Consider the following 57,671-nt stretch of genomic DNA (forward strand, 5'->3'; position numbering starts at 1 on the left):
GCGCCCTGGCCGCGGGCGGGCCGACCACCGTGATCCGGGTGCGCCGCCTCGGTGGCAAGCCCAACAGCATGGTCATCGCGGCCACCGCGTATCTGACCGCGGCCGCCGTTCTGGTGGTGCCCACGATCGCCGTCGCGGTCCCATGGCTCACCGAGCTTCACCGCCTGTTCTCCGGTCTCGGATAAACCTCTGCACGACAGGCGTTCTGCTACAACAAAACAACGAAAGGCTGCTGCATGACTTCGTCGAGCACACCGTCGAGCACCACCGCTACTGCGCAGATCGGGGTTACCGGCCTGGCCGTGATGGGTTCCAACATCGCCAGGAACTTCGCCCGGCACGGCTACACCGTCGCCCTGCACAACCGCTCGGTGGCCAAGACGGATGCGCTGCTGGCCGAACACGGGTCGGAAGGAAATTTCGTCCGCAGTGAGACCATCGCGGAATTCCTCGACGCGTTGGAGAAGCCGCGCCGTGTGCTGATCATGGTCAAGGCCGGCGATCCCACCGACGCGGTGATCAACGAGCTCGCCGACGCCATGGAGCCCGGCGACATCATCATCGACGGCGGTAACTCGCTGTACACCGACACCATCCGCCGGGAGAAGGCGATCCGCGAGCGCGGCCTGCACTTCGTGGGCGCGGGCATCTCCGGTGGCGAGGAAGGCGCGCTCAACGGCCCGTCGATCATGCCGGGCGGACCCGCCGAGTCGTACAAGTCGCTCGGGCCGCTGTTGGAGGAGATCTCGGCGCATGTCGACGGGGTGCCGTGCTGCACGCACATCGGGCCGGACGGCTCGGGCCATTTCGTGAAGATGGTGCACAACGGCATCGAGTACTCCGACATGCAGCTGATCGGCGAGGCCTACCAGTTGCTGCGCGACGGGCTGGGCAAGTCCGCGCCCGAGATCGCCGACGTGTTCGCGGAGTGGAACAAGGGCGAACTGGACAGCTACCTGGTAGAGATCACCGCCGAGGTGCTGCGCCAGGTCGACGCCAAGACCGGCAAACCGCTGGTGGATGTGATCGTGGACGAGGCCGAGCAGAAGGGCACCGGGCGGTGGACGGTGAAGTCCGCGCTCGACCTGGGCGTGCCGGTCACCGGCATCGCCGAGGCGGTCTTCGCCCGCGCGCTGTCGGGTTCGGTGCCGCAGCGCAAGGCCACCGTCGGGCTGGCCTCCGGCGAGCTGGGTACCGCCCCGGCCGACACCGCGCAGTTCACCGAGGACGTGCGCCAGGCGTTGTACGCGTCCAAGATCGTCGCCTACGCCCAGGGGTTCAACCAGATCCAGGCCGGCAGCGCCGAGTACGGCTGGAACGTCACACCCGGCGACCTGGCCACCATCTGGCGCGGCGGCTGCATCATCCGGGCCAAATTCCTGAACCGGATCAAGGAGGCCTTCGACGCGGAGCCGGACCTGGCCACACTGCTGGCGGCTCCGTACTTCCGCAGCGCGGTGGAATCGGCCATCGACAGCTGGCGCCGCGTGGTGGTGACGGCCACCCAGCTCGGAATTCCCGTCCCGGGTTTCGCCTCGGCGCTGTCCTACTACGACGCACTGCGCACCGAGCGGCTGCCCGCGGCGCTGACCCAGGGGCTGCGCGACTTCTTCGGCGCGCACACCTACGGACGCACCGACGCCGAGCCGGGCCAGAAGTTCCACACGCTCTGGAGCGGTGACCGCAGCGAGGTCCAGGCGTAACCCGCGCCACTAGACTCTGGGTGTGAGGTTTCTGCACGGACACATCCCGCCCTACGACCTGACCTACAACGACGTCTTCGTCGTGCCCGGACGGTCGGACGTGGCATCGCGGTTCGATGTCGATCTGTCCACCGCCGACGGATCCGGCACCACCATCCCGGTGGTGGTGGCGAACATGACGGCGGTGGCGGGCCGGCGGATGGCCGAGACCATCGCGCGCCGCGGCGGCATCGTGGTGCTGCCCCAGGATCTGCCGAGCACCGTGGTGGCCGACACCGTGCAGTTCGTCAAGAGCCGCGATCTGGTGGTGGACACCCCGGTGACCCTGAGTCCGGACGATTCGGTGTCAGATGCCGCCGCGCTGCTGCACAAGCGGGCGCACGGTGCGGCGGTCGTGGTGTTCGAGGGCCGCCCGATCGGGCTGGTCACCGAGGCCAGTTGTGTCGGGGTGGACCGGTTCGCCCGCATTCGCGATGTCGCGGTGTCCGACTTCGTCACCGCCCCGGTGGGGACCGACCCGCGCAAGGTTTTCGACCTGCTCGAGCACCAGCCGATCGATCTTGCGGTGCTCACCGCCCCGGACGGCTCGCTGGCCGGCGTGCTGACCCGCACCGCCGCGGTGCGGGCCGGGANGGGCCGGGATCTACACCCCCGCCGTCGACGCCGCCGGGCGGCTGCGCATCGCGGCCGCCGTCGGCATCAACGGCGACGTCGGCGCGAAGGCGCGGGCGCTGGCCGAGGCCGGGGTGGATCTGCTGGTCATCGACACCGCCCACGGTCATCAGGTCAAGATGCTCGACGCCATCAAGTCGGTGGCGTCGTTGGATCTGGGCCTGCCGCTGGCCGCGGGCAACGTGGTCTCGGCCGAGGGCACCCGCGACCTGATCGAGGCCGGCGCCTCGATCGTGAAGGTCGGGGTCGGACCCGGCGCGATGTGCACCACCCGGATGATGACCGGCGTCGGCCGCCCGCAGTTCTCGGCTGTCGTCGAATGTTCTGCTGCGGCAAGGGAACTCGGCGCCCACGTGTGGGCGGACGGCGGCGTTCGACACCCCCGCGACGTGGCGCTGGCACTGGCCGCCGGGGCCTCCAACGTGATGATCGGCTCCTGGTTCGCCGGGACCTACGAGTCACCGGGAGATCTGCTGCACGACCGTGACGAGCGGCCGTACAAGGAGAGCTACGGCATGGCCTCCAAGCGGGCGGTGGCCGCCCGCACCGCCGGGGACAGCCCCTTCGACCGGGCCCGCAAGGCGCTGTTCGAGGAGGGCATCTCGTCGTCGCGGATGAGCCTGGACCCGACCCGCGGCGGTGTCGAGGACCTGCTGGATCACATCACCTCCGGGGTGCGCAGCACCTGCACCTACGTCGGCGCCACCAACCTGGCCGAACTGCACGAGAAGGTGGTGCTGGGCGTGCAGTCCGCGGCCGGTTTCGCCGAGGGTCATCCGCTGCCGACGGGCTGGTAATCCATCGGGCCGCGATACTATTGGGGTTCCTGTATCGAGTGGGCGGTCGCGTAGTGGTCGGCCGTCCGCTGTGCCAGACCGAACGAAAGGGTTCACGTGCCGCAGGCACCCACCGAGGCCTCCGGTTCTGAACCGGCCTTCCGGGTGGAACACCAGTCAGTTCTGAGCGCCGAAGCTGACGACCCCTCTCCTAGTCGGCCGGGCTTCGGGCCCGGCGTCCCCCTGGTGAGGATCTGATGTCGACGGACGTGGTGTTCTCCTTGCTGTCGATCCTGGCGATCGTCCTCCTCACCTTCGGCACCGCGGTGTTCGTGGCGGCCGAGTTCTCCCTGACCGCTCTCGAGCGCAGCACCGTCGAGGCCAACGCCCGCGACGGTGACCGCCGCGACCAGCTGGTGCGGCGCGCACATCGCACGTTGTCCTTCCAGTTGTCCGGCGCCCAGGTCGGCATCTCGATCACCACGCTGGCCACCGGCTATCTCGCCGAACCTGTCGTCGGCGAGCTGATCCGGCCGGGCCTGGACGCCATCGGCATTCCGGCCAATGTCGCCGCCGGATTGTCGCTGTTCTTGGCCGTGCTCATCGCGACGTCGTTGTCGATGGTGTTCGGCGAACTGGTGCCGAAGAACCTGGCCGTGGCGCGCCCGGTCCCCACCGCCCGCGCGGCCGCACCGTTCCAGCTGCTGTTCTCGATGCTGTTCACCCCGGTGATCAAGCTGACCAACGGCACGGCCAACTGGATCCTGCGCAGGCTCGGCATCGAGCCGGCCGAGGAACTGCGCTCGGCGCGCTCGGCCCAGGAACTGGCGTCGCTGGTGCGCAACTCCGCGCGCAGCGGATCGCTCGACGCGTCCACCGCGCTGCTCGTGCACCGGTCGTTGCAGTTCGGTGAGCGGACCGCCGAGGAACTGATGACCCCGCGCTCCAAGATCGAGGTGCTCGACGCCGGTGATTCGGTGGCCGATCTGATGTCCGCCGCGATCCGGACCGGGTTCTCCCGGTTCCCGATCGTCGAGGGCGACCTCGACGAGACCATCGGCGTGGTGCACGTCAAACAGGTGTTCACCATTCCCCGTCAGGAGCGGGACCGGACCCGGCTGGCCGCGCTGGCGCTGCCCGTGGCGACCGTGCCGTCCACCCTCGACGGCGACGCCGTGATGACCCAGATCCGCGCGAACGGCTTGCAGACGGCGCTCGTGGTCGACGAGTACGGCGGCACCGCGGGCATGGTGACGGTCGAGGATCTCATCGAGGAGATCGTGGGCGACGTCCGCGACGAGCACGACGACGCCACCCCCGATGTGGTGCCGGCCGGCGCCGGCTGGCAGGTGTCGGGGCTGCTGCGCATCGACGAGGTCGCCTCGGGCACCGGTTTCCGGGCTCCCGAAGGCGAGTACGAGACGATCGGCGGCCTGGTCCTGCAGGAGCTCGGGCACATACCGGAGAGCGGCGAAGCCGTGGAGCTCACCGCGTTCGATCCCGACGCCGATCCCGACAAGCCGACGCGATGGCTGGCCACCGTGGTGCGCATGGACGGCCGCCGGATCGATCTGCTCGAGCTCACCAACCTCGACGCTGGGGGGCACAACCATGGGTGACATCCTCGGGGTGCTGCTGACGGTGTTGCTGCTGGCCGCCAACGCGTTCTTCGTGGCCGCGGAGTTCGCGCTGATCTCGGCCCGCCGGGACCGGCTGCAGGCGCTCGCGGAGCAGGGCAAACACAGCGCCGTCACGGTCATCCGGGCCGGCGAGCACCTGTCGCTGATGCTGGCCGGCTCTCAGCTGGGCATCACGATCTGCTCGATCCTGCTCGGCCGCGTCGGCGAGCCCGCCGTCGCACATCTGCTGGAGAAGCCGTTCGCCCTGATCGGGGTGTCCGACACCGTCCTACACACGGTGTCGTTCTTCGTCGCGCTGGCCATCGTGGTGATCCTGCACGTGCTGCTCGGCGAGATGGTTCCGAAGAACATCGCCATCGCCGGGCCGGAGACCGCCGCGATGCTGCTGGTCCCGCCGTACCTGGTCTACATCCGCGCCGCGCGGCCCTTCATCGCGTTCTACAACTGGTGCGCCAACGCGACCCTGCGGGCGTTCCGCGTCGAACCGAAGGATGAGCTCGAATCGGCGGTGTCGACGGTCGAGCTGTCGGAGATGATCGCCGAGTCGGTGTCCGAGGGCCTGCTCGACACCGAGGAGCACGGTCGGCTGACCCGGGCGCTGCAGACCCGCAGCCGCACGGTGAGTGACGTCGCGATGCCGTTGAGCGAGATCCATGCGATCCGGGTCGCGGCGCCGGGTTCCGGTCCGACCGTCGGCGATGTGGAGCGCGCCCTGACCGAGACCGGCTACTCACGGTTCCCGGTGGCGGATTCGTTCGGCGAGTTCATCGGATATCTGCACATCAAGGATGTGCTGCCCCACATCAACGATCCCGACGCGGTGCTGGATCTGTCCATGGTGCGTCCGCTGCCCCGGATCCCGGCCTCGACGCCACTGCCCGACGCGCTGTCGCGGATGCGGCGCACCAACAGTCACCTGGCCCTGGTGGTCACTGACGGCCCGCCCGACGCGCAGGTGCGCGACGAGCACTCGCCCGAAGTGCCCGAGGCCTCGCCCAATGCCACCGTCACGGCGATGGTGGCATTGGAGGATCTGGTCGAAGACCTGGTCGGCACGGTGCGGGACGGCACGCACCGCATCTGAGGTTCAGTCGAGCAATCCCCGCAGGATCAGATCGGCCAGATCGGCTGCGACCCGTTCGATCTCGCCTTCGGTGTCGTCGATGCCGCGTACGCACACGGCGTACAACGCCGCCCCGCCGATCGCATCCATGATGGTGTCGACGTTGACCTCACGGCGCACCCGCCCGTGCGCGGAGGCATCGGCCAGCAGCGCTCCGAGTTGGCTGCGGGCGGCGGCATCCAGACGCTCGGTCATGAGCCGGCGGATGTCGGAATCTGCCCGCAGTTCGGTCAACAGACCCGGAATCGATTCCCGCACAGCCGGATCGCGAAACATCAGGAACGCACCGCGACACAACCGGGTGATCTCGGTGGCGATGTCGTCGCTCGGCGCAGCCGGGTCGAGGTCCGGGAACACCGCTTCGTGCACCAGCAGCGCCTTGGACTTCCACCGGCGGTAGATGGTCGGCCGGCTGACCCCCGCGGTGCCGGCGATCAGGTCGATCGACGTCGCCGCGTAGCCACGCTGGACCAACAGGTCCCGGGTGGTGGCCAGCACGGCCTCATCGATCGACGGGTCAGGACGTGAGCCCTGGCGCCGATGGCGACTGCCGGCCGAACGCGTCTCCACGCTGTCTCCTCACGTCGCGGGGCGGCTGGTCCGCCGAGTCTGGCATACCGCCCAAATCCGGTGGCACCGCCGCTATTGCCATGCTGCCATATTTGTTGTTACATAGTGTAACAACAAATGCTTGGAGGTGCACGCGCGATGGGAACACCGCTGCCGCTCGCGGCCCGGGGACAGGACGGCCGGCACCTGCACGGTTGCCCACTGTGTGAAGCCATGTGCGGCTTGGAAGTTCACGTCAAGGACGGCAAGGTGGCCCGGATCAGGGGCAACCCCGACGACGCCTGGAGCCGCGGGCACATCTGCCCGAAGGGCGCCTCACTCGGATCACTGCACGAGGATCCGGACCGGATCCGGCGCCCGATGATCAAGGTCGACGGAACCTGGCATGAGGTGAGCTGGGACGCGGCGTTTCGCCGCTGCACCGAACTGCTGAAGCCCGTCATCGACGAGTACGGCATCGGTGGCGTCACGGCCTACACGGGAAACCCACTGGGTCATACGTTTTCACTGAGCCGGTACGCCGGGGTGCTGATGGGGATGTCAGGGATCCCGTCGACGTACTCGCCCGGGACCATCGACCAGTGGCCGAAGAATCTGTCGTCGCATCTGATGTACGGCAGCTGGTGGAGCTTCCCGATCCCCGACCTCGAGCGCACCGACATGTTCGTGATCATGGGCGCCAACCCGGCCGCTTCCCAGGGCTCGATGATGTCAGCCCCCGATGTCGTCGGGCTCATCGACGCGATCCGCAAGCGCGGCAAGGTGATCGTGATCGATCCGGTCCGCACCTCCACCGCGGCGCGGGCCGATGAATGGCTGCCCATCACGCCGGGCACCGACGCCGCCCTGCTGCTGGCCGTCACGCACGTGTTGTTCGACGAGGACCTGGTCAGCACCGGGCACCTCGCGTCCTACCTCGACGGCGTGGACCGGCTACGCGAGCTCGTGTCCGAGTGGTCCCCCGAACGCGTCACGCACGCCTGCGGCATCGACGCGAGCCGGATCCGGGACCTGGCCCGCGAGCTCGCCGCCACGCCGCGAGCAGTCGTCTACGGCCGAATCGGCTTGTGCAACCAGGAGTTCGGCAGCCTCGCCAGTTGGCTCGTCGATGTGGTGAACATCCTCACCGGTCATTTCGACACGCCCGGCGGCGCGATGTTCCCGCGCCCGGCGGTGTGGACCCTGACCACCGAGACGCTGCCCGGGCTGGAGGACGGCGCGGCCGGGTTCGGTCGCTGGCACACCCGGGTGCGCGGCGCGAAGGAGGTGCTGGGCCAGGCCCCGGTGTCCTGCCTGGCCGAGGAGATCGCCACACCGGGCGAAGGCCAGATCAGGGCACTGATCACGGTCGCAGGAAATCCGGTGTTGTCCACCCCCGGTGGGCACCGGCTCGACGAGGCGTTGCCCGGCCTCGAAGCGATGATCTCGGTGGACATCTTCCTCAACGAGACCACGCGGCACGCCGACGTCATCCTGCCCGGCCTGTCGCCGCTGGAACAGCCCCACCACGACGACCTGCTGCTGGGCTTCGCGATCAACAGCTTCGCCAACTACTCGGCGCCGGTGTTCGCCCCCGAGGATCCCGACCGGCCCGAGGAATGGGAGATCCTCATCCGCCTGACCGGCTTGTGTACCGGCACCCCGGCCCAGGATGTCGATGTCGCGGCCATCGACGACGGCTTCTTCGACTACATGGCCTTCACCAGGGGCCTCGACGGGGCCGCCCTGCGCAAGCAGTACGAGAGCGGCGGCCCGGAGCGGATGCTGGATCTGACCCTGCGCACCGGGCCGTTCGGCGACCGCTACGGCGAGAATCCGGGCGGGGTGACCCTGGAGGCACTCAAGGCCCAGCCGAACGGCATCAACTTCGGGCCCATGGTGCCACGGATCGCCGAGGTGCTGCGCACCGCCGACGCCAAGGTCCGGTTGGCCCCGCAGTACCTGACCGACGACCTGCCACGGCTGGCCGCCCGGATCACCCGCACGCCCGACGAGCTCCTGCTGGTCAGCCGCAGGCATCTGCGGTCGAACAACTCGTGGCTGCACAACCTGCCGCCGCTGATGAAGGGCAAGGATCGCTGCACCCTGCAGATCCATCGCAGCGACGCCGACCGCCGCGGGGTCCGCACCGGCGACGTCGTCACCGTCACCTCGGCGAGCGGCAGCATCGACGTCCCCGCCGAGGTCACCGACGACATCAAGCCGGGCGTGGTGTCGATGCCCCACGGCTGGGGCCACGCCAAGGCCGGCACCCGGCTGCGCGTCGCCAACGCCTCCCCCGGCGTCAACACCAACGTGCTGTCACCACCGACTTTCGTCGACGAGCCGTCCGGCAACGGCGCACTCAACGGCATCCCCGTAACCGTCAGCGCAGCCCGCCTTGACAACAACCCCGATATGGAGAACCAGTGAACGCAACCGCAGCCCAACCGATTTCGGCCGAAGCCTGGGTGGCCACCGCCCTCGGTGATCCGGCGAAGGTGCTCGAACGTCAAACCGTCGAGGTGCGCGCGCCCGGACCGGGCGAGGTGCGGGTCGCCGTCCGCGCGTTCTGCCTGAACTTCAACGACATCGACGTGATCCAGGGCCGTTACACCACCATGCCGCTGCAGCCGCCGTTCGTTCCGGGCATGGAGGCCGTCGGCGTCGTCGAGAGCGCCGGTCTCGGCGCCGAGCACCTGCTGGGCCGGCGCATCGTGGGCATCCCCTCGATGGCGTTCGGCGGGTACGCCTCCTACGCCATCGTCGACGCCGCGACCGCGCTGGAGTTGCCCGACTGGATCAGCGACACCGATGGCGCTGCCCTGCACTACCCGTTCCATCTCGGTTGGTTCGCGTTGCGCGAGCGCGGCCGGCTCAAGCCGGGCGAGACCCTGCTGGTGCATGCGGCGGCCGGCGGCACCGGGTCGGGCGCACTGGTGCTCGGCAAGGCGCTCGGTGCCCGCGTGATCGCGACCGCGGGCAGTGACGAGAAGCTCGAGTTCTGTCGCGAGCTCGGTGCCGACCATGCCATCAACTACCGCACCGGCGACTGGGTCGAGCAGGTCATGGAGCTGACCTACGGCCGCGGCGTCGACGTCGCGTTCGACGCGGTCGGCGGCAGCGTCACCACCGACACGTTCAAGTGCATGGGCCTGCACGGGCGTCACCTGATGGCCGGATTCGCCGAGGACATCGCCCTCGAAGACGGCGACTACCTGTCGCCGCGCCCGATCGCCTACGGCAACTTCGACGTGTGCGGGGTCTGCCTGGTCTATGTGACCGACCCGGTCGCGGTCCGTCGCACCCTCGGGTTCAACTGGCCGGCCCGCTCCGAAGGCCTCGACGCCCACGTGAAGCTGCTCGAGATGCTGCGCACCGGGGCGATCCGCACCGTCATCGGCGCCGAGGTGGTCTGGTCGGACCTGCCGGAGCACCTGGAGAAGATGCAGGCCCGGCAGACCACGGGCCGCCTGGTGGTGACCACCGGCGCACACGGCTGAGCCGTCTGCCGCCACAGGTAGGCTCGAACCGCACGGCCGGGGCGGGCCACCGAGTGGAGGAGACATGGAAGGACGCGCTGGATCTGACGCGGCCGGACTGACCCTCCCCGGTATCGCCGAGACCGAGCCGGTCTTGGCGGCCGAGGAGTGGGCCGCCCGGGCGGAATCACACCGGCGCCGGGCCGACGACTTCCTCACACCGCACGTACGCCGCCGACACGCCGGTGAGCCGCATCCCGTGTGGGATTTCCTGTTCACCTATTACAGCCTGCGACCCCGCCAGCTACGGCAATGGCACCCGGGCTTCGGGACGGTGCTCGCCGGTGAGCGGGCCGCGGACTATCTGGAGCGCACGGGGTACGGACCGCACCGCCACGGCGTGACGGTGCACACCGACTACCTGCGCTCCCGCGTCGACACCGTCCGGTTCATCGCCCGGTTGCTACGCGCCACGGCCGGCCGGGCCCCGGCACTGAACTGTTTCGGTCTGCACGAGTGGGCCATGGTGTACCGGTCTCCCGAGGTGCGGCACGGCCAGGTCCCGCTGCGGCTCGGCGCGGACGGAACCGACGCCGTGGTCGAGGCGATGCCGTTGCGGTGCAGCCATTTCGACGCCTTCCGCTTCTTCACCGAACCGGCGGTCGGCCGCAACGACCGGCGGTTGAGCCGCGACCGGCAGATCGACACCGAACAGCCGGGCTGCATCCATGCCGGCATGGACCTCTACAAGTGGGCCTACAAGCTGGGCCCACTGGTGCCGTCGGAACTCGTGATGGACGCACTCGAACTGGCCGCCGACGCGCGGGCACTCGACATGTGTGCCAGCCCATACGACTTGAGGCGCTATGGTTTCGAGCCGATCGCCATCGAAACACCGGCCGGGCGTGCCGAATACGTCAGGGCTCAACAGCGCATCGCCGAGCGGGCGGCTCCCTTGCGAGTCACCCTGGCAAACCGGTGTGAGCTGTTGCTCACCAGGCTGGACGGCTGAAAGGCCGACGTTACCAATGGGTAAGCTGGATAAACGGCAGGTGCCGCACGGTACCTGGAGCCGAGGGAGGAAACGCGCATGACCAATCGCGTGACTGTCGGAAACCTGCGCGTCGCACAGGTGCTGCACGACTTCATCACGAACGAGGCACTGCCGGGCACCGGCGTCGACCCGGACAGTTTCTGGTCCGGCGTGGACAAGGTCGTCGCCGACCTCACCCCGAAGAACCAGGAGCTGCTGGCCCGCCGTGACGACCTGCAGGCGCAGATCGACAAGTGGCATCGCGCCCACGTGCTGGAGCCGGTCGATCCCGAGGCCTACAAGCAGTTCCTCATCGACATCGGCTACCTGCTGCCCGAGCCTGCCGATTTCACCGTCACCACCTCCGGGGTGGACGACGAGATCACCTCGACCGCGGGCCCGCAGCTGGTGGTGCCGATCCTCAACGCCCGCTTCGCGCTGAACGCCGCCAACGCCCGGTGGGGCTCGCTGTACGACGCGCTGTACGGCACCGACGTGATCAGCGAAGAGGACGGCGCCGAGAAGGGCACAGGCTACAACCAAGTGCGCGGCGACAAGGTGATCGCCTACGCCCGCAACTTCCTCGACGAAGCCGTCCCGCTGGCCGCCGGCTCCTGGGCCGATGCGAAGGGTCTGAAGATCGATGACGGTCAGCTGGTCGTCGCCTACGGTGACGACCTCTCGACTGGACTCGCGACGCCCGAGCAGTTCGTCGGCTACACCGGTGAGCTCGGGCAGCCGCAGTGGTCGGTGCTGCTCAAGAACCACGGCCTGCACATCGAGATCCTGATCGACCCCGAGTCCCCCATCGGCTCGACCGACGCCGCGGGCATCAAGGACGTCGTGCTGGAATCCGCGATCACCACGATCATGGACTTCGAAGACTCGGTGGCCGCCGTCGACGCCGACGACAAGGTGCTCGGCTACCGCAACTGGCTCGGCCTGAACAGGGGCGACCTGGCCGAAGAGGTCAGCAAGGGCGGCAAGAGCTTCACCCGGGTGCTGAATCCGGACCGCACCTTCACCACCCCGGACGGCGAGGGCGAACTGACGCTGCCCGGGCGCAGCCTGCTGTTCGTGCGCAACGTCGGCCACCTGATGACCAACGACGCGATTGTGGACGCCGACGGTAACGAGATCCCGGAGGGCATCCAGGACGCACTGTTCACCGGCCTGATCGCGATGCACGGCCTCAAGACCGGCGACGACAACGGCCCGCTGCAGAACAGCCGGACCGGGTCGGTCTACATCGTCAAGCCCAAGATGCACGGCCCCGACGAGGTCGCCTTCACCTGCGAGCTGTTCGGCCGCGTCGAAGACGTGCTCGGCCTGCCCGGCGGCACCCTCAAGGTCGGCATCATGGACGAGGAGCGCCGCACCACGGTCAACCTCAAGGCCTGCATCAAGGCCGCGGCCGACCGCGTGGTGTTCATCAACACCGGCTTCCTGGACCGCACCGGCGACGAGATCCACACCTCGATGGAGGCCGGGCCGATGATCCGCAAGGGCGCGATGAAGGCCCAGCCGTGGATCAAGGCATACGAAGACGCCAACGTCGACGTCGGCCTGGCCACCGGTCTGGCCGGCAAGGCGCAGATCGGCAAGGGCATGTGGGCCATGACCGACCTGATGGCCGACATGGTCGAGCAGAAGATCGCCCAGCCCAAGGCCGGCGCCACCACCGCGTGGGTGCCCTCACCCACCGCGGCCACCCTGCATGCGATGCACTACCACCAGGTGGACGTCGAGGCGGTGCAGAAGGAGCTCGCCGGCAAGAAGCGCGGCACGATCGAAGACCTGCTGACGATTCCGCTGGCGGACTCCTCGCTGACCTGGTCGCCCGAGGAGATCCACGAAGAGGTCGACAACAACTGCCAGTCGATCCTGGGCTACGTGGTCCGCTGGATCGACGCCGGCGTCGGCTGCTCGAAGGTACCCGACATCCACAACGTCGCACTCATGGAGGACCGTGCCACCCTCCGGATCTCCAGCCAGCTGCTGGCCAACTGGCTGCGTCACGGCGTCATCACCGAAGAGGACGTCAAGGCCAGCCTGCGCCGCATGGCCGCGGTGGTCGACGAGCAGAACGCCAAGGACCCCGATTACCTGGCCATGGCTCCCGATCCGGAAGCCAGCATCGCGTTCGCCGCGGCCCAGGAGTTGATCCTGTCCGGGGCGGCACAGCCCAACGGCTACACCGAGCCGATCCTGCACCGGCGCCGCCGCGAGTTCAAAGCGAGCACCGCCGGCAAGTGATTAGACTTCGGCGGGTCCGGATGACTAGTCGGCGCGAGACGTACAGGGGTTAGGAATGGGCAGGCACAGCATTCCCGACCCTGAGGACGACGCACCCGACGAGCCCGACCACGGGCACGTCGACGACTCCGGGTACCCCGGCGGCTACGAGCCGCCGCACCGCGAGCCTCCGCGACACGCCGAAGACGACTTCGACACGTCCCGGTATCCGGCGCAGCCCGGGTACCGGGATGAGCCGGTCTACCGGGACCAGCCGACCTATCGGGACGAGCCCAGCCACCGGGAAGAGCCCGCGTACCGCGACGAGCCCCGGTTTTCCGACGATCGCGGCTACGCGACCGACCCGGGCTACCGCACTTCCCCTTACGCCGACGGTGACGACGACTACGAATCCGATTACCGGGATTCGGAGTACGCCGATTACGACGAATCGGACTACCCGGCCGACGACGGCTATGACGATCAGTACGCCGATGGGTACCGGGACGAGTATTCCGACGAGTACGACGACAGCTACTCCGACGAATACGCGGCCGACGACTATGCCGACGATCAGCCGACCGCACAGTTCGGCGCGGTCTCCGATCCCCCGCCGCCTGCCACGCCGTCGGGCCGCCAGCGTGGCGACTGGGATGGTGAATGGACCGGCAGCCACCGCGCCGTCGAGTCCGGGCGTCGCGGGGTGAGCGTCGGGGTGATCGTCGCACTGGTCACCGTGGTGGCCGTGGTCGGCGCGATGATCCTGTGGAAGTTCGTCGGCGACATCCTCGCCGACCGCAGTGACGCGGCGGCAGCCCGCTGTGTGGACGGCGAGCTCGGGGTCGCCGTGATCGCCGACCCGACGATCTCGACGCACATCGAGGGTCTGGCCAACACATACAACGAATCGGTCAGCCCCGTCGGTGACCGTTGCGTCAAGGTGCGCGTGCAGTCCGCCGGATCCGACCGGGTGGTCAGCGGCTTCGCCAATGCCTGGCCCAGCGAGCTGGGCGACCGCCCGGCGCTGTGGATTCCGGCCAGCAGCATCGCCGAAGCCCGGCTCGAGGCCACCGCGGGCGCCGAGACCGTCAGCGACAGCCGCTCCCTGGTGAGTTCGCCGGTGCTGCTTGCGGTCCGCCCGCAGCTCAAGGACGCGCTGGGGCAACAGAGTTGGGCCACGCTGCCGCAACTGCAGAGCAGCCCGGCCGCGATGAACGCGCTCAAACTCCCCGGTTGGGGCACGCTGAAACTCGCGCTGCCGACACACAGCAACGGCGATGCCGCCTACCTGACCGCCGAGGCCGTGGCCGCGGCGTCGGCGCCGGCAGGCGCTCCGCCGACCTCGGGGATGAGCGGGGTCAACACCTTGTTCCGCGGGCAGCCCAAGCTGGACGACGAGGAGCTGGGAACCGCGCTGGACGCGGTGATCAACGCGTCGGACCCGGCGACAGCGCCGGTGCACGCCGTGGCCACCACCGAACAGCAGCTGTTCCAACGGGCCACCAGCCTCGACGACGCCAAGTCCGCACTGGCCGGTTGGCTGCCGCCCGGCCCGACGGCCACCGCCGACTATCCGACGGTGCTGCTGTCCGGCGACTGGCTGGAGAAGGAACAGGTCACCGCGGCCAGCGAGTTCGCCCGCTACCTCCGCAAGCCCGAGCAGCTCGCCGAGCTCGCCAAGGCCGGATTCCGGGCTGAGGGGACGACGCCGCCGTCCAGCGACGTCACCGATTTCGGTGATCTGGCCGCCCCGCTGTCGGTGGGCGACAACACCATGCGGGTGACGTTGGCCAACGCGTCGGTCGCGCCGACGGAAAGCCCCGCGGTCACCATCATGCTCGACCAGTCGATGCCCACCGAGGAGGGTGGAAAGTCCCGGCTGGCCAACGTGGTCGCGGCACTGAACGGTCAGATCAAAACCCTGCCGGACACGTCGGCCGTGGGTCTGTGGACCTTCGACGGCACCGAGGGCCGCTCCGAGGTCAGCACGGGGCCGCTGGCCGAGCCCGTGAGCGGCCAGCGTCGAGCCGACGCGTTGACCTCCACGCTCGATGAGCAGTCCGCCTCGAGCGGCGGCGCGGTGTCGTTCACCACGCTGCGGATGATCTACAACGAGGCACTGTCGAAATACCGTGACGGCCAGGCCAATTCGATCCTGGTGATCACCACCGGACCGCACACCGACCAGAGCCTCGACGGGCCCGGGCTGCAGGAGTTCATCCGCGGCGCGTTCGACCCGGCCCGCCCGGTCGCGGTCAACGTGATCGACTTCGGCGGTAGTTCCGACCGGGCGACGTGGGAAGCCGTCGCCCAGGCCAGTGGCGGCACCTACCAGCACCTCACCAGCTCGACCTCACCCGAGCTGACCACGGCCATCACCAGCATGTTGGGCTGACTCGAAGCGCCGGAACAAACACCAGCGGCCGCCGGGATTCCCGGCGGCCGATGGTGTTCGGCGCACTAATTCGCCATGCGGCTATGCAGGTATGCGGCGATGCGCCATGCTGCGATACGGCGATGCGCCACTTTCCACCCCAGGGCTGTTCGCCGCGGCCGTACAAGCCCTGAGGTAGAAACCGACACACCAAGCGCGCTACGCGAACGCTCCAGCTGTTTGGCGCGCTACGCGAACGCCTCGACCGGCGGGCAGGAGCACACCAGGTTCCGGTCACCATATGCCCCGTCGATGCGCCGCACCGGCGGCCACACCTTCGGACGGAAGCCCTTGCCCAGCGGGTACGCGGCCTGCTCACGGGTGTACGGGTGATTCCACTCTGCGACCAACAGGCACTCCGCGGTGTGCGGGGCGTTACGCAAGGGGTTGTCCTCGACAGTCCAGACACCGGCTCCGACTTTGTCGATCTCGGCGCGGATGGCGATCATCGCGTCGCAGAACGCGTCGACCTCGGCCAGGCTCTCGCTTTCGGTCGGCTCGACCATCAACGTGCCCGCCACCGGGAAACTCATGGTCGGCGCGTGGAAGCCGTAGTCCGCCAGCCGCTTTGCCACATCGTCCACGGTCACACCGGTGGCCTTGGTGATGGCACGCAGATCCAGGATGCACTCGTGGGCCACCATGCCGTTCTCCCCGGTGTAGAGCACCGGGTAGTACTCGTCGAGCCGGCGCGCCACGTAGTTGGCCGACGCGATCGCGGTCAGGGTGGCCTCGCGCAGACCAGCCGCACCCATCATCCGGATGTAGGCCCAGGTGATCGGCAGGATCGAGGCGGACCCGTACGGCGCCGACGAGACGGTGTGCTCGTCGGGCAGTTCGTCGGCCAGCGGATGGCCCGGCAGGAACGGGGCCAGATGCGAGCGCACCGCGACCGGACCGACGCCGGGACCGCCGCCGCCGTGCGGGATGCAGAACGTCTTGTGCAGGTTCAGATGGCTGACGTCGCCGCCGAACTTGCCCGGCCGGGCCAGCCCGACCAGCGCGTTGAGGTTGGCACCGTCGACGTAGACCTGACCGCCCACGTCATGCACCGCCGCACAGATGTCGGCGACGTCGTGCTCGTACACCCCGTGCGTCGACGGGTACGTGATCATCAGCGCCGCAATCCGATCCGCATGTTCGGCGATCTTGGCGCGCAGGTCGTCGAGGTCGACATCACCGTTCTCACGGCAGGCCACCACCACCACGCGCATGCCGGCCAGCGCCGCCGACGCCGCGTTGGTGCCGTGCGCGCTCGACGGGATCAGGCACAGGTCACGGTCGGTGTCCCCGCGGGACTCGTGGTAGGCCTTGATCGCCAGGAGTCCGGCGTACTCGCCCTGCGATCCGGCGTTGGGCTGCAACGAGATCTGGTCATATCCGGTGATCCCGGTGAGCCAGTTCTGCAGGTCGGCGATGAGCTTGCGCAGTCCCGGGTTGTCCGAGGCCGGCGCGAACGGATGCTGACGGCCGAACTCCGGCCAGGTGATCGGCTCCATCTCGGCGGCCGCGTTGAGCTTCATGGTGCACGAGCCCAGCGGGATCATGCTGCGGTCGAGGGCAATGTCCTTGTCCGCCAACGATCGCAGGTAGCGCATCATNCGATGTCGCCGCCGGGGCGGCTCCGGCATCCGATGTCGCCGCCGGGGCGGCTCCGAAGGCCTCCAGCACCGCCGCCACATGCTCCCCCGTCGTGGCCTCATCGCAGGACACCGAGACATGGTCGGCGTCGACCCGCCACAGGTTGATCCCCTTGGCCTTGGCCGCCGCGACCACCTCATCGGCCCGGCCCGGCACCCGGGCCAGCACGGTGTCGAAGAACGTGTCGTGCACCAGTGCGTCGCCGAGGGCGGCCGCGATCGCCTCGGCATGGGCGTGCACGCGGCGAGCGATAGCGGTCAATCCCTCGGCCCCGTGGTAACTGGCATAGGTCGCGGCCATCACCGCCAGCAACACCTGAGCGGTACAGATGTTGCTGGTCGCCTTGTCGCGGCGGATGTGTTGCTCGCGGGTCTGCAGCGCCAGCCGGTAGGCCGGCGACCCGTCGGCATCGACCGACACACCGACCAACCGGCCGGGCAACTGTCGGGCGTGCTTGGCGTGCACCGCCAGGTAACCGGCATGCGGACCGCCGAATCCCATTGGCACACCGAAACGTTGGCTGGTGCCGAAGGCGACGTCGGCCCCGAACTCACCGGGCGGGGTGATCAGCGTCAGCGCCAGCAGGTCGGCGCCGACGGCAACCAGGGCACCACGGTCGTGTGCGTCGGAGACCAGGCCGGTCCAATCCGCCAGGCACCCGCTGGCGCCCGGTAGCTGCACGATGACGCCGAAGAACTCGCCGTCCGGAAGGCCCTGGCGCAGGTCGGTGGTCACGATCTCGATGCCGAGCGGCTCGGCCCGCGTGGCCAGCACGGCCGCGGTCTGGGCGTACATGTCGGTGTCGACCACCAGGCGGTTCGACTTGGACTTGGAGGCCCGGTGCATCAGGGTCATGGCCTCGGCCGCGGCGGTGCCCTCGTCGAGCATTGAGGCGTTGGCCACCTCGAGCCCGGTCAGGTCGCACACCATGGTCTGGAAGTTGAGCAGTATCTCGAGGCGGCCCTGGCTGATCTCGGGCTGGTACGGCGTGTACGCGGTGTACCAGGCCGGGTTCTCGAGAATGTTGCGCCGCAAGACGGCGGGCGTGAAGGTGTCGAAGTAACCCTGGCCGATCATCGACACCGCGGTGGTGTTGGAATCGGCCAGCGCCCGGAGCTCGGTCAGCGCCTGCTCCTCGGTGGCCGGCGCCGGCAGCACATCCAGACCGGGGGCCACCCCGTCGGCCGCCAGCGCGTCGAGGATGCCTGCGGGCAGCGCCTTGGCGGCGAGTTCGTCGAGGGACGCCACGCCGATCACGTCGAGCATGGTGCCCACGGCGGCGGGGTCCGGGCCGATATGACGGTCGGCGAAGCGCGGTAGATGCTGGTCGGACACGACACTCTCCTGAGGCGCAGACGTGCTCGGACGTCGTAGCGGCCCTCTCCCTCTGTCGTCGACCCGGTCCGGGCGCCTGAGAGATTCAGCCCCGGTCGCAGGGCCTTTCCCCATGGGCGGGTGCCCAGCCGGACACCACTTTCCAGAGGCATCGGGGCCTGGCGCGGTCCTGGGTGCCTGAGAGGTTGACGGAGAGGTATTGCTCCTTCGGCGTCCGTGGCTGGCTGTCACGAAGCTCTCCCGCACGAGGGCGATGCGCCGCTCATCTTACCGGGCGTTCACCGGCTGTTCCGCATTCCTGCGACCAGACACACAGTGCCCCGGAACCAGCGGTTCCGGGGCACCCAAGCGTCAGTCGGTGAGGGGTTTCAGCCGATCTTGCGGTCGCGGCTCTTGCGCCGTGAGGCCAGCTCGTCCTCGGGGGCGGCGATGGACTCGCCACCGTCGGCCCGCTCACCTGGGAAATCGGCGATCGCGCCGGTCAGTTCGCGCATCGCGCCCGACACCGCGATACCAAAGACGCCCTGTCCGCCCTGCAGCAGATCCACGACCTCCTCGGCCGAGGTGCACTCGTACACCGTGGTGCCGTCGGAGAACAGGGTGATGTTGGCCAGGTCCTGGACACCGCGCTGACGGAGATGGTCCACCGCGACCCGGATGTTGTGCAGCGAGATACCGGTGTCCAGCAGCCGCTTGACGATCTTGAGGACCAGGATGTCCTTGAACGAGTACAGCCGCTGGCTGCCCGAGCCGGCCGCGCCTCGGATGGAGGGCACCACCAGCGAGGTGCGGGCCCAGTAGTCCAGCTGCCGGTAGGTGATACCGGCGATCTGGCAGGCGCTCGGACCGCGGTAGCCGACGAGTTCGTCAGGCACCGAGTCGTCGGGGAACAGCCCGCCCTGCACGGGTTCGCCGGCCGGCCTGACAGGCGGCTCCGCACCGCTTCCGGTGGTCAGATCCAACTCTTCCTGCCGTGGCGTGTCACCCACTGTGAATCCTCTCGCCGATCGAACTCGCCCGCACCGTACTGCTACGTCTTATGCCGCGGCGATCTCTGACACGGCGGTTTGCTGCGAGCTCGAATGTGTCGAGCATACGCTTCCCGCCGGGTCCTGATCGCCCGCTGCCAAGAAAGTATGGGGCCCGAATTCCCGCTCGAATAACTCCCGCGCCGCGTGTCGACACCGGTATGCCCAGTTGAGACGTATCCGTAACCTGCGACGGTGCGGCGGCGCGGGCGACGGTCATGTCGCCTTGAAGTCGTCCGGCGACACGCTGTCGAGGAACTCCTTGAACTTCTCCACCTCGTCCTCACGCACCGTGCCTGCGGCCTCGTCGTCGTTCTCGTCCGGGATCAGCAGGCCGGCCTCGGCCAGCACCGCCTCCTCCACGTAGATCGGCACACCGACGCGCAGGGCGATGGCCACCGAATCCGACGGCCTGGCCGACACCGTGATGTCGCGGTCGAAGATCAGATCGGCGTAGAAGGTGCCTTCTTGCAGGTCGACGATCCGCACCTCTTTGAGGGAATGCCCAAGGGCGGCAATGACATCTCGGATGAGGTCGTGGGTGAGCGGCCGGGCGGGCTCGACACCCTGCTGTTCCAGCGCGATCGCGGCGGCCTCCGACTGGCCGATCCAGATCGGCAGGTACCGGTCACCGTTGGATTCCCGCAGAAGCAACACGGGCTGGTTCTGCGGCTGTTCCACCCGAATGCCGACCACACGAACCTCAGCCATCTGTGCCTGCCCTCCGCACCGCCGTGCCGTTTCGTCGATTTTTCGTCCGTCGCACCATTCGCCAGCACCGATCGCCAGGACCCGACGATGACGAATTAGCCGTCAAACGAAGTCTAGTCCTCAGCGATCCAGAACGTCGCGTACGGCTGACTTGATCAGAGACGTGTGCAAGGTGATCGCCAGCGCGGCCACCTCACGCGCCAGGTCGTCGGCCCGGTCGCGAGCTCCGGCCTTGCCCGCCTTGACCACTGGGCCGGCGATCTGGGCGATCAGGTCGGATTGCCGGTCCGCGGCGGAACGGAAAGCCCGCAGGTGCCGCGGCTCCACCCCGTAGTCGCCCAGTGCGCGCGCGCACTGGGCGATCACCACGGAGTGTTCGTCGAAAAACCCGGCGGGCCCGGCGGTGATGATGCCGTTGCGCACCAGCGCGCCCAGCATCTCCTCGTCGATGCCCGACCGGGCCAACAGATCTTCACGGGACAGCCGCACCTGGGTCGGCGCCACCCCCGAAACCCCGGCGGCGCCGTCCACCCCGTCTTCTCCCCCGCCCTCACCTTCGGACACCGGCACCAAACGTGGCACCCCGTAGGCGGATCCGGCCTGCGGCAACTCACCATCGGGTTGAGCGTCCAGCTGTGCCTTGATCACCTTCAACGGAAGGTACTGGTCACGCTGGGCGGTCAGGATGAACCGCAGCCGCGCACAGTCGTACGCGGTGAACCGCCGGTACCCCGACGCAGTGCGCTGCGGCGTGACCAGCCCCTCGGCTTCCAGGAACCGGATCTTCGAGATCGTGACGTCCGGAAAGTCGCCCCGCAGCAGGTCCAGCACTGCGCCGATCGACATCCCGGCCAGTGCAGGTCTGTCGGGGGCAGTCATCGGCTAGCTGGTCGGGCTGCTGTCGTCGTCAGACCGGGGACCGGTGAGGAACACCAGGCGGAACTTCCCGATCTGCACCTCGTCACCGTTGGCGAGGACGGCCGAATCGACCGGCTCACGGTTCACGTACGTGCCGTTGAGGCTGCCGACGTCGACAACCTGGAACTCGCCGCTCTCCAACCGGAACTCGGCGTGACGGCGGCTCACGGTGACATCGTCGAGGAAGATGTCGCTGTCCGGATGACGCCCGGCCGAGGTGGTCGGCTGATCGAGCAGGAAACGCGAGCCGGCATTCGGTCCACGCTTGACGACGAGCAACGCCGAACCCGCGGGCAGGCCCTCGACGCCGGACACGGCGCCTTCGGTACCTGCCGCTGCGGGTGCATCCAGTTCGTTGAGGAAGTCCGCGCGGAAAACCGATGTGGTTTCCACCGTCACGTCTTCCGACGACTGGTCGGCCCCCGAATTGCTGTCTTTGTCCGTCACCCGCTGCTCCTCACTGGCTGCTGTGGCGTTGCCCGGCGTGGCCCCAGCCCATCGTCGGTCTCACGTCGACCGTACCGCGCATCAGGCATCGTTGTGTCCACCACCGCCGGATCCGATGGGGAGATATCTGCGCGCCGGGCACGGCCGAACCGGTCTCGGCGACCGGCCTTCGAAACCCTAACAACCCCTCACTCGGTCACGGCGGCGCGGTAGCCGTCCGCGTCGAGCAAACCGGCCAGGGCGTCGTCGAGGGTGCCCTCCTCGAGCCGCAGATCGACCAGCCAGCCTTCGCCGTAGGGATCGGAATTGACGAGCTGAGGGCTGCTGTCCAGATCACCGTTGACGGCAACGACTTTCGCGGCGACCGGGGCGTACAGGTCCGACACCGACTTGGTCGACTCGACCTCGCCGAAGGCGTCACCGGCGGCCAGTTGGGCCCCGACGTCGGGCAGTTGGACGAACACCACATCGCCGAGCGCGGACTGCGCGTAATCGGTGATACCGACTCGTACCGTGTCGTCACCGGTGCGCAACACCCACTCGTGCTCCGAGGTGTAGTACAGGTCGGCTGGGATCTCGCTCACGGCGCTCCTTATTGTCCGGCGGGTTGGTTGCTGCTCACTTGACGGGCTGAGCGTATTGGCGAGGTTTCGGTTGCCGCAAGGCGGTGACGTCGACCCGCTCGGCCTGTTGTACCACCATCGTGCCGCCGACCCGCTTGACGCTGTCCATTGCCCCGCCGGGAATGTTCATCGCCGCCGCGAGGGTCGGCGGATCCCCAATGGCCAGAACCGAATACGGCGGCCGCAGGGTCACGTTGTCGGCGGTGAGCGCACCCGGGGTGCCGACGATCCAGGTGTCGATACCGACGCGCACGGCGGATTGCTGATCGCCGCCGCGGATCTCGATGGCCTCCGCGCCGGCCGCGCGCAGCTCGTTGATCACGTCGAGCATGGTCTCGGCGGGCACGCCGGGCGCGTTGTCTTCTATGGTGAGCGTCACTCCCGGGCCCGTCGCGGCCACCGTCCCGATCTGGATGGACAGCGCCTCCAACCGGGCCTGGGCATTCTCGATCGCGGCCTGATCGCTGCTGCCCGACGCCTGCAGTTGTTGGAGGGTGCGCTGCAGGTCGGCCACCTCGGTGTTGAGCGAGGCCTCACGTTGCTGCAGCGAATCCAGCAGCACCAGCAGATCGGCCGGCCGGGCGGTCTCCAGCGAATCTCCGGACTCGTTCTGGCGCACCTGCGTGACGATCGCCATACCCAGCAGGACGCACAACAGCACCCCGAGCGCGCCGAACACCAACTGTGAGCGGCTGCGGCGCACGATTCGCAGATTCCGGAACCGGCGTGGCGAGACGTCGGGAGGCATCTCGTGGCGGCCGTGGTGTTCCGCGTGGTGCTCGGCGCGATGTTCGGCCCGCGGTTCGGCCTGACGTTCGGGCTTGTCCGGTTCGGTTTCCCGGGCGGGATCGTGATCGGTCATGTCAGGCGCCGAACAGTCTGCGCCGCAGCGCGGCGGCGTTGCCGAAGATCCGGATGCCGAGCACCACGATGATCGCCGTCGACAACTGGGTGCCGACCCCCAGTTGATCGCCGACGTAGACGATGAGCGCCGCCACCAACACGTTGAACACGAACGACACGACGAAGACCTTGGCGTCGAATATCCGCTCCAGGTAAGCCCGCAACCCGCCGAACACCGCATCGAGGGCGGCCACCACGGCGATCGGCAGGTACGGCTCGACGAACTCGGGAACGCTGGGGTGGAACACCAACCCGAGCACGATCCCGACGACCAGAGCGACGATCCCGATCATCTAACGGTCAATCCTGTGCACGTCAGGCCTATCCAATCTGTTTGGCGAAGTTGACATCTCGTACCGAAACCGCGGGCACGGACAGGCCGTCCCCCTCACTCACGTTCACCCCGACCCCGTAGGAGGTCTCCAGCAGCCGGAGCCGTTGCAGACCCGGAGTGCGGTCGAACGTGTCGGCCATTCCCTTCGGTGGTCCGATGGCCACAATGGCATACGGACTGGTGATCGGCTGATTGTCGACCAGAATGCCACCGCCGGCCTGCCGGATCGTGACGCCCGCGCCCACCCGCACGCCGCCCACCGAAACCGCTTCGGCGCCACTGGCCCACAACGAATTCACCACCAGCTGCAGGTCCCGGTCGAGGATGACCTGCTGGGAACCGGCGACCCGCTGTTTGGACACGTCGCTGAGATCCTTGGACAGCCCGGGGTCGGTCACCGTGACGGTCAGCCCGGGACCGATCATGCCGACGGCCGCCGCCTCGACGTTGGCGGTGTCCAGGCTGCCGAGCAGCTGCTGGCCGTTCTCGTCCATACCGAGCCTGCTGCNGCATCCAGCCGAGATCGGTGGCCCGCCGCCGCGGCCGGTCACCGGATGCGCGGGCCGCTGCGGCCGCGGCATAGCCGGGATCGAGGTGTTCCGAGAGCAGCGAACGCAGCAGCGACGGCACCGGAATGCGCTTGGGCGCGTGGGCCTCGTGGTCGTTGAGCCCGGCCCCCGACTCGTAGCCGCCGAGGGTGCTCATGGCCGGCTGACCGGAAGTCGTCGCACCACCATCGCGACCTGGATCAGGTACAGCACGGCCGACCACAGGTACAGCGCCACGCCCCACAGCAGGAAGGCCCATCCGCAGGCCAGTGCCACGCGGCTCCACGTCGCGTCCCACTGCCCCAACAGCACCCAGGGGAAACCCGACATCAGCGCGAACGTGGCGGCCTTGCCCAGATAGGTCACCGGCAGCGCGGTCAGGCCCCGGCTGCGCAGCAGCGGCAGGGTGGCGGCCAGCACCGCATCCCGGCCCAGCAGGGTGGCCACGATCCACCACGGCACCACGCCGGCGAAGGCCAGTGCCACCGGGACGGTCACCATGTAGATGCGGTCGACGAGCGGGTCGAGCAGTTCACCCAGACGCGAGGACTGGTTGTCCACCAGCCGCGCGATCTTGCCGTCGGCCCAGTCCGAGAAGCCGCTGAACATCAGGATCGCGACGGCCCAGCCGTATGCGTGCGCGCCGAACAGCAACCAGAGGAACACCGGCACCAACACCAGGCGCAGCACACTGAGCGCGTTCGGCACGGTCAGCACGCGATCCGACGAAGACGGTGCGGCAGCCGGCGCCGGCGCGCTCCTGCCCTCCGGAGCAGGCGCGTGGTCCATGACTAAAACCTAGCGGAATACACCCGGCAGGCTCAGGGCCGACATGGTGTCGTCGTTGAGCGGGTTGTCGTGAACCATGTAGGTCCACGTCGAGGTCGGCCGCGCGAGCTTGGACAGATCGATGCCCGGCTCGTCCTCGATCTCCTCGGCCGTGTCGAAGGTCTGCTGGGCAGCCTCGATGGCGTCGGCCGCGAGCGAGGCGAACGCGTCGACGGCCATCCGGTGGAACTCGTCGAGGGGGTTCTGCCGGCCCAGCGCCCGCAGGTGGATGCTCTCGCGGATGTCGGCGAGGAACGCCAGGTGGTCACACCAGCCGCGGTCCAGGTGGTACAGCATGATCAGCCGGCAGATCTTGGTCAGCTTCTCCTCGGCGTCCTCGCCGTCCGATTCCTGTGCTCCCCGCGCGCGCAGCTCCTTGATCAGCTTCTCGTACCGCTCCGGCGAGCGGGCCTGCAGCTCTTGGCGGGCGGTGTCGGTGCGCAGCAGGGTTTCGCGACGGTCCACGATGATCGCGCGCTGCTGGGCGATCAGCTGGTTGTACCGCCAGGTGTTGGCGTGCACGTCGAGCAGCCTGCCCTCGGCGACCCGCTGGGCGTGGTCGAGCAGACCGGCCGCCTTGGGCGCGATGATCCGGCCGTCCTCGTCGGTCTCGGTGGGCAGCTTGGTGTCGTCCAGGTGCGAGGCCACCACCTCGTCCTCCCAGCTGGAGAAGAACACCGACGAGCCCGGGTCGCCCTGGCGGCCGGCGCGGCCGCGCAGCTGGTTGTCCAGGCGCTCGGTGTGGTGGCGGCCCGTGCCGACCACGTGCAGCCCGCCCAGGTCGGCGACCTTCTTCTTCTCGTCCGAATCGTCGCCGACATCGGATCCGCCCAGCCGGATGTCGGTGCCGCGACCGGCCATCTGGGTGGACACCGTGACCGAACCGAGCTTGCCCGCCTCGGCGATCACGGCTGCTTCCTCGGCGTCGTTCTTGGCGTTGAGCACGACGGCCGGGACCCCGGCCTTGACCAGTCTGCGATGCAGGTCCTCGGATTCGGCCACGTCGTGGGTGCCGACCAGCACCGGCTGTCCGGTCGCGTGCACCTCGGCGATGTGTTCGACGATCGCGTGGTTCTTGGCCGCCTCGGTGAGGTACACCCGGTCGGTTTCGTCCTCGCGGATGTTGGGCTTGTTCGACGGGATCGGCGACACACCGAGCTTGTAGAACTGGCGCAGCTGTTCACCGGCGGCCAGCGCGGTGCCGGTCATGCCACACACGGTGGGATAGCGGTTGATCAGTGCCTGCACCGTGATGGTGTCGAGCACCTCGCCGGTCTCGGTGGTGTCGATGCCTTCCTTGGCCTCGACGGCCGCCTGCAGTCCGTCGGGCCAGCGCTGCAGCGAGGCGATCCGCCCGCGCGACGCGTTGATCAGGTGTACCGCGCCGTCACGGACGATGTAGTGCACGTCGCGCTGCAGCAGGATGTGCGCGTGCAACGCCACGTTGATCTCGGTGAGGGTGGTGGCGACGTGCTCCTCGGAGTAGAGGTCGATCCCGCCGAGTCGGGCCTCGAGCTTGCGGGCGCCCGCCTCGGTGAGGTGCACGTTGCGGTTGTCGTCGTCGGTCGCGAAGTTCTCGTGCGCGTCGGGTCCGCTGATCAGGTCACCCACCATCCGGATCACCTCGACGCGCGGCTGCTCACGGTGGCTGGTACCGGCCAGCACCAGCGGCACCAGCGCCTCGTCGACGAGCACCGAGTCGGCCTCGTCGATCAGCGCCACGTCGGGGTTGGGTGACACCAGGTCGGCGACGTCGGTGACCAGCTGGTCGCGCAGCACGTCGAAGCCGATCTCGTTGACGGAGGCGTAGGTGACGTCGCACTCGTAGGCCTTGCGCCGCTCGTCGGCGGTGGAATCGGCGGTGATCCAGCCGACCGTGAGCCCCAGCGCCTCCAGCAACGGGCTCATCCACTCGGCGTCACGCCGGGCCAGGTAGTCGTTGATGGTGATGACGTGCACGTGACGTCCACCGATCGCGTACCCGGCCGCCGCGATCGCACCGGACAGCGTCTTGCCCTCGCCGGTGGCCATCTCGACGACGTCGCCGGCGAGCATGCGCAACGCCGCGAGCAACTGCACATCGAACGGACGCAACCCCGTGGTGCGCTCGGCGGCCTCCCGCGCCAGGGCCAGGAACTGCGGCATGTCGGCCGATGCGGCCAACTCCTCCAGCTCGAGCAGCTTGGCGGCCTTGGTGAGCTGCTCGTCATCGAGCTTGGCAGCCTTCTCCTCGTACTCGGCTGCCCCCTTGACCTCGGAGAGCGACCGGGCCTGGTTGCGCTCGGTACTGGCCCCCAAGAGTTTCCAGAACTTGCTGCTCAAGCGGCCCGGTTTGGCGGTGGACGTCTTCGGCACATGTTCACGGTACGCGGACGCGGCGGATGGCTTTGAGCGTGACCCCGAACCGGATCGGCGCAGCACGCCGGGGACACCGTCCCACCCGGCTCCTGCCAGTTGTTGGGGGTACTTTGCCCGCATGGAGATGTTCAGCCCGACACTCGACTGGAGCACCGAGCTGCAGACATCGCTGGTCTGGATCGCCAAAGGATGGCTGATCGCAGCGGTGTCGACGATGGTGGTCCTGTTCCTGCTCGCCAGGTTCACCACGTGGGGCAAGCAGTACTGGCGCATCACCCGCGGATACTTCGTCGGCCGCGAGAGTCTGATCGTGTGGCTGTGGCTGGCGGCCCTGCTGCTGTCCGTGATCACGGGCGTGCGCCTATCGGTGCTGTTCAGCTTCCAGGGCAACGACATGATGACCAGCTTCCAGGTCATCGCCGGCGGCATCTCCAGCGGCAACGAGGCAGTCAAGGTGTCTGGCAAAGACGGGTTCTGGCTTTCGCTGACCGTCTTCGCGCTTCTGGCGGTGCTCAACGTCGCCAGGATCATGCTCGACCTGTACATGGCGCAACGGTTCATGCTGCGCTGGCGCGCTTGGCTCACTGAACACCTAACCGGTGACTGGCTGGACGGAAAAGCCTATTACCGGGCGCGATTCATCGACGACACGATCGACAACCCGGATCAGCGCATCCAAACTGACATCGACACCTTTACCGGCAGCACCGACTCGCTGCCGAACCGACCGAACAACACCTCGACGGCCACGCTGCTGTTCGGCGCGATCAATGCGATCGCCTCGATGATTTCGTTCACGGCGATTCTGTGGAACCTGTCCGGTCCGGTCACCCTGCCGCTGATCGGTGTTGAACTGCCCCGCGCGATCTTCGTGATCGGAATCGCCTACGTCCTGTTCGCCACCATTATTGCGTTTTGGATCGGCCGGCCGATCATCACACTGTCCTTCAACAACGAGAAGTTCAACGCGGCGTTCCGCTACGCGCTGGTGCGCCTGCGCGACGCTTCGGAGGCCGTGGCGTTCTACCGTGGCGAGCTGGCCGAGCGCACGGGGCTGCGCCGGCTGTTCGAGCCCGTCGTCGACAACTACAAGCGTTACGTGAATCGGATGACCAAGTTCCTCGGCTGGAACCTCTCCGTAAACCAGGCTCAAGAACTCATTCCGTATGTGGTCCAGTTCCCCCGGTTCTACAGCGGTGAGATCACCCTGGGCGCACTGTCGCAGACCGCGAGTGCGTTCCGCAGTCTGCTGGATGGCTTGTCGTTCTTCCGCAGCGCCTACGACAACTTCGCCGGTTATCGCGCGGCGATCATCCGTCTCGACGGCCTGGTCGTTGCCAACAATGAGGCTCGCGAGCTTCCCGAGGTGACCACGACACCGTGTGTGGACGGGACGGTGCGGCTCACCGACGTCGAGGTCCGCACACCCGACGGCCGCCAGCTCATCAATCCGCTCGACCTGCACCTGCAGGTGGGCGACACGCTGGTGATCACCGGGCCGTCCGGCAGCGGCAAGACCACGCTGCTGCGCAGCCTCGCCGAGTTGTGGCCGTTCACCTCGGGCACACTGACCCGCCCGTGCGGACCGAACGAAACGATGTTCCTGTCTCAGCTGCCGTACGTCCCGCTGGGTGACCTGCGCGCGGTGGTCACCTATCCGGGTGAAGAGGGCGTGGTCGACGACGAGACGCTCAAGCGGACTCTCGAGGAAGTGGCCCTGGCACACCTGGTCGGCCGGCTCGACGAAGTCCAGGACTGGGCCAAGGTGCTGTCTCCCGGTGAGCAGCAACGGATTGCATTCGCCAGGATCCTGCTCGTCAAGCCCAAGGTGGTGTTCCTCGACGAGTCGACCTCGGCGCTCGACGAAGGTCTCGAGTTCATGCTCTATCAGCGGGTGCGTACCGAACTGCCCGAGACCATCCTGGTCAGCGTCAGCCACCGCACCACGGTCGAGCAGCACCACACTCACGAGCTCGAATTGCTGGGCGACGGCGAATGGCGGCTGGGCCGGGTGGAAGACGAGGACGACGAGGCCAACCTGGTCAAGCGGCCCTGATCAGCCAACCGGCAGCGCCCGTTCCCGGTAACTTCCCGGGGTATGGAGATGTTCACCCAGTCACTGGACTGGGGCAACGAGATCCTGGCGTCACTGTGGTGGGTGGCCAAGGCGTGGGCGATCGGCGCGGTGATATTGGTGGCCGTGCTGGCCGTACTGGCCCGCATCACCACCTGGGGCCGTCAGTTCTGGCGTGTCACCGGCGGGTATTTCCTTGGGCGCCAGAGCCTTCCGGTGTGGGCGCTGCTGGGCGTGCTGCTGCTGTCGGTGATGGTTTCGGTGCGCATGGACGTGTTGTTCAGCTACTACCTGAACGATCAGACCACGGCACTGCAAGTGGCCTTCTCCGGCGCGGGGTCGGGCAATGAGGCGGTGCGCCGCTCGGGAATTGACGGTTTCTGGCAGTCGATCCTGATCTTCGGGCTGTTGATGGCGGCCGACATCACCCGCACCTTGCTCGATCTGTATCTCATGCAGTACTTCATCATTCGCTGGCGGGTGTGGCTCACCGAGCGGCTCACCGGCGACTGGCTGGATCAACGGGCCTACTACCGCGGCCGGTTCATCGGCGGGTTCGGCGGTACCCCGATCGACAACCCGGACCAGCGCATCCAACAGGACATCGACGTGTTCACCACCGGCACCGGTCCCGAAACCAACACCCCCACCGTGGCAACGGCCCAGACCCTGCTGTTCGGGTCGGTCTACTCGATCGTCTCGGTGGTGGCGTTCACCCCGATCCTGTGGAATCTGGCCGGGCCGTTGACGTTTCTGGGCGTGACGGTGCCCAAGGCGTTGTTCTGGATCGCGTTGTTGTGGGTGGTGGTCACGACCGTGGTGGCGATCTGGATCGGCCGGCCGATCATCCGGCTGACGTTCCGCAACTCGCTCACCAACGCCGCGTTCCGGTATGCGCTCGTGCGGGTTCGCGACGGTGCCGAGGCGGTTGGCTTCTATCACGGCGAACGCACCGAACGTGCCACGCTGGCAGACCGATTCGCCAAGGTCATCGCCAACTACCGGCGGCTCGTCCTCCGCGGCGTCGCGTTCCTCGGCTGGAACCGCTCCATCAACCAGATCATCGATCCCCTCCCCCTGATCATCCAGGCGCCCCGGTTGTTCGCGGGTCAATTGACCTACGGCGACGTCCTGCAGTCGGCCAGCGCGTTCAGCAGGGTGCAGAGTTCGCTGAGTTTCTTCCGGTCGGTGTATGACGCATTCGCCGGGTACCGGGCCGCCATCATCCGACTCGACGGCCTGGTCACCGCCAACGAACAGGCAAGGGCCCTACCGCGTTTGGACACCGGGGTGAGTTCCGACGGCGGCGTCGAACTCGAGAACGTCGAGGTGCGATCGCCCGACGGTACCCTGCTGCTGCGCGATCTCGACATGCGGCTGGCCCCTGGCGATTCGCTGGTCATCACCGGCCCGTCCGGCACCGGGAAAACGACCCTGCTGCGCAGTCTGGCCCGGTTGTGGCCGTACGGCTCGGGGACGGTGCGCTACCCCGAGCACGGCGGGGTGATGTTCCTGTCCCAACTCCCCTACGCACCGCTGGGCGACCTGCGGACGGTGATCTGCTATCCCTCGCCGGCAGGCACGTACGACGACGATGCGATCCGGACCGCGCTGGACGCAGTCGCGCTGGGGAACCTCACCTCTCGGTTGGATGAAGACGCCGATTGGGCAAAGGTGCTGTCCCCGGGCGAACAGCAACGCATCGCGTTCGCCCGGGTCCTGCTGGCCCGGCCCCGCGCGGTGTTTCTCGACGAAGCCACCTCGGCACTGGATGCCGGTCAGCAGCACGCGTTGTACGCGGCACTGCGTGCCGCCCTGCCCGACTGCATCGTGGTCAGCATCAGTCACCGCGACAGCGTGAACGAGCTCCACGACCGTCGCCTGGAACTGCTCGGCGACGGTCGGTGGCAGCTCGCGCCGGTCGGTTAGCGCGCGGCCGCGTGGGTTCCGGCGCGGCGGCCGAAGTACGACCCCTCGCCGAGTTGCACGCCGCTGGCGTATCCCTCGCCGTCCTGGGCGATGTTGGATGCGCAGGCACCCGCCGCGTACAGACCGGCGATGACGCTGCCGTCCGCCCGCAGCACCTCGCCGTCCAGCGAGACGGTGAGCCCGCCCATGGTGAAACCGGAGTACATCGCGATGCCGAGGGACAGGTCGAACGCGGCGTACGGGCCGGTGTCCTGGGCCGCGATGTATTCGGGCTGCTTGTGGAAGTCCGGATCCTCACCCTTGGCGGCGTTCTCGTTGTAACGCTGCAGGGTCGCCGCCAGGTTGCCGGCCGGGATGCCCAGGGCCTCTTCGGCTTCGGCAATCGTCTCGTAGCCGTCGATGAACTGGATCAGCGGCATGGCCGGCATCTCCATGTGCGCCTCGTCGACGATGAGGTAGGCCTGTTGGTCGGGCTGCCGCAGCACGAACGCCGAGGTGCGCGAGTGGTAAGAGTCCTCGGCGACGAAGCGCTGCCCCTGGTTGTTGACGATGACGCCGGTCAACAGGATCTCCGGCGGGTAGGCCGCGGCGGTGATGAACAGCTGGTCCATCCCGTTGGCCACGCCCCCGGCCGAGACGCCCATCCGGATGCCCAGCCCGTCGTCGTTCGGGTTGCCCAGGATGTAGGGCTCGACCTCGCCGTGGTGCTTGGTGCGCCGCTTCCTGCCGAGCGCGGGCGTGTACTCGGCCACCATCTCGGGGTTCATGGCAAATCCGCCGGCGGTGATGATGACCGATTTCGCCTTGACACAACCGGTTTCGCCGAAGTGCTTCCACTTCACGCCGACGACGGCCCCGCCGTCGACGATCAGGTTGGTGGCCCCGACCTCGTAGCGGATGGTGACGCCCAACTCCTCGGCACGCTTGAGCAGCAGGTCGATCACCATCGCCGCGCCACCCAGCTCCCCGGGCACCGGAACCGAGTGGCCGCGGGGCGCGGGCTTGGCCTTCTCGGTGAACGGCCATACCTTCTCGTTGCCGGTGTAGGACAGCCCCTCGGTGCCCGGCGGCACCACGACCTTGCCCGGGTAGAAACTGCGCTCGAACTGGAAGCCAAGCGCCTCAAGCCAATTGAAGTGCTCGACGCTGTCGTCGCAGTACGCACGGATCTTCTCCAGATCGGGCTCACGCGAGACCTCGACCAGGTACTTGTACATCTCCTCGGCGGTGTCGGGATGCCCGGTGGCCTCCTGCACCGCGGTCCCGCCGCCGAGGTAGAAGTGCCCGCCCGCCATCGCGGTGGTGCCGCCGGCCGCGGCGGCCTTCTCCAGCACCAGCACCCGAGCCCCACCCGCCGCGGCACTGACCGCCGCGCAGCCTCCGGCGATGCCGAATCCGACCACCACCACGTCGAATTCGTCGGACCAGGATTCCACGTCCGCGGCCACCAAGGCCTCGGGGATTTCCTTCACTGCTGCTCCTGTTTCACATACTCGAAGTACGCCCGGATCTCGGGCGGAATGTAGGCGATCTCCAGATACGGCACCCCCGCCGCGGGAGCCGAGAGGTAGGCGAATCGCATCCCCCCGGGCATCTCCCCCTGACACACCACCGGCGCCCCGTCGGCTTCGGCGGCCCGCACCTTGGCATCGAACGAATCCAGGTCGGCCGCTTCGATGCAGACGTGATGCAGACCCGACCCGTGCCGGTCCAGGAATTCGGAGTAGACGCTGCGGCCGCTGATCGGTGCGATGAGCTCCAGTTGGGTGTCGCCGGCGTAGCTGAGCGAGATGTCGGCCGCGAAGTCGGCGGGTTCACCACGGTAGCTACAGGTCTCCGGGCCGAAGTGCACCGCCGGCATACGCACCCACCGGCGGGCGCCCAGCAGTGCGCTCAGGGTCCGTTCGGTGGCGTCCAGATTTTCCGTCACCCAGGCAATCTGGACAGGTGTCTGACTAAACATCGACATGAGAATATCGCCCACCGGGCGCGAAAGCTAGAACGTGTTCTAGTTTTGTCACGTGTCGGGCGCGCCGCCCGGATTACCCGCCGGACAGGTTGGATACCGCACCGGCCGCGGGCCCGGCCTCACCGCGCGCCTGGCCGCTGGCATTCTGCCAGGACACCGCGGCCGGGTAATTGCCCCACGTGCTGTTGAACATCCCGACGATGGCGGCACGGCCGTCGGGCGTGATCACGTACACCGGGCCGCCGGAATCACCCTTCTGGCTGACCACCCCGTTGGCCATGGTGAACCAACCGTTGTTGACCGCCTGGATGGTGCCGCAGCTCTCCCCGGTGACCACGCCGAAGTGGCAGACCGGCAGCCCGGGCGCCGGCTGTACCGCCGGGTCCTCCACCAGCATCCGGCCGCCCGGCAGGATGTTGTTGACCGCGACGTCACCGGCCAGCTGAATCGTCTCCCAATCGGAGATCATGTGGTTGGTGTCGACGGTGGCACCGTCGGGTGTGTTGTCGCGAAAGGCGCCCTGATGCCCGATGAAGTTTCCGTCGCGATCACCCACCGGCCCGTCCCCACGACAATGCCCTGCCGTGAACCCGATCCGGCTGAACGGATCGACGAAGCCCAGCGTGCAGACGTTGGTGCCCTGGCGGATCTCCATCCCCGGGTACACCAGCGAACCCGCGGCCGCCGCCACCGGCGCCTGGCCCATCAGCAAAGCCGCCACCGGGATCGCGGCGAACGCCCGCATCACACCCCCAAGCCACTGCACGACCGGCCTCCCTCGTTGTACGGACGTGTGATCGTCACCCTACCGATATCGACCACGGTCCCACCGCAACTTCGGCACGCAGGCCTTGCTCTCCCCGCGCAAAACGACGACGGCCCGGACCATGTAGGCCCGGGCCGTCGATCGGTAACAGGTCAGGGAATCNCAACCTCGGGCTCGGGCGCGGCGGCCTCGGGCGCCGGTGGCGGCGGCTCGGAGGTCTCGGTCTTCGACGACCAAGCCGGCCCGTCCGCGGCGTACAACACCAGGTTGCGGTCGTCCTGCAGAACCAGCTTGACGTCCTTCTTGCCCTTGGTGTCCGAGTGCCACACCGGCTTGTCGGGCGTATACAGCACGAAGTTGCCGTCGGTCTGAACCTCGGCCCGCACCACGTCCTGGCCGTTGGTGGAAGTCGACCAGACCGCTTGATCGCGTGCGTACAACACGAGGTTGCCGTCGTCCTGCAACGTCAGCGTGTAGGCGCCGTTGTTGGAGGTGAGCGACCCCCCCTTCTCCAGCTTCTGTCCTTCGGTCAGTGTGTCTCCCACGCATTACCCCTTTCGTGACCGTGACCCGGGCTTCGCACCCGGCTCTGTCGACCTTACTGACTTGAAGTTTGCTTTGGTGCTATTCGGCTCGGCCCGAATTCAAACGTCACACAAACAGTCGGAATCCGGCAGGTGGGAGGGGCGGATCAGCCGCTCACCGCGTGTCGGGTATCCCGGCCGGGCCTGGCCACCGACTCCGCCGCCGGCGACGAGTGAGCGAATCGTAGCTCGCGTCAATTCCCCTGTCGGCCAATAAGTCTGGTGGACGCCGGGCGGCGCACCACTACCCGACCGGTTGAGATTCGGCAACCGCCGCGGGCTGCCAGCCGGGTGGACCGAAGACGTAGCCCAACCGATCGCGCAGCCGGCCGGCGCGCCGCACGTCGCGGGCGATCGCCACGTACTCGTGGGTCTGCAGTTTCCAGATGTTGAAGGTGTCGACCGGCTTGGTCAGCCCGTAGTGCGGCCGGAACACCTCGGGCTGGAACGTGCCGAACATCCGGTCCCAGACGATCAGGATGCCGCCGTAGTTGCGGTCGAGGTACAGCTGGTCGCGGCCGTGGTGCACCCGGTGGTGCGATGGCGTGTTGAAGACGAACTCGATTGGCCGCCAGAGCTTTCCGACGCGCTCGGTGTGCACCCAGAACTGGTAGACCAGGTTCAGCGAGAAGCTGGCGAACACCAGCCACGGCGGAATACCCAGCAGCGGCAACGGAATCCAGGCCACAATCTCGCCACTGTTGTTCCATTTCTGCCGCAGCGCGGTGGCGAAGTTGTAGTACTCGCTGGAGTGATGGGCCTGATGCGTCGCCCAGATCAACCGAACCCGGTGCGCGATCCGGTGATAGGCGTAGAACAGCAGGTCGACCCCGAGAATCGCGATCACCCAGGTGAACCACCGATCGCCGGGCAGGTGCCACGGTGCCAGGTATGCGTAGATGGCGGCATAGCCGAACAGCGCCAGCAGCTTCCAGCCCGCGGTGGTGGCGATGGACACCAACCCCATCGAGATGCTCGTCCACGCGTCGCGGGTGTCGAACGCTCCGGCCGGAGCGCGCCCGGACTCGATGTGCTCCAGGCGACGCGCCGCGACCCATTCCACGGTCAGCAGCACCAGGAAGAACGGGATGGCGAAGAACACCGGATCACGCATCGGTGCCGGCAGAAAGTCCAGGACGGCCCGGATCATGTCCATGTCGAAATCATCCGATCAGCGGAAGTTCAGGATCTGGCTACCCCAGGCCGCATGCAGATCGCGGTCCAGGTCGGCGACGACCTTGTCGTGTTTGTCGATGACGAGCGTGGCGCGGTCGTCACGTCCGTACGACCGCCATACGGGCTCGCCCGCCGCACCCGAGGGCTCGCCGGTCGTGGCGAAGTTGACCCACCGGCGGCGTACCCGGCGGGACACCCCGCGCCCGTGCTTGAGGCCGCCCAGCTTGAACGTCGGATCCTTCGGTCCGGCAACCAGATTCCCCCAGACATAGGGCAGCTCGGTGGCGTGGGCGGCGCCCAGCCGCAGCAGCCGCAACATCGGCGTGGTGAAGTCGAAGCGGTAGAGATATACCGGGGCGACGGCGCTGTGTCCCTCGGCGTACCACAGGGTCGGCATCCGGAACCCGATGTCGCGGGCCAGACCCAACCCGAGCGCCTTGGGACGCAAACCCGCGTAGGCGGAGGTGATCTGGGCCTCGGTGGGCAGTTGGAGTCCGGGTTGTTCGGCGGCGATCGCATTGAACATGGACCGCAAGGCGCCCGGCGTGATCGGCATCAGCGGTGACTTCATCCAGCGGAACACCGTCGCCTCGTGCTCGTTGGTGCCGATGATCAGCGGCACCGGGTGGCCGCGGCCGGCCCGGGCCGCCGCCACCGGATAGTCGGGCACCACGTCGCCGTCGACGACGGGTGCGAATGCCAGCAGACCCGGGGACGTCCGCGGCACCGCGTCGAACACGTCCTTGGCCGCGGCCAGGAGGGCGGGCACCGGTGCGACTGCCAGTCGCGCAACCTCGTCGCGAGCGATCCCCAGCCGCTCGAGATACTGAACGGCCACCGCACGGGACCGGTCGGCGGCGTACACCGACGTGGCCGGAGAGCTCTGCGCGATCGCGGCGCCGAACAGGCCTTCGGCGGCCGGGCAGGTCAGCAAGGTGGTGACGATCCCGCCCCCGGCCGACTCGCCGAACAGGGTCACCCGATCCGGGTCTCCACCGAACCCCGCGATGTTGTCGCGTACCCACCGCAGTGCGCACAGCACGTCGCGCAACCCGAGATTGGTCTCGAACCGCAGCCCCTTCGCCGCGGGCTGCTCACTGAACTCGGACAGGTCCAGAAAACCGAACGGCCCCAGCCGGTAGTTGACGGTGACGATCACGGCATCGCCCTCGCCGGCCAGCACCGCCCCGTCGTAGAGCGGCTGGCTGCCCGAGCCGAGGACGTAGGCACCACCGTGCACCCACACCATCACCGGTTTGGCATCCCCGGCCTCGGTTCCGGCGGGGGCCCAAACGTTGAGCACCAGACTGTCCTCGCCCTGGCGGCCGCCGAGGTCGATGGGCAGCCGCGGGTCGGTGATCTGCGGGCACACCGGCCCGGGGCGGGTGGCGTCTGCGATCTCCGACCAACGGGCCGGCGGTTGCGGTGCGCGCCATCGCAATTCCCCGACCGGCGCCGCGGCATAGCGAATCCCGGACCACCGTTTGACCGCTCCGTCGTCGGTTCCGCGGACCGGACCGTAGGCGGTGTCGACCACCGGGCCGCGGGTCGGATCGGGCATGCGGACTCCTCGATGACACTGAGCGAACTCTCCCACGGTACCCACCCGCCTGGTCCGGACGTGCCGGACGGACCTCCGATAGGTTGGTCGCGTGCGAAGGTGGGCGTTGTTGATCGCGGCCGTCATCACCGAGGTCACCGCCACACTGTCGTTGCGGGCGTCGCAGGACCATGCGGGTTGGCTGGTGCTCGTGGTGGCGGGATACCTGGCCGCGTTCGCGTTCTTGACGCTGGTGCTGCGCGCGGGGATGCCGGTCGGCGTTGCCTACGGCATCTGGGGTGCGCTGGGCACCGCGGCGACCGCCGTGCTGGCCGCGACGTTGTTCGGCGACCCGTTCACCTGGCCGATCGTGGCCGGCATCGGTTTGATCATCTCGGGCGTGCTGCTGGTCGAACTGGGATCGCATCCACGCGAGGCCGAATCATGATGTGGCTGGCGTTGACGGGCGCGATACTGGTCGAGGTGTTCGCCACGCTCGCGCTGCGGGCCTCGGACGGGTTCCGACGCCGGGCCTGGATCGCCCCGGTGGTCGCCGGTTACGTGACGTCGTTCTACCTGCTGTGGCTGGCACTGTCGTGGGGGGTTCCGGTCGGGATCGCCTACGGCATCTGGACGGCCTGCGGGGTGGCCCTGGTCGCTCTCATCGCGAGGTTCCTGTTCAAGGACCCGCTGACCCCGNGGGTGGCACTCCCAGCCCGGCCAGCGCGAACCCGGCGATCGTGGTGGCGATGCCGGGGAAGGCGAGCGCCGAGCCCATCCCGGCGGCGGTGATCACGCCACCCACCCGCACCACGGTGGCTTCGCCGAACCGGTCGACGAGTCGGTCGCCGGTCAGCCGTCCCACGAACATGAACCCCACCAGCGCGATGTAACCGAACACCGCCACTGCGGGCGGGGCGTGCAGGGTATCGCGCAGATACAGCGTCGCCCACGAGCTTCCGGCGTCTTCGACCGTGGCACCGGCGACCGCGATGAGCACCAGCGCCAGCAGGATCAGGTAGACCCGTGGCCCGGCCGGGCGTCCGGCCGCGCTGTGGGCGGCGGGATGGTCGTCGTGGTCGGACCCGGGCAGCAGGTAGTGGTAGGCGATCAGGGCCACCGCGCTGAACAGCACGGCGATCCCGGACAGATGGATGCTGCGCGGTATACCGAGCGCGATGGCACCGGCTCCGGTGAGACCGCCCAGGATTGCCCCCGCCGCCCACACCGCATGCAGGGAGTTGATGATCGAGCGGCCGTGTTCGCGCTGCACGCGCAGTCCGTGGGCGTTCTGCGCCACGTCGACGACGGAATCGCAGGCGCCGGCCAGGAAAAGCGCCGCGGCGAGCATCAGCGGGGTGGTCGACAGACCCGCGGCGACGACGAACAAGGCCAGCGCGACGGTGCCGAACACCGCGACCCGTGCGCTGTGGAACCGGCGGATCAGCGTCGCCGCGGTCAGCCCCGCGACCAGGGCGCCACCGGAGAACGAGGCGACGGCCGCGCCGTACACCGCGTTGCTCAGGTCCAGATCGGTCTTGATCTCCGGGTAGCGCGGCAGCAGGTTGGCGAAGATCGCCCCGTTGGTCAAGAACAGCGCACCGACCGCGATCCGGGCCCGGCGCAGGACGGCGGCGTCGCGTGGAGCTGAGAGCGGCCCGGATACCACTGAGGCGATATTACTGCGTTGCGACGACGGCAGCGGACCGCCGAAGCGGCAGGAGCTGTTCGCTTCAGGCCGGATCCGCGGTGCGGGCATGGCACGCTGGGCCCGTGACGCCACACGCGATCGCCGACGATCTGATCGGGTTGTTTCCGCCGGGCACCCGGCAGGACACCGACGGCACCCTGATGATCGGTGGCTGCCGGCTCGATGTCCTGGCCGAGCAGTTCGGCACGCCGGCCATCGTGATGGACGAAGGCGCGTTGCGGCAGCGGGCCGCCGATTATCTCGCGGCGTTCCGCGACCGCTGGCCGCGCAGCGATGTGGCGTTCGCGTCGAAGGCATTCCCCTGCACCGCCGTTCAACGCGTGATGGCAGAGGCGGGGCTGCACCTCGATGTCGCCGGCGGCGGTGAGATCTTGTCGGCGGTCAAGGCGGGCGCCGACCCGTCGCGTCTGATCCTGCACGGCAACGCCAAGACCGACGAGGAGTTGACGCTGGCCGTCGAACACGGCGTGGGCCTGGTCGTGGTCGACAACTTCGACGACATCGACCGGCTGGAGCGGATCGTGCCTGCCGGTCACCAACAGCCGTGTCTGGTCCGGGTGATTCCCGGTGTCGAGGCCGCCACCCATGCCTCGCAGGCCACCGGTCACGCCGGCTCCAAGTTCGGCCTGATGCCCGAGGATGCCCGCCGGGCGATCGCCCGCATCGAGGCCAGCCCGCACCTGCGACTCGACGGGGTGCACACACACGTCGGCTCCCAGCTGCTGAACGTGGAGCAGCTGGCGGCCGCGGTGGAACCGATCGCTCGGCTCGGCACCTTCGAGGTGTACGACCTCGGCGGCGGGCTCGGGGTGCGCTACACCTACGACGAGCAGCCGCCCAGCCTGGACGACTACGCCGAGGCCATGGTGGACCAGGCCCGCGCCCTGCTGCCGGACGGCAGCCGGATCATCGTCGAACCGGGGCGCAGCATGGTCGCCGACACCGCGTGCACGGTGTATCGGATCACCACCGTCAAGCGTGGTGTCGTCACGCACGTGGCCGTGGACGGCGGCATGGGCGACAACCTCGAGGTGTCGCTCACCGGCCAGCGGTTCGAGGCCACGATCGCCGACCGGGTGGGCGGCGGTGAGCCGGTCACCGTCGTCGGCAGACATTGCGAATCGGGCGATCAGCTCGTCGACGGTGTGCCGCTGCGTGAGCCGAAGGTGGGCGATCTGCTGGCGGTACCGGTCACCGGCGCGTACTGCTACACCATGTCCAATCAGTACAACGGAGCTCGCCGGGTTCCGGTTGTGTTCGCGCACAACGGATCTGCGCGGCTGGTAGTGCGCCGTGACACCTGGGCCGACCTGCTGGCCCGCGATGTCGACTGACACGATCGCGTTCATGGCGCCAAGATTGGCGTCATGAACGCACCGTCGGAGGCCCTGCTGGAGTTGGCCCGCCGCTACGGCGTGGCCGCGGAGTTCGACGACTGGACCGGCCGGCGCACCGCCGTCGCTGAGACGACGCTGATCGCGGTGCTGCGGGCGCTGGGCGTACCGGCCGAAACCGAACAGGAGCGCGCCGATGCGCTGACGGCGCACGACCGCCGGTACTGGCAACGCAGCCTGCCGCCCATCGTGACGGGCCGGGCCGGGGTGGCATCGGCCTTCTGGGTGCACGTCACCCACGGCGACCCGGCCGAGGTCACCCTGCTGCTCGAGGACGGCACCGAGCGCAGCAGCCTGAGGCAATTGGAGAACAACCGGCCCCCATACGATCTCGGGGACCGTTTGATCGGCGAGGCCACGTTCGAACTGCCCGCCGACCTGCCGCCGGGGTATCACCGGCTGCGGTTGCGCTCGCGCGAAGAGCATTACCCCGAGACCACGGTGGTGATCTCCCCCGCCACGCTGGAGCTCCCCGCGCGGCTGGACCGGCGCCGAGCCTGGGGCCTGGCCGTCCAGCTGTACAGTGTGCGTTCTCAGAACTCCTGGGGCACAGGCGATCTCACCGACCTAACCGATCTGGCCGTGTGGTCGGCCAGCCAGCACGGGGCGGGCTTCATCCTAATCAACCCGCTGCACGCCGCCTCGCCCACCGCCCCGATGGAACCGTCGCCGTACCTGCCCACCTCCCGCCGCTTCGGCAATCCGCTCTACCTGCGGGTGGAGGCCATTCCCGAGTTCGCCGCGGTGCGTCACCGGGGACGGATCCGCGGGCTGCGCACGGCGGTCAACAAGCAGGCCGCCCGGCAACCGACCATCGACCGCGACGCCGCCTGGCGGGTCAAACGCACCGCGCTGGAGCAGGTGTACCGGGTGGAACGCTCGGCCGGCCGGGAGCTCGCCTACACCGCCTACCGCAAACGGCAGGGTCAGGCCCTCGATGAGTTCGCGGTCTGGTGTGCCCTGGCCGAACGGTACGGAGCCGACTGGCATGCCTGGCCGCCTGCGCTCCGGCATCCGTCGAACTCGGAGGTCTCGGCGTTCGCCACCGCCAACCCGGACGCGATCGACTTTCACCGGTGGTTGCAGTGGGTGCTCGACGATCAACTCACCGCGGCGCAGGCCGCCGCGGTGCAGGCCGGGATGGAACTGGGCGTCATGAGCGATCTCGCCGTCGGCGTCGATCCCGACGGCGCCGATGCCTGGGCCCTGCAGGACGTGCTGGCACTCGGGGTCAGCGCGGGTGCACCGCCGGACGAGTTCAACCAGCTCGGCCAGGACTGGTCACAGCCCCCGTGGCGGCCAGACCGCCTCGTCGAGCAGGCCTACGAGCCGTTCCGGGCCCTGGTCAACATGGCGCTGCGACACTCCGGCGGCGTACGCATCGACCACATCATCGGCATGTTCCGGCTGTGGTGGATTCCCGAGGGCGCCGCCCCGACCGAGGGCACCTACGTGCGCTACGACCACGACGCGATGATCGGGATCATCGCGCTGGAAGCTCACCGGGCCGGAGCCGTCGTCATCGGCGAGGATCTCGGCACGGTCGAACCATGGGTCCGCGATTACCTGCGCGAGCGGGGTCTGTTCGGTACCTCGATCCTGTGGTTCGAAGCCGATGAGTCGGGCAAGCCCCTGCCTGCCGAACGGTGGCGGGAGTACTGCCTGTCCTCGGTCACCACACATGACCTGCCGCCGACGCCGGGCTATCTGGCCGGTGCGCATGTGCGGTTGCGTGAGGAACTCGGGTTGCTCACCCGCCCCGCCGATCAGGAGCTGGCCGCCGATCGGGCCGCCCAGGCCGCGTGGTTGGCCGAGCTGCAGCGGGCCGGCCTGATCGATCCGGATGCCGAGCCGGACACCGACGAGATCGTGACGGCGCTGTACCGCTACCTGGGGCGGACTCCGTCGAAGCTGCTGGCCCTCTCGCTGGCGGATGCCGTCGGCGAGGTGCGCACGCAGAATCAGCCGGGCACCACCGACGAGTACCCGAACTGGCGGATACCGTTGGCCGGTCCCGACGGCAGGCAGTTGCCCCTGGAAGAGGTGTTCGCCGACCCGCGGGCGGCGGCGTTGAGCGACGTGATGGCGGCGATCACGGGGCACCCGGACCGGGCCGGGATGTAACGCGCGGGGCGTCTGCTCCGGTTTCACATTCGTCACAGCTGCGATATGTTCGCAACCGCACCCGACTGACGGAGTTCATGTGAAGAAGCTTGTTGCGCTCGGCGGCGGTCTGCTCGCCGCCGGATCGATCGCCCTGTTGGCCGCCGGAACGGCCACCTCACAGCCGAGCTCCACCTCGATCAACGTCGTGGGCGAGCCGTACATGAAGGCGCTGGCCATTCTGAAGAGCCAGGGCATCAAGGCCACCTTCGGCGGCTCCTTCGGCAGCGCCCTGCCGCANGACACCGGTGGTGCCGATCGCCGGCGCCCCTGGCGCGGGCACGCCGCCGCCGGCCTGACCTCGACACGGCACCCGAACCCGTCACCCGGTACCGCCGTTCCCACCTAAATCCGTACACTGCTGAGAGTCCACTCATCCCAGGGAGGCTCTCGATGTTGCGTCCGTTGCGGTTCGACCATGAGATCGATCCGGGCCCGGTACAGATCCAGGCCCGGAAAGTGCACTTCGATCTCGATGGCATCCCGTTGCACTGGATCCCCGGCCACCCGGTGGCCTCGTCGATGGTGAACCTGTTCAACGTGGTCCTGCCGGTGGCCGAGCACTGGTTCGTCGCGACGTTCAACGAAGCGCTCCCCTACGTGCGCGATCCCAAGCTGGCCGACGACATGCGTGGCTTCATCGGCCAGGAGGCCACGCACGCCGAGACCCACGATCAGGTGCTCGACGAGTTCCTGACCAACCACAGGGTGGATTACCAGCCGGTGCTGTCGCTGGTGGAGCACGTGTTCACCAAGACGCTGGCTCCGTCGGACTCCCCGGATCCGCGGCGCAGGCTGGCCAACCTGTGCGACCGGCTGTGGCTCATCGCCGCCATCGAGCACTACACGGCGGTGCTCGGCGACTTCGTGCTGAACTGCACCTGGGAGGACCATGACGCCGACCCGACGATGACGGACCTGTTCCGCTGGCACGGCGCCGAAGAGGTCGAGCATCGCAGCGTCGCCCACGACGTGGCGGTGTACTTCCAGGACAGTTACTTCAGCCGGGTGCGGGCGATGTCGATCGCGGCCACCGCGGTCTACCTGTTCTTCCAGCGCGGCTGCTGGGCGATGGTCAAGAGCGATCCGACCCTCGACATCGGCTGGTGGCGGATGAACCGGATGCGCATCCGGGATTCCAAGCTGGGTCTGCTGCCCAAGTTCTCCCGGATGTTCGGCTCGAACACGCTGGCCTACTGCCGGCCCGGCTTCTCTCCCGAAGAGATGGGGTCGACGGCGCAGGCGGTCGCGTATCTGGCCAGCTCCCCCGCGGCACGGGCCGCCCACCTGTGACGGGCGCCGGGATGCCGAATCTGCTCTCGCGCTATCGCAGGCTGCCGCCGAGCATGTCGGGCCGGTTCCGGCACGATCCGATGCTGGGCGCCGCAGGCGCCGCCATCGCCACCATTTGGACGGTGGGCCGGATGGTGCGGCGGTCCAGCCCGCCGCCCGAGTTGGACCGCACGATCGAGCTGACCGTGACGGGCCGCGAGGTGGTGGCCCACGACCAGGACGTCATCGCGCTGACGCTGGCCGCCGCCGATGGCGGCCGGCTGCCGCGGTGGTATCCGGGGGCACACATCGATCTGCACCTGGCCAGCGGACGGGTGCGGCAGTACTCGCTGTGCGGTGATCCCGAGGTGGCCGACAGCTATCGAATCGCGGTGCGGCGCATACCCAATGGCGGTGGCGGCTCGGTCGAGGTGCACGACACCCTGCAGATCGGCAGCCGGGTGAGCACGCTCGGTCCGCGCAATGCGTTCGCCCTCACGGTGCCCGGGTACGGGTCGCCGACCCAACGGTTCCGGTTCATCGCCGGCGGTATCGGGATCACCCCGATCCTGCCGATGCTCGGCTTGGCCGCGCGCTTGGGCGTCGACTGGTCGATGGTGTACGCCGGCCGCAGTCGTGACAGCCTGCCGTTCCTGGACGAGCTGGCCCGGTTCGGCGACCGGATCGAGGTCCGCACCGACGATGTGGACGGCCTGCCCAGCGCCGAGGAACTGCTGGGTGACTGCCCTGACGGCACCACGGTGTACGCGTGCGGGCCGGCCCCGATGCTGACCGGGATCCGGACCGCGCTCACCGGCCGGGACAACGTGGAACTGCATTTCGAGAGGTTCGCGGCGCCACCGGTTGTCGATGGTGCCGAGTTCTCGGCGACCGTCGCCTCCACCGGAGAGACGGTGACCGTCGGCGCCGACGAGACGCTGCTCGCCGCGTTGGGCCGGGCCGGGGTGAATGCGCCGTACTCCTGCCAGCAAGGATTCTGCGGCACGTGCCGAATCCGGGTCCTGCCGAACGCCGATGGGTCGAACGGCACGGTGCAGCACCGGGATACGTTGTTGACCGACCCGGAACGAGATGCGGGTTATCTGTTGACCTGCGTGTCGCGGGCCGAGGCCGGGCACACGCTGACGCTGGATCTCTGAGCGGCTAGCCGTCCGACGCGGCGCCTTCTCCGTACCCCGCCAGTTCCGGCGCGGCCATCAACTGGTCGAGCAGCGGGCGTTGCCCGGCCAGCAGCTTCTCCCGGGCCGCCGCCACCGAAACCCATGCGACACGGTCGATTTCGGGGAACTCGACGAAACGGCCCGACCCCTTGGGCAGTTCCACGGTGAAGGTGTTGCTGACCGCTGCCGAGGCGTCGAAGTCACCGTGGACCGCGAACGCGGTGACCACCTTCCCACCGGCCTGCCGGACCGGGGTGAGGTCGATGCGCCGGCCGGTGGGCGGCGGCGAGCCGAGTTCCTCGGTGAACTCGCGCTGCGCCGCAAGCCAGGGGTTCTCCCCCTCGATGTACTCGCCCTTGGGCACCGACCATGCGCCGGCGTCCTTTCGGGCCCAGAACGGGCCGCCCGGATGGGCGATCAGCACCTCCACATCGGTACCCGCGAAGCGGTACAACAAGATCCCGGCGCTCAACTTGGCCACGTGCTGCACGCTACGCGACGACACCGTCAGAGCCGGCGCCGTGTCGCCCGCCACTTCACGAGTTGTGGGTAATCCCAGTCACTTCCGGCGCGCATCTCGAGTTCCCCGGTGTGACGCAGCCCTCGTCCAGATTTTCAAACAGCAGGAATTTAACTTCTGAACTCCCGGTTAACCAATGTGTAACACCTAAACGGATCTAGCGCAGACGCTCGGCGGACAGCCCGCCGCCGGTTGGTGGCATGCGACACAACAGAACAAGAAAGAAGGCACCAAAGATGATGAGGCTCGGAATTGCCACAGCATTCGTCGGCGCAGCCGCCGCGGCGGTCATCGGATTGGCGGGGCCGGCCCAGGCCGCACCGACCGGCCCGGGCAACGCCCAGCAGACGATCAGCGAGCTGCAGGCCAAGGGCTACAAGGTGATCGTCAACCACGTCGGTTCCACACCGCTGGACAAGGCTTCGGTGGTGGCGGTTCGACCGGGGCAGACCTACAGCCGGACAGATTCCGGTAACCCGGGCGACAGCTTGCAGACCAACGTCGTCAACAAGACGGTTTACGTGGACGTGAAGTAAGCCCGAACAACGTCAAACATCAAGAAGGGGCACCCTTTTGGGGGTGCCCCTTCGTGGTGTCTGCGGACGGTGGCCGGACCCCCGCGCGCTAGAGTCGCCAGCGTGCGACGTTTCACCCGGTATGTCGCCCTGGGCGACAGCCAGACCGAAGGACTGTGGGATGGCGACGACACCGTCGGCCTGATGGGTTTCGCCGACCGGCTCGCGGTCCACCTCGACGGGCTCTACCCGGGCCTGGGGTATGCCAACCTCGCCATTCGCGGCCACCGGATCGGCGATGTGCTGCACACCCAACTGCCCACCGCGCTGGCGATGCACCCCGACCTCGTCACCGTGTGCATCGGCATGAACGACGTGACCCGGCCCGGGCGGTCGTTCCACCGCGCGTTGAACGACCTCGACACCGTGTATCGCCGCCTCGCGGAGTCCGGTGCCACCGTCGTCACCACCACGTTCCCCGACATCACGCAGATCCTGCCGGTCGGCGGGCTGCTCGGGAAACGGGTGATCCAGATCAACGACGCGATCATCGGGGCCGCTGATCGGTACGGCTTCCGCCTCGTGGATCTCTATTCGGCACCGTCGATGTGCGAACCGGAGACCTGGAGTCCCGACCGGGTCCACGGCTCGGCCAGAGGGCACGGGTTGTTCGCCGCCGCGGCGGCCGAGGCGCTCGGACTGCCTGGCAGCAACCATGATTGGGCGCTGGCCACCGGCGTCGGGCAGGCTCAGTCGTTTCGGTCCCGGGCCTATTCGCAGGTGCTGTGGACGCAGAACATGCTCATGCCGTGGTTGTGGCGGCACCTGCGCGGTCAGTCCGGCGGTGTGGGCCGGTCGCCCCGGCGGCCCGCGCTGATGTCACTGAGCGCCTAGTTGAAACCGAGGATCGACCAGGCCAGGTCTGCGGGGCCGCCGGTCAGGTTGCCTTCGCCGACCTTGGCCACCATCGCGGGGCAGAACGTGGAGATCGCGATACCGGTGAACATCGTGGCCGGACCGAGCGACATGCCACCGGTGTCGGCCACCTTCGCGGCCACATCGGCGGCGTTCTGGCCCGGCTCGGCCAGCATCGGGCACACCGACTGCCCCATCGCCACGGCCTGGGCCGGGTCGGCGGCAGCCACCCCCGCCTGGCTCAGCGCATCGACGAAGGCCTGATCGGCCGGATCGGCGTGTGCCGGTGCGGCGATCACGAGGGCCGCGGTACCCGTCGCGGTCACGGCCGCGAGCCCGCGGAGAGACCGGATCACTGTGCGCTGCATGGCAGGAATCGTACGGGCCGCGCCGACCGGTTACCGCACCCAGGGGCTCGGCGGATCAGATTCCGCCCCAGGCCGAGTCGAGTTCCTTGGCCACGTCGATCACCTTGGCCTGCTCCGATTCTGGGCTGTCGATCTCACCGGCCACGTGCGCGGCGATGAAGCGTTTGATCTCGGCGTCGACGCCGGCCAGGATCCGCAACACCTCGGCGCGCAACGACTTCGAGGTGACGTGGATCGAGATGTCGGACGGCCGCGGCTTCTTGACGTCGAGGATCAGCAGCAGCGGCTCGGCGGCCAGGGCCGAGGCCCGCAACGAGATTTCGCCGAACACCATGAACTTGGGCCGGTCGATGCGCAGATCGATCATCATGTCGATCTCCAGCGGTATCCGGATCGAGAACGTGATGGTGTCACCGACGATGCGGCTCACCCGCGGCTTCTGGATCTTGACCCGCGCGGTCACCTTGGCGATCTTTCCCGGCCCCTGCGCGATGGGACCCATTTCGAACTCGTCGCCGGCGATCGCCCCGATGGCGTCGCCGACGCGGTCCTCGGACACCGCCACCTCGAAGAACCGGCGGCCGAACTCCTCGTAGGTGATGTAAGCGTGGTCAGCCATGATCCTCCTACGGTCTCACGGCAACGCACGACGACGCTGCAGCCGGGCCGGTATCGCGGTTCACATCGCGTCCGTGTAGTACCGAAACCGGGTGACCCGGAGCGGACGACGTGCGAGGTCGGCGATCACAACCGCCCGCCGGCCCGCGTCCTCCAGCCCGGCCGCCACACTGCTGCCGGAGACGATCGGCTTGCGCCAGGTCGCCCCCGCGGTTCGTTCCAGCAATCCGGACGCGTTCATCGGGGCGTCGTCGCCGGCGCAGATGACCGTGCCGGTCCCGAGCCGCCGTTGCACCGCGACCGCATCACCGGCGCACAGGTCGTCGAGCAGTCCCGCGACCAGTCGCCGGCCCGGGCGGCCCACACCATCCAGACCCTTGGCGAACCCGAGAGCACCCGAGGGCCCCTGGTTGCGAAGCAACGCCCCGGTCAGGCGCAGTCCCACCGGCACGGCGCCGAGTCCGGCGCGGGCGAACTGCCCGATCATCGACGGCAGCTCCCAGTACGCCTGCAACTGACCGATCCGCGGCCCGGCCGGGGCGGATTCGACGGCATAGCGCAGGTAGGCCGGAATCCGCATGGTGACCGAGGGGCTCATGACGACCTCCAGCTCGAGGTCGCGGATCACCGTCGAGCCGGCCACGATGTCGGCGTCACGGTGGAAGGTGATGTCCCGCGGCGCGATGAAGGTGTCGTAGAACCGCTCGATCTGGACCGCTCCCCGGTGCGGCCGCGAGCCCACCGGGTCTTCGACCTGTCCGCCCGCGGCGAACAGGCCCACCCACCCTTGCCGGTCATGTGCACCCGCTGCCTGCGGTGACAACTCGACAGTGGCTAACAGCTCGTCCCGTGTGAAGGCCATATGGATCGTTTACCACCCCGCCTTTCGCCGCGTGCGCGCACACTGGTGTTAGTACGCGTGGGCATGCCCACAACACCGAGGAGAGCGCAATGAGTGGCAGTGGACCGTTCGGGTTCGACCCCGAGGATTTCGACCGTGTCGCCCGCGAGGCCGGCGAGGGATTGCGGGATGCGCTCGACGGGCTGGGCAAATTCTTGTCCCAGCCCGGTCAGGGCGTCGGCTGGGCCGGACTGATCGATGAGGTCACCCGGTTCTCCCGCCCGAGGACCGCGCCGGAGACCACCGGCGAGAAGGGTGACGGGGTGTGGGCGATCTACACCGTCGACGAGTCCGGCGGCGCCCACATCGAGCAGGTGTATCCCAATGAGCTCGAAGCTCTGCGGGCCAATGCGAACAACACGGATCCGGGTCGCCGGGTGCGGTTTTTGCCCTACGGCATCGCGGTCAGCGTCCTCGATACCGATACCGGCGAGTAACAACCGCCCCGAAATGCCGACTGCCGTCCCCGCGGACCGGCTAGGCTTCTGGCCCAGAGTCAACAACCTGGCCGGCCCGATTCGACCGGCGGCCGGCAATGCTGAGGGTGGAACATGATTCGCGAATTCTTCGCCACGACGGCGGTCGCCGCGGCGGCACTGGCGCTTTCGGCGGTGCCGAGTGCCCTGGCCGACGACAACACCAACATGTATCCGGACAACCCCGGCCGCTACCCGACCGACGTCCCGGGGATGAGCTACGAGGCCTCCAACGGCGCACCGTGCTACAGCTGGGAACGCAACGTGTTCGGTCGTGGCCCGGGCGGCACGGCGATGGCCTGCCGGTGGATTCCGAACCAGTGGCCCCCGGTGTACACGGGTTTTTGGACGTACGCGTACCCGCTGCACGGTGTGCAGGAGATCGGCTCGCCGTGCCCGGGCCCGCAGTCGGCGGCCCAGTCCCCCGACGGCCGGCCCTTGCTGTGCCTCGGCCCGCGGGGCTGGCAGCCCGGCGTGTTCACCGGTGACGGTTTCTTCCCGGTCTGATACCGGCCCAAGGCCGTTCTGAGGCGCGGGTCACACACCCAAGGCCATACAGCGAAGTGGTGCGTGTATGGTCGTGGGGCCCTGATCCGTGCACACCAGGAGTGCCATGAGCGCTGACGTGAAGTTCGATCTGTCCACAGTGTTCTCGACGGTGGCAAAGGCCGTCGGCGACCAGACCTTCCTGGTGTGGCGGGACCGCCGATTCACCTACCGCGAGTTCGACGCCCGCGTCGACGGCTTCGCCCACTACCTGGTCTCGGCGGGCCTCGGCGTCCATACCGAGCGCGACACGCTGGCCGGGCACGAGTCCGGGCAGGATCACCTCGGCATCTACCTGCGCAACGGCAACGAGTACCTCGAGTCGATGATCGGCAGCTACCGCGCTCGCGTGGCTCCGTTCAATGTCAGCTACCGCTACGTGGAAGAGGAACTGCTCTACCTGCTGAAGGATTCGAACGCCCGCGCGGTGATCTACAACGCCGAGTTCGCGCCCCGGGTGGCCGCGATCCGCGATCAACTGCCGAACTTGCAGGTGCTCATCCAGGTCGCCGACGAATCGGGCAACGCGCTGCTGCCGGGGGCCGTCGATTACGAGACGATCCTGAAAACCCCTGCGCCACAGGCCGGGATGCCGACCCCGTCGGGCGACGATCTATACATCCTCTACACCGGCGGAACCACCGGCATGCCCAAGGGCGTGCTGTGGCGCCAGCATGACATCTTCCTGTCCTCGATGGGTGGCCGGCCGTTCGGTACCGACACCTTCATCGCCTCCTACGACGAGCTCGCCGAGCGGGCCCGCACCGCGGGCGGCGGGCTGTCGCTGCTGATGATCCCGCCGTTCATGCACGGCGCCGCGCAGTGGGCCGCCTACAACGCCATCACCATGGGCGGAAAGCTCGTCATCCCGGACGATGTGGTGCGGATGCGCCCGGACAACGTGCTGGCCCTGGCCGCACGCGAGCGCGTGCTGAGCATCCCGGTGGTCGGCGATGCGATCGCCCGGCCGTTGATCGACGAGATCGAGAAGGGCGACTACGACCTGTCCGGCCTGTTCACGATCAGCAACGGGGGCGCGCCGCTGTCGCCGACCGTGCGCGAGCGCATCCTGACCGCGCTGCCGCACCTCATGCTGATCGACGCGGTCGGCGCGTCGGAGTCCGGAGCCCAGATGAGCACCGCGACGACCGCGGGCGCCGAGTCCCAGGCCGCCACCTTCAACGCTCAGTCCGACACCGCGGTGGTGGCCGAGGATCTGTCCCGGGTGCTCGGCCCCGGCGAGGGCGGTGGCTGGCTGGCCCGCCGCGATCTGATTCCACTGGGCTACCTGGGCGACGAGGCCAAGACCGCGCGCACCTTCCCCACCATCGACGGCGTGCGCTGGTCGGTTCCGGGTGACCGGGCAAACGTTTTGGAAGACGGGCGGATTCAGCTGCTGGGCCGCGACTCGGTAACCATCAACTCGGGCGGCGAGAAGATCTTCGTCGAGGAGGTCGAGCGGGCCATCGCCGCGCACCCCGCCGTGTACGACGTGGTCGTGGTCGGTCGCCCGTCGGAGCGCTGGGGCAGCGAGGTGGTGGCGGTCGTCCAGTTGGCCGAGGGCGCTTCGGCCACCGACGAGGAACTCGTCCAGGTGTGCGAGACCTCGATCGCACGGTACAAGGTCCCGAAGGCCTTCATCCGGTCACCGCAGATCGTGCGTTCCCCCGCGGGCAAGGCCGACTACCGGTGGGCCAAGTCCGTGGCCACCGAACACGCCGAGGCCGTCAGCGGCTCGTAGCCGAGGTTCACGAACCGATCAGGCGGTGAACAGTTTCCCGATCGCGGCCAGCATGGTGGCGTGGGCGGCAACAGCCTGCCCCACGGTGACCGCCAGCAACGGCCTGGGCGCGGCGATGCTGAGGTCCTCGGTGATGCGGGTGCCGGTGTCGATCGCCGCGAACTCGACCCGGCTGTCCAGCCGCACCTGCGGAAACTGCCGCGCTTGCGCGGTCACCGCGCCGGCCGAGGGAACCGTGAGCCGGGCCCGGTAGGTGATCGGAAGCGTGAACGGCCCCAACGGGATCCGATCGCGCACCCGATAGTCCTGGCGGTAGCCGTCCGATAGGTCCACCCGGGATGTGCTGCGCACCCACTGCACCAGCGGGTGCACCTGCGAGATGTTGTCCAGGTCGACATAGAACGCCCGCACCTGTTCCGGCGGGGCGGGCACGTCACCGCTGAGGTTGCGCCGGGCCCGCCCGATCCAGATGTTCACGGTGCCCAGTTCACCACAGTCAGTTCACCACGATGCGCAATTGCTCCCAGCCACGGACCGTCGAGGTCGGGGCGAGTTTCGCGCTGTCGTAGTCGATCTCCCATTCCGGGAAACGGTTCAGCAACTCGTCGAGGGCGACCCGGCCCTCGAGTCGCGCCAGGTTGGCACCCAGGCAGTAGTGCAACCCCTTGCCGAAGGTCAGGTGGCTGATGTTGTCGCGGTGGAGGTCGAAGATGTCAGGGTCGCGGTAGCGCCGCGGGTCGCGGTTGGCGGCACCGAACAACAACAGCATCGCGCTGCCCGCGGGCACCGTGGTGCCGTCGTATTCGAAATCCTTTGCCACCCACCGCGCCACATGCGGACCGGTGGGCTCGAAGCGCAGCGTCTCATCCACGGCGCGGGTCAGCAGTGACCGATCCCGCTGCACTTGACGACGCTGGTCGGGATGTTCGGCCAGCACTTTCGCGAGCCAGCCGATGAGCCGCCCGGTGGTTTCGTTGCCCGCGCCTGCCACCACCTGGGTGTAGTGCAGCACCTCTTTGCGATCGAGTTTGCGGGTGACCCCGAACTCATCGGTGAACTCGACGTTGAGCAGTGCGGTCATCAGGTCGTCGGAGGGGTTCTTGGCCCGCCATTCGACGTAGTCGGCATAGATCCGGCCGTCGGCGATGCGGTCGGCGTGCACCACCTTCATCGGTGCACCGGGCTTGGTCCGCAGGTTCGCGTCGTTGGCATCCCGGACGCCGATCTGCTCGGATTCCGGTATGCCCAGCAACATTCCGATCACTCGCATCGGCATCATCGAGGCCAGCTCCGCGATGATGTCGAAGCCGCCGGACCCGACCAGTGGGTCCAGACAGCGCACGCAGAACTGCCGGATCTGGTCCTCGATCTCGGCCATTCGTCGCGGCGTGAACACCCGGGACATCAGCCCGCGCAACAAGGTGTGCATGGGTGGGTCCTCGAACATCATCACGCCCGGCGGCATGGCGAAGTCGGACTTGACGAGCTCGAGGATGTCACTTCGGCTGTTGGAGAAGGTTTCCCAGTCCGACAGCGCCTTTTCCACATCCGCGTGCCGCGACAACGCCCAGAAGTCGTACCGGTCGTTGTGATAGAGCGGGGCCTCTTCCCGCAGCCGCGCGTAGACCGGGTAGGGATCGGCGACGATGCCGATGTCGTAAGGGTCGTAATAGACGGTCATCGCCCACCTTCGTCGCCGGGGCAACTGAGGTTGCCGCCACGCCGCCCACTTTGGGCGATCGCCCAATAACTACACTCGGGCCATGTCTAGCAGCCGTCGACGCGCGTGGTCAAGGGTGCGATGAGTCCGCAGAAAGCCCCCACCGGACGCGATTCGACGACCCGTCGAGCCCTGATCCGGGCCACCGCCCAGGTGATGCTCGACGAGGGCTACGCCGCGGCCACATCGCGCCGGGTCGCCGCGCAGGCCGGGGTCAAACCCGCGCTCGTGCACTACTACTTCCCTTCCATGGACGACCTCTTCGTGGCGGTGCTGCAGGCCGGGGCCGAGGCCAACCTGAGCACCCAGCAGGAGGCCTTCGCCGAGGACACCCCGCTGCATGCCCTGTGGGACCTCAACAACGCGCAGGGCGCCGCACTGTGGATGGAGTTCATGGCGCTGGCCAACCACCGCAAGGCCATCCGCAGCGAGATCGCCGGATACGCGGACCGTTTCCGTGATCTCGAGGAGGCGACGATGACCGCGGCGCTGCGGGCCCACGGCGTCGACACCGACGAGTTTCCGCCCGTGGTGATGTCGATGATCGTGGCGAGCCTGGCCCGCATCCTCGTGCTCGAGCAGGGCCTGGGCATCAGCCGTGGCCATGCCGAGGCGCAGGATTTCATCCGGCGCTATCTCGACCGCTTCGAACTGCCGCCGAGGGAACAGGCATGAGCCTTCTGCACGAGCTGGTGTCCGCGGCGGCCGCCGACGCGCCTGAGCGCGCGGCGGTGGTGACCGACGACGGGACCACCACGACGTTCGCCGAATTCGAACGCCAGATCCGTGGCGTGGCCGGGTGGGTGGCCGCCCGCACCGCTCCCGGTGACCGGGTGGCGGTGGTCGCCGACAACAGCGCCGCCTACGCCCAGCTGTATTACGCCGTGCCCCGCAGCGGACGGGTGCTGACGCTGATCAATCAGCGCCTCGGACCGGCCGAACAGGCTGCGCAGCTGACCACCGCCTCACCCACCCTGTTGCTCGGCAACGACAGCTACCTGTCGGCGCTCGCCGGCACCGGGGCGCCCGTCGAACACACGATCGCGTTCGAATCCGAGCAGTGGCACGCCGCACCGGTCTCCGGCCTGCCCTGCCCCGATCTCGTGACACCCGATGATCCGGCCTGGCTGCTGTTCACCAGCGGATCCACCGGAGTCCCGAAAGCCGTTGTGCACAGCCATCGTTCGATCCTGGCCGCGGTGTCGGGTTCGGTGGAGGGTCGCTCGGTGCGGCCCGGCGAGGTGTACCTGCTGCCGTTCCCGATGTGCCACATCGCCGGGTACAACATGCTGGTCCAGCACGCGGTCGCCAACACCGTGGTGCTCTGTGCCCAATTTCGCCCGGAGGGATTCGCCGAGCTGGTGCGTGACCACGGGGTGACCTCGTGTTCGTTGGCGCCGACGATGCTGCACTCGCTGCTGGGCTATCTGGAACGCACCGGCACGGACCTACCCACACTCAGCGCCGTGGCCTACGGTTCCGCGGCGATGCCGCTGGATCTGCTGCGCCGGGCGATCGAGCTGCTCGGAGTCGACTTCCACCAGGGCTACGGGATGACCGAGACCGGCGGGAACGTCACGTTTCTCGGCCCTGACGACCATCGAGCCGGAGCGGCCGGCCAACCGGAACTGCTCGCGAGTGCCGGCCACCCGCATCGCGACGTCGAGATCGGCATCGCAGGCCCGTCCGGCGAGCTGTTGCCGCCGGGCCTGGTGGGCGAGATCCTGGTGCGCGGCGCCCAGGTCACCCCCGGGTACTGGCCGGACGGTTCCAGCACCGAGGACGGGTGGTTGCGCACCGGCGACATGGGCCGCCGCGACGCCGACGGACGACTGTTCGTGGTCGACCGGCTCAAGGACATCATCGTCACCGGCGGTGAGAACGTGTCCTCCCGCGAGGTCGAGGATGCCCTGTCCACCCATCCGGCCGTCGATCAGGTCGCGGTGGTAGCGGTACCCGATGACTACTGGGGCGAGGCGGTCTGCGCGGTGATCGTGCCGGCTCCGGGGCACGAGCCCACCGCCGACGAGTTGATCGGCCACGTGCGCGGTGCGATCGCGGGATTCAAGCGGCCACGGGTGGTGTTGTTCGCCGAGGCGCTACCGCTGACCGGTAACGGGAAGATCGCCAAGGACCGGGTCCGCGACTTCGCGCGCGCCGCTGTTCTGCGGGGTGCCGAGAACACGTAGCAGGTCGGGCTTCATCCGGCTCAGTTCCTGCTCCCAATAGCCCCAGCTGTGGATGCCGTCCGGAAAGTTGAACACCGCGTTGGTGCCACCGGCTGCCCGGTAGGCATCGGCGAAGGCCCGGTTCGAGTCGATCGCGAATCCTTCCAGGAAGCCCAGCCCGCCGATCGGTGCGTCCGGACTTGCCAGCGCCGGATCCGCGGCGGTCCCGTTTCCGCAGTAGACCCAGATCCGGGTGTCGTTGGCGACCAGGCGCCCGACGTTGACGGTCGGATCGTTGCGAGCCCAGGCCGGGTCCCCCGGGGGCCCCCACATCGCGTCCGGGTTGAAGCCGCCGTTCCAGCTCATGGCGACCCGGACCAGACCCGGCCACTGTGCGACCGAAAGATTCAGGAAGCCAGACAAGGCGCCCGCGTAGGTGAATTGCCGAGGGTGGTACGCAGCCAGTACCAAGGCGGACGAGCCGCCCATCGACAACCCCACCACCGCGTTACCGCCCTGGGCGACTTGCCGATTGGCGGCCAGCCAGGCCGGTAGTTCCCGGGTCAGGAAGGTCTCCCAGTTGTAGGTCCACGTGCCACCGTTGCCGACCGCGGGCCCGTACCAGTCGCTGTAGAAACTCGACTTCCCGCCCACCGGCATCACCACGGAGATGCCGGTTCCGTCGAACAGGTCGAAGGCCGCGGTGTTGATGTCCCAGCCGTTGCGGTCGTCGCCGGCCTCCATGCTGTCGAGCAGATACAGTGCGCGCGAACCTGGTCCACCGCTGAGGAATTCGACGCGGACGTCGCGCGCCATCGCGCCCGAGGGCACGGTGAGGATCTCGATCGGCACATCGGAGTAGCCGAGCGCCGCTGGCGGCCCGAGCCCGCCGGCTAGCACGGATGTCAACGCGAACGCGGCCGCCACGGCCAGAACTCGCCGAACGCGCGCAACGATCCTCATCATTGCCTCATTCCCGGCGCACTGCCGCGGAGCCGGCCGTGGCCAACCCCTCGTACGGCCCCGACCATGAGGACGATACGCCCGTAATTCGCGTTTTCCCGGATTTCTGCCAAATGCCCCGGCACATTTGCCGAACCGTCAATGCAATCCGGGCTCCTGGTCATTCGTGGAGTGTTACCGTTCCGCATCATCCGGAATCACCTGGGGGTCCAAAATGGCTGCCGACAATCACGACTGGACCAAACCGGCCGCCATGGCCATTCCGCCGGAGGGCTATTTCGAGCTGGTGCCGGGCCGCTATGGACCCACCTATCCGAGAACCCCGGCCTGCCATGGATTCTCGATCATCGCCAAGGTGAAAGAAGGCCGGGAAGAAGCCGTACGCGCCTACGGCAAGCAAATCGAGGAGGCGATCGCCGCCAGCCCCGAGGTATTGGCGCCGCTTCGGCTGCATTATTTGCGTTGGGTACTTTTCGACGTCGGCTCGGGATTGCATTTCCAATACCAGGGCATCTTCGACACCGACTTCGACAAGTACACCGAGGACGCGGTGCAATTGTTCAGCAGCACCGGGATCACCACCGTATTCACCAACCTGGAGGGGTTCCCCGAGGATTGGAAGGAGAACCCGCAGGCGTTCATCGAGTTCGTCCGGGCGCATCAGGTGCCGAGCTTCCTGGAATACGGTGAGTATCCGTACGTCACCGCTGATGAGATCAAGAAGGCCCTGCGGCTCAAGGCCGCGTTCTCCGACATGCTCGATCAGATGCAGTGATCGGCCGTGCTCGAGTTCGACGATATCCAGCACATCCTGTTGACCCGCACGCCGGCGATCACCGGGCGCTACGAGTTTCTGACGTTCGACACCCCGCAGGGCGGCCGGGCCTGGCTGACCGCACTGCTGGACAAGGTGTCCTCTGCCACCGACGCGGTGGCCACCATGAACGAATCCGACCGCTGGGTGACATTGGCCTTCACCTGGACCGGACTGCGGGCGCTCGGCGTAGACGACGAATCGTTGGCCAGCTTCCCGGATGCGTTCCGGGAAGGCATGGCCTCACGGGCGCCGATCCTCGGTGACACCGGTGGCGCCGCACCCGAACACTGGGTGGGCGGGCTTGCCGGTGAGGATCTCCATGC

At 68.1% G+C, this 57,671-nt stretch carries 47 protein-coding genes, 6 pseudogenes and 1 riboswitch (1 of these 54 only partly in view); of the genes and pseudogenes, 27 read left to right on the forward strand and 26 right to left on the reverse strand.

Annotation, left to right across the window (positions count from 1 at the left end; translation table 11 throughout):
• The 5 genes and pseudogenes from BN4332_RS06025 to BN4332_RS06045 all read left to right on the forward strand — a co-directional run.
• Positions 1-185, forward strand: a pseudogene (locus BN4332_RS06025) (M56 family metallopeptidase); the annotation flags it as partial.
• A 51-nt stretch (positions 186-236) separates the two neighbouring features.
• A complete protein-coding gene (gene gnd, locus BN4332_RS06030; protein ID WP_066897636.1) occupies positions 237-1,703 on the forward strand; it encodes an NADP-dependent phosphogluconate dehydrogenase in 1,467 nt (488 codons plus the stop codon).
• Positions 1,704-1,725: 22 nt separating this feature from the next.
• Positions 1,726-3,172: pseudogene (locus BN4332_RS06035) on the forward strand (GuaB1 family IMP dehydrogenase-related protein).
• A 236-nt stretch (positions 3,173-3,408) separates the two neighbouring features.
• Entirely contained in the window at positions 3,409-4,770 is a 1,362-nt protein-coding gene (locus tag BN4332_RS06040; RefSeq protein WP_066897637.1) for a hemolysin family protein, read from the forward strand.
• Entirely contained in the window at positions 4,763-5,875 is a 1,113-nt protein-coding gene (locus BN4332_RS06045; protein ID WP_066897638.1) for a hemolysin family protein, read from the forward strand. Before BN4332_RS06040 ends, BN4332_RS06045 begins: the two co-directional genes overlap by 8 nt.
• 3 nt (positions 5,876-5,878) lie before the next feature.
• Here BN4332_RS06045 and BN4332_RS06050 read toward each other — a convergent pair whose 3' ends face one another.
• Positions 5,879-6,484, reverse strand: coding sequence for a TetR/AcrR family transcriptional regulator (locus BN4332_RS06050; RefSeq protein ID WP_066897639.1), 606 nt, complete (start codon positions 6,482-6,484; stop codon positions 5,879-5,881).
• A gap of 138 nt (positions 6,485-6,622) precedes the next feature.
• On the opposite strand from BN4332_RS06050, the gene BN4332_RS06055 reads away from it, so the two are divergent.
• From BN4332_RS06055 to BN4332_RS06075, 5 genes are all read left to right on the forward strand, one after another.
• Positions 6,623-8,896, forward strand: a complete 2,274-nt coding sequence (locus BN4332_RS06055) for a molybdopterin-dependent oxidoreductase (RefSeq protein WP_074132989.1) — start codon at positions 6,623-6,625, stop codon at positions 8,894-8,896.
• On the forward strand, positions 8,893-9,966 hold the full coding sequence (locus tag BN4332_RS06060) for a zinc-binding dehydrogenase (RefSeq protein WP_066897641.1): 1,074 nt from the start codon (positions 8,893-8,895) through the stop codon (positions 9,964-9,966). Before BN4332_RS06055 ends, BN4332_RS06060 begins: the two co-directional genes overlap by 4 nt.
• Before the next feature lie 64 nt (positions 9,967-10,030).
• Entirely contained in the window at positions 10,031-10,957 is a 927-nt protein-coding gene (locus BN4332_RS06065) for a 3-methyladenine DNA glycosylase (protein ID WP_066897642.1), read from the forward strand.
• A gap of 78 nt (positions 10,958-11,035) precedes the next feature.
• Entirely contained in the window at positions 11,036-13,234 is a 2,199-nt protein-coding gene (locus BN4332_RS06070) for a malate synthase G (RefSeq protein ID WP_066897643.1), read from the forward strand.
• A gap of 55 nt (positions 13,235-13,289) precedes the next feature.
• Positions 13,290-15,608: a substrate-binding domain-containing protein gene (locus BN4332_RS06075; RefSeq protein WP_066897644.1), complete on the forward strand. Its 2,319-nt coding sequence runs from the start codon at positions 13,290-13,292 to the stop codon at positions 15,606-15,608.
• A 227-nt stretch (positions 15,609-15,835) separates the two neighbouring features.
• Here the strand turns inward: BN4332_RS06075 and BN4332_RS06080 are convergent.
• The 11 genes and pseudogenes from BN4332_RS06080 to secA2 all read right to left on the reverse strand — a co-directional run bounded on the left by BN4332_RS06080 (position 15,836) and on the right by secA2 (position 27,318).
• Positions 15,836-18,623 (reverse strand): annotated as a pseudogene (locus BN4332_RS06080) (aminomethyl-transferring glycine dehydrogenase).
• A gap of 154 nt (positions 18,624-18,777) precedes the next feature.
• Positions 18,778-18,876: riboswitch (glycine riboswitch) on the reverse strand.
• Between the two features lie 115 nt (positions 18,877-18,991).
• Positions 18,992-19,612: a MerR family transcriptional regulator gene (locus tag BN4332_RS06085; RefSeq protein WP_066897645.1), complete on the reverse strand. Its 621-nt coding sequence runs from the start codon at positions 19,610-19,612 to the stop codon at positions 18,992-18,994.
• Between the two features lie 255 nt (positions 19,613-19,867).
• Positions 19,868-20,362 carry a bifunctional nuclease family protein gene (locus BN4332_RS06090; RefSeq protein WP_066897646.1) on the reverse strand — a complete coding sequence of 165 codons (495 nt, stop codon included), beginning with the start codon at positions 20,360-20,362 and terminating at the stop codon, positions 19,868-19,870.
• A gap of 120 nt (positions 20,363-20,482) precedes the next feature.
• Complete coding sequence (gene ftsR / locus BN4332_RS06095; protein ID WP_066897647.1) at positions 20,483-21,241, reverse strand: transcriptional regulator FtsR; 759 nt, start codon at positions 21,239-21,241, stop codon at positions 20,483-20,485.
• A gap of 3 nt (positions 21,242-21,244) precedes the next feature.
• Positions 21,245-21,727, reverse strand: coding sequence for a glycogen accumulation regulator GarA (garA, locus tag BN4332_RS06100; protein WP_066897648.1), 483 nt, complete (start codon positions 21,725-21,727; stop codon positions 21,245-21,247).
• 188 nt (positions 21,728-21,915) lie between these two features.
• Positions 21,916-22,311: a glycine cleavage system protein GcvH gene (gene gcvH, locus BN4332_RS06105; RefSeq protein ID WP_066897649.1), complete on the reverse strand. Its 396-nt coding sequence runs from the start codon at positions 22,309-22,311 to the stop codon at positions 21,916-21,918.
• A 34-nt stretch (positions 22,312-22,345) separates the two neighbouring features.
• Positions 22,346-23,098, reverse strand: coding sequence for a DUF881 domain-containing protein (locus BN4332_RS06110; protein WP_066897675.1), 753 nt, complete (start codon positions 23,096-23,098; stop codon positions 22,346-22,348).
• Positions 23,099-23,213: 115 nt separating this feature from the next.
• Positions 23,214-23,546: a small basic family protein gene (locus BN4332_RS06115; protein WP_003882035.1), complete on the reverse strand. Its 333-nt coding sequence runs from the start codon at positions 23,544-23,546 to the stop codon at positions 23,214-23,216.
• Between the two features lie 28 nt (positions 23,547-23,574).
• A pseudogene (locus tag BN4332_RS06120) lies at positions 23,575-24,292 on the reverse strand (DUF881 domain-containing protein).
• Positions 24,289-24,924: a CDP-alcohol phosphatidyltransferase family protein gene (locus BN4332_RS06125; RefSeq protein WP_066897650.1), complete on the reverse strand. Its 636-nt coding sequence runs from the start codon at positions 24,922-24,924 to the stop codon at positions 24,289-24,291. The pseudogene BN4332_RS06120 and the gene BN4332_RS06125 overlap by 4 nt, the downstream one beginning before the upstream one ends.
• A gap of 9 nt (positions 24,925-24,933) precedes the next feature.
• The gene (gene secA2, locus BN4332_RS06130) at positions 24,934-27,318 is read right to left on the reverse strand and encodes an accessory Sec system translocase SecA2 (protein WP_066897651.1); all 2,385 of its coding nucleotides are present in this window, start codon (positions 27,316-27,318) and stop codon (positions 24,934-24,936) included.
• Positions 27,319-27,439: 121 nt separating this feature from the next.
• Between secA2 and BN4332_RS06135 the strand changes: the two genes are divergently transcribed.
• The gene (locus BN4332_RS06135; RefSeq protein ID WP_066897652.1) at positions 27,440-29,377 is read left to right on the forward strand and encodes an ABC transporter ATP-binding protein/permease; all 1,938 of its coding nucleotides are present in this window, start codon (positions 27,440-27,442) and stop codon (positions 29,375-29,377) included.
• Between the two features lie 42 nt (positions 29,378-29,419).
• The gene (locus BN4332_RS06140) at positions 29,420-31,324 is read left to right on the forward strand and encodes an ABC transporter ATP-binding protein/permease (RefSeq protein WP_066897653.1); all 1,905 of its coding nucleotides are present in this window, start codon (positions 29,420-29,422) and stop codon (positions 31,322-31,324) included.
• On the opposite strand, the gene BN4332_RS06145 is transcribed toward BN4332_RS06140, so the two are convergent.
• From BN4332_RS06145 to BN4332_RS06170, 6 genes and pseudogenes are all read right to left on the reverse strand, one after another.
• Positions 31,321-32,796, reverse strand: coding sequence for an FAD-binding protein (locus BN4332_RS06145; RefSeq protein WP_066897654.1), 1,476 nt, complete (start codon positions 32,794-32,796; stop codon positions 31,321-31,323). The genes BN4332_RS06140 and BN4332_RS06145 overlap by 4 nt on opposite strands.
• A complete protein-coding gene (locus tag BN4332_RS06150; RefSeq protein ID WP_066897676.1) occupies positions 32,793-33,287 on the reverse strand; it encodes a VOC family protein in 495 nt (164 codons plus the stop codon). Before BN4332_RS06150 ends, BN4332_RS06145 begins: the two co-directional genes overlap by 4 nt.
• A gap of 79 nt (positions 33,288-33,366) precedes the next feature.
• Entirely contained in the window at positions 33,367-34,038 is a 672-nt protein-coding gene (locus BN4332_RS06155) for an Rv1815 family serine proteinase (RefSeq protein ID WP_096866840.1), read from the reverse strand.
• A gap of 194 nt (positions 34,039-34,232) precedes the next feature.
• Positions 34,233-34,604, reverse strand: a pseudogene (locus BN4332_RS06160) (LysM peptidoglycan-binding domain-containing protein); the annotation flags it as partial.
• Positions 34,605-34,887: 283 nt separating this feature from the next.
• Positions 34,888-35,799, reverse strand: coding sequence for a sterol desaturase family protein (locus tag BN4332_RS06165; protein ID WP_066897655.1), 912 nt, complete (start codon positions 35,797-35,799; stop codon positions 34,888-34,890).
• A 15-nt stretch (positions 35,800-35,814) separates the two neighbouring features.
• Positions 35,815-37,380 (reverse strand): carboxylesterase/lipase family protein, encoded by a 1,566-nt coding sequence (locus BN4332_RS06170; protein ID WP_066897656.1) that lies wholly within the window; start codon positions 37,378-37,380, stop codon positions 35,815-35,817.
• A gap of 91 nt (positions 37,381-37,471) precedes the next feature.
• Between BN4332_RS06170 and BN4332_RS06175 the strand changes: the two genes are divergently transcribed.
• Both BN4332_RS06175 and BN4332_RS06180 read left to right on the forward strand, forming a co-directional pair.
• A complete protein-coding gene (locus BN4332_RS06175; protein WP_066897657.1) occupies positions 37,472-37,807 on the forward strand; it encodes a DMT family transporter in 336 nt (111 codons plus the stop codon).
• Positions 37,807-38,151, forward strand: coding sequence for a DMT family transporter (locus BN4332_RS06180; RefSeq protein WP_066897658.1), 345 nt, complete (start codon positions 37,807-37,809; stop codon positions 38,149-38,151). Before BN4332_RS06175 ends, BN4332_RS06180 begins: the two co-directional genes overlap by 1 nt.
• Here BN4332_RS06180 and BN4332_RS06185 read toward each other — a convergent pair.
• A pseudogene (locus BN4332_RS06185) lies at positions 38,066-39,028 on the reverse strand (MFS transporter); the annotation flags it as partial. The gene BN4332_RS06180 and the pseudogene BN4332_RS06185 sit on opposite strands and share 86 nt — an antisense overlap.
• A gap of 104 nt (positions 39,029-39,132) precedes the next feature.
• Here BN4332_RS06185 and lysA point away from each other — a divergent pair.
• The 4 genes from lysA (at position 39,133) to BN4332_RS06210 (ending at position 45,059) form a co-directional block, all read left to right on the forward strand.
• Positions 39,133-40,404, forward strand: a complete 1,272-nt coding sequence (gene lysA, locus BN4332_RS06190; protein WP_066897659.1) for a diaminopimelate decarboxylase — start codon at positions 39,133-39,135, stop codon at positions 40,402-40,404.
• Positions 40,405-40,437: 33 nt separating this feature from the next.
• Positions 40,438-42,588, forward strand: coding sequence for a 4-alpha-glucanotransferase (gene malQ / locus BN4332_RS06195; protein ID WP_066897660.1), 2,151 nt, complete (start codon positions 40,438-40,440; stop codon positions 42,586-42,588).
• 432 nt (positions 42,589-43,020) lie between these two features.
• Positions 43,021-43,920, forward strand: coding sequence for a metal-dependent hydrolase (locus BN4332_RS06205; RefSeq protein WP_066897661.1), 900 nt, complete (start codon positions 43,021-43,023; stop codon positions 43,918-43,920).
• Positions 43,921-43,931: 11 nt separating this feature from the next.
• Positions 43,932-45,059 carry a PDR/VanB family oxidoreductase gene (locus BN4332_RS06210; RefSeq protein ID WP_066897678.1) on the forward strand — a complete coding sequence of 376 codons (1,128 nt, stop codon included), beginning with the start codon at positions 43,932-43,934 and terminating at the stop codon, positions 45,057-45,059.
• Between the two features lie 4 nt (positions 45,060-45,063).
• On the opposite strand, the gene BN4332_RS06215 is transcribed toward BN4332_RS06210, so the two are convergent.
• A complete protein-coding gene (locus BN4332_RS06215) occupies positions 45,064-45,561 on the reverse strand; it encodes an NUDIX hydrolase (protein ID WP_066897679.1) in 498 nt (165 codons plus the stop codon).
• A 275-nt stretch (positions 45,562-45,836) separates the two neighbouring features.
• Here BN4332_RS06215 and BN4332_RS06220 point away from each other — a divergent pair, with 275 nt between their 5' ends.
• Both BN4332_RS06220 and BN4332_RS06225 read left to right on the forward strand, forming a co-directional pair.
• Entirely contained in the window at positions 45,837-46,136 is a 300-nt protein-coding gene (locus BN4332_RS06220; RefSeq protein ID WP_066897662.1) for a hypothetical protein, read from the forward strand.
• Positions 46,137-46,238: 102 nt separating this feature from the next.
• Positions 46,239-47,009, forward strand: a complete 771-nt coding sequence (locus BN4332_RS06225) for an SGNH/GDSL hydrolase family protein (protein WP_066897663.1) — start codon at positions 46,239-46,241, stop codon at positions 47,007-47,009.
• Here the strand turns inward: BN4332_RS06225 and BN4332_RS06230 are convergent.
• Genes BN4332_RS06230 through BN4332_RS06240 form a run of 3 tightly spaced genes read right to left on the reverse strand, consistent with a single transcriptional unit; the run spans position 47,006 to position 48,878 of the window.
• Positions 47,006-47,398: a DUF732 domain-containing protein gene (locus BN4332_RS06230; RefSeq protein WP_066897664.1), complete on the reverse strand. Its 393-nt coding sequence runs from the start codon at positions 47,396-47,398 to the stop codon at positions 47,006-47,008. The genes BN4332_RS06225 and BN4332_RS06230 overlap by 4 nt on opposite strands.
• A 55-nt stretch (positions 47,399-47,453) precedes the next feature.
• Complete coding sequence (locus BN4332_RS06235) at positions 47,454-48,017, reverse strand: hypothetical protein (protein ID WP_066897665.1); 564 nt, start codon at positions 48,015-48,017, stop codon at positions 47,454-47,456.
• Between the two features lie 60 nt (positions 48,018-48,077).
• On the reverse strand, positions 48,078-48,878 hold the full coding sequence (locus BN4332_RS06240) for a ketosteroid isomerase family protein (protein ID WP_066897666.1): 801 nt from the start codon (positions 48,876-48,878) through the stop codon (positions 48,078-48,080).
• Between the two features lie 89 nt (positions 48,879-48,967).
• Between BN4332_RS06240 and BN4332_RS06245 the strand changes: the two genes are divergently transcribed.
• The 3 genes from BN4332_RS06245 to BN4332_RS06255 all read left to right on the forward strand — a co-directional run bounded on the left by BN4332_RS06245 (position 48,968) and on the right by BN4332_RS06255 (position 51,680).
• Positions 48,968-49,354 (forward strand): Rv0313 family protein, encoded by a 387-nt coding sequence (locus tag BN4332_RS06245; protein WP_066897667.1) that lies wholly within the window; start codon positions 48,968-48,970, stop codon positions 49,352-49,354.
• A 114-nt stretch (positions 49,355-49,468) separates the two neighbouring features.
• Complete coding sequence (locus tag BN4332_RS06250; RefSeq protein WP_066897668.1) at positions 49,469-49,900, forward strand: hypothetical protein; 432 nt, start codon at positions 49,469-49,471, stop codon at positions 49,898-49,900.
• Between the two features lie 106 nt (positions 49,901-50,006).
• Positions 50,007-51,680 (forward strand): acyl-CoA synthetase, encoded by a 1,674-nt coding sequence (locus tag BN4332_RS06255; protein ID WP_066897669.1) that lies wholly within the window; start codon positions 50,007-50,009, stop codon positions 51,678-51,680.
• Positions 51,681-51,698: 18 nt separating this feature from the next.
• Here BN4332_RS06255 and BN4332_RS06260 read toward each other — a convergent pair whose 3' ends face one another.
• Both BN4332_RS06260 and BN4332_RS06265 read right to left on the reverse strand, forming a co-directional pair.
• Positions 51,699-52,157: an SRPBCC family protein gene (locus BN4332_RS06260; protein ID WP_066897670.1), complete on the reverse strand. Its 459-nt coding sequence runs from the start codon at positions 52,155-52,157 to the stop codon at positions 51,699-51,701.
• A gap of 19 nt (positions 52,158-52,176) precedes the next feature.
• A complete protein-coding gene (locus BN4332_RS06265) occupies positions 52,177-53,361 on the reverse strand; it encodes a cytochrome P450 (protein ID WP_066897671.1) in 1,185 nt (394 codons plus the stop codon).
• Between the two features lie 120 nt (positions 53,362-53,481).
• Between BN4332_RS06265 and BN4332_RS06270 the strand changes: the two genes are divergently transcribed.
• Together BN4332_RS06270 and BN4332_RS06275 are read left to right on the forward strand one after the other, a co-directional pair.
• Positions 53,482-54,075: a TetR/AcrR family transcriptional regulator gene (locus BN4332_RS06270; protein WP_074132992.1), complete on the forward strand. Its 594-nt coding sequence runs from the start codon at positions 53,482-53,484 to the stop codon at positions 54,073-54,075.
• On the forward strand, positions 54,072-55,589 hold the full coding sequence (locus BN4332_RS06275) for an AMP-binding protein (protein ID WP_066897672.1): 1,518 nt from the start codon (positions 54,072-54,074) through the stop codon (positions 55,587-55,589). Before BN4332_RS06270 ends, BN4332_RS06275 begins: the two co-directional genes overlap by 4 nt.
• Here the strand turns inward: BN4332_RS06275 and BN4332_RS06280 are convergent.
• Complete coding sequence (locus tag BN4332_RS06280; protein ID WP_084459195.1) at positions 55,500-56,531, reverse strand: alpha/beta hydrolase; 1,032 nt, start codon at positions 56,529-56,531, stop codon at positions 55,500-55,502. The genes BN4332_RS06275 and BN4332_RS06280 overlap by 90 nt on opposite strands.
• A 214-nt stretch (positions 56,532-56,745) precedes the next feature.
• Here BN4332_RS06280 and BN4332_RS06285 point away from each other — a divergent pair, with 214 nt between their 5' ends.
• Together BN4332_RS06285 and BN4332_RS06290 are read left to right on the forward strand one after the other, a co-directional pair.
• On the forward strand, positions 56,746-57,306 hold the full coding sequence (locus BN4332_RS06285) for a hypothetical protein (protein ID WP_066897673.1): 561 nt from the start codon (positions 56,746-56,748) through the stop codon (positions 57,304-57,306).
• A gap of 6 nt (positions 57,307-57,312) precedes the next feature.
• On the forward strand, positions 57,313-57,671 hold the beginning of the coding sequence (locus tag BN4332_RS06290; RefSeq protein ID WP_066897674.1) for a Dyp-type peroxidase. 973 nt of this gene lie beyond the right edge of the window; 359 of the gene's 1,332 nt are visible here — the first part of the coding sequence; the start codon lies at positions 57,313-57,315; the stop codon falls past the right edge of the window.

This window comes from Mycolicibacterium houstonense, from assembly GCF_900078665.2.
Classification (GTDB): domain Bacteria; phylum Actinomycetota; class Actinomycetes; order Mycobacteriales; family Mycobacteriaceae; genus Mycobacterium; species Mycobacterium houstonense.

What these genes read in the sequence shown, in the direction of transcription:
- gnd (WP_066897636.1), top strand. Translation starts at nt 237, where the DNA reads ATGACTTCGTCGAGCACACCGTCGAGCACCACCGCTACTGCGCAGATC.
- BN4332_RS06040 (WP_066897637.1), top strand. Translation starts at nt 3,409, where the DNA reads ATGTCGACGGACGTGGTGTTCTCCTTGCTGTCGATCCTGGCGATCGTC.
- BN4332_RS06045 (WP_066897638.1), top strand. Translation starts at nt 4,763, where the DNA reads ATGGGTGACATCCTCGGGGTGCTGCTGACGGTGTTGCTGCTGGCCGCC.
- BN4332_RS06055 (WP_074132989.1), top strand. Translation starts at nt 6,623, where the DNA reads ATGGGAACACCGCTGCCGCTCGCGGCCCGGGGACAGGACGGCCGGCAC.
- BN4332_RS06065 (WP_066897642.1), top strand. Translation starts at nt 10,031, where the DNA reads ATGGAAGGACGCGCTGGATCTGACGCGGCCGGACTGACCCTCCCCGGT.
- BN4332_RS06070 (WP_066897643.1), top strand. Translation starts at nt 11,036, where the DNA reads ATGACCAATCGCGTGACTGTCGGAAACCTGCGCGTCGCACAGGTGCTG.
- BN4332_RS06075 (WP_066897644.1), top strand. Translation starts at nt 13,290, where the DNA reads ATGGGCAGGCACAGCATTCCCGACCCTGAGGACGACGCACCCGACGAG.
- BN4332_RS06090 (WP_066897646.1), bottom strand. Translation starts at nt 20,362, where the DNA reads ATGGCTGAGGTTCGTGTGGTCGGCATTCGGGTGGAACAGCCGCAGAAC.
- ftsR (WP_066897647.1), bottom strand. Translation starts at nt 21,241, where the DNA reads ATGACTGCCCCCGACAGACCTGCACTGGCCGGGATGTCGATCGGCGCA.
- BN4332_RS06110 (WP_066897675.1), bottom strand. Translation starts at nt 23,098, where the DNA reads ATGCCTCCCGACGTCTCGCCACGCCGGTTCCGGAATCTGCGAATCGTG.
- BN4332_RS06115 (WP_003882035.1), bottom strand. Translation starts at nt 23,546, where the DNA reads ATGATCGGGATCGTCGCTCTGGTCGTCGGGATCGTGCTCGGGTTGGTG.
- BN4332_RS06125 (WP_066897650.1), bottom strand. Translation starts at nt 24,924, where the DNA reads ATGGACCACGCGCCTGCTCCGGAGGGCAGGAGCGCGCCGGCGCCGGCT.
- BN4332_RS06135 (WP_066897652.1), top strand. Translation starts at nt 27,440, where the DNA reads ATGGAGATGTTCAGCCCGACACTCGACTGGAGCACCGAGCTGCAGACA.
- BN4332_RS06140 (WP_066897653.1), top strand. Translation starts at nt 29,420, where the DNA reads ATGGAGATGTTCACCCAGTCACTGGACTGGGGCAACGAGATCCTGGCG.
- BN4332_RS06150 (WP_066897676.1), bottom strand. Translation starts at nt 33,287, where the DNA reads ATGTTTAGTCAGACACCTGTCCAGATTGCCTGGGTGACGGAAAATCTG.
- BN4332_RS06155 (WP_096866840.1), bottom strand. Translation starts at nt 34,038, where the DNA reads ATGCGGGCGTTCGCCGCGATCCCGGTGGCGGCTTTGCTGATGGGCCAG.
- BN4332_RS06165 (WP_066897655.1), bottom strand. Translation starts at nt 35,799, where the DNA reads ATGGACATGATCCGGGCCGTCCTGGACTTTCTGCCGGCACCGATGCGT.
- BN4332_RS06170 (WP_066897656.1), bottom strand. Translation starts at nt 37,380, where the DNA reads ATGCCCGATCCGACCCGCGGCCCGGTGGTCGACACCGCCTACGGTCCG.
- malQ (WP_066897660.1), top strand. Translation starts at nt 40,438, where the DNA reads ATGAACGCACCGTCGGAGGCCCTGCTGGAGTTGGCCCGCCGCTACGGC.
- BN4332_RS06205 (WP_066897661.1), top strand. Translation starts at nt 43,021, where the DNA reads ATGTTGCGTCCGTTGCGGTTCGACCATGAGATCGATCCGGGCCCGGTA.
- BN4332_RS06210 (WP_066897678.1), top strand. Translation starts at nt 43,932, where the DNA reads ATGCCGAATCTGCTCTCGCGCTATCGCAGGCTGCCGCCGAGCATGTCG.
- BN4332_RS06220 (WP_066897662.1), top strand. Translation starts at nt 45,837, where the DNA reads ATGATGAGGCTCGGAATTGCCACAGCATTCGTCGGCGCAGCCGCCGCG.
- BN4332_RS06230 (WP_066897664.1), bottom strand. Translation starts at nt 47,398, where the DNA reads ATGCAGCGCACAGTGATCCGGTCTCTCCGCGGGCTCGCGGCCGTGACC.
- BN4332_RS06235 (WP_066897665.1), bottom strand. Translation starts at nt 48,017, where the DNA reads ATGGCTGACCACGCTTACATCACCTACGAGGAGTTCGGCCGCCGGTTC.
- BN4332_RS06240 (WP_066897666.1), bottom strand. Translation starts at nt 48,878, where the DNA reads ATGGCCTTCACACGGGACGAGCTGTTAGCCACTGTCGAGTTGTCACCG.
- BN4332_RS06245 (WP_066897667.1), top strand. Translation starts at nt 48,968, where the DNA reads ATGAGTGGCAGTGGACCGTTCGGGTTCGACCCCGAGGATTTCGACCGT.
- BN4332_RS06250 (WP_066897668.1), top strand. Translation starts at nt 49,469, where the DNA reads ATGATTCGCGAATTCTTCGCCACGACGGCGGTCGCCGCGGCGGCACTG.
- BN4332_RS06255 (WP_066897669.1), top strand. Translation starts at nt 50,007, where the DNA reads ATGAGCGCTGACGTGAAGTTCGATCTGTCCACAGTGTTCTCGACGGTG.
- BN4332_RS06265 (WP_066897671.1), bottom strand. Translation starts at nt 53,361, where the DNA reads ATGACCGTCTATTACGACCCTTACGACATCGGCATCGTCGCCGATCCC.
- BN4332_RS06270 (WP_074132992.1), top strand. Translation starts at nt 53,482, where the DNA reads ATGAGTCCGCAGAAAGCCCCCACCGGACGCGATTCGACGACCCGTCGA.
- BN4332_RS06275 (WP_066897672.1), top strand. Translation starts at nt 54,072, where the DNA reads ATGAGCCTTCTGCACGAGCTGGTGTCCGCGGCGGCCGCCGACGCGCCT.
- BN4332_RS06280 (WP_084459195.1), bottom strand. Translation starts at nt 56,531, where the DNA reads ATGAGGATCGTTGCGCGCGTTCGGCGAGTTCTGGCCGTGGCGGCCGCG.
- BN4332_RS06285 (WP_066897673.1), top strand. Translation starts at nt 56,746, where the DNA reads ATGGCTGCCGACAATCACGACTGGACCAAACCGGCCGCCATGGCCATT.